General features: G+C 52.1%; 39 protein-coding genes (2 of these 39 running past the window's edge). 20 read left to right on the top strand and 19 right to left on the bottom strand.

Annotation, left to right across the window (positions count from 1 at the left end; translation table 11 throughout):
- From SH287x_RS07545 to zwf, 7 genes are all read right to left on the bottom strand, one after another.
- Positions 1-502: the 5' portion of an AAA family ATPase gene (locus tag SH287x_RS07545; protein WP_479518012.1), read on the bottom strand. It extends 458 nt beyond the left edge of the window; only the first 502 of its 960 coding nucleotides appear in the window; its start codon is at positions 500-502; its stop codon lies beyond the left edge, outside the window.
- Between the two features lie 211 nt (positions 503-713).
- Complete coding sequence (gene lhgO, locus SH287x_RS07540; RefSeq protein WP_479518010.1) at positions 714-1916, bottom strand: L-2-hydroxyglutarate oxidase; 1203 nt, start codon at positions 1914-1916, stop codon at positions 714-716.
- 331 nt (positions 1917-2247) lie between these two features.
- Positions 2248-2664, bottom strand: coding sequence for a CAP domain-containing protein (locus SH287x_RS07535; protein ID WP_479518008.1), 417 nt, complete (start codon positions 2662-2664; stop codon positions 2248-2250).
- A 264-nt stretch (positions 2665-2928) separates the two neighbouring features.
- Positions 2929-3258, bottom strand: a complete 330-nt coding sequence (locus SH287x_RS07530; RefSeq protein WP_479518007.1) for a hypothetical protein — start codon at positions 3256-3258, stop codon at positions 2929-2931.
- A 23-nt stretch (positions 3259-3281) separates the two neighbouring features.
- Positions 3282-3833 carry an FHA domain-containing protein gene (locus SH287x_RS07525; RefSeq protein ID WP_479518006.1) on the bottom strand — a complete coding sequence of 184 codons (552 nt, stop codon included), beginning with the start codon at positions 3831-3833 and terminating at the stop codon, positions 3282-3284.
- A 262-nt stretch (positions 3834-4095) separates the two neighbouring features.
- Positions 4096-4419, bottom strand: a complete 324-nt coding sequence (locus SH287x_RS07520; RefSeq protein ID WP_479518005.1) for a hypothetical protein — start codon at positions 4417-4419, stop codon at positions 4096-4098.
- Positions 4420-4585: 166 nt separating this feature from the next.
- Positions 4586-6154 carry a glucose-6-phosphate dehydrogenase gene (zwf, locus tag SH287x_RS07515; RefSeq protein ID WP_479518004.1) on the bottom strand — a complete coding sequence of 523 codons (1569 nt, stop codon included), beginning with the start codon at positions 6152-6154 and terminating at the stop codon, positions 4586-4588.
- Positions 6155-6702: 548 nt separating this feature from the next.
- Between zwf and SH287x_RS07510 the strand changes: the two genes are divergently transcribed.
- The 10 genes from SH287x_RS07510 (at position 6703) to SH287x_RS07465 (ending at position 17044) form a co-directional block, all read left to right on the top strand.
- Complete coding sequence (locus SH287x_RS07510) at positions 6703-7164, top strand: MarR family winged helix-turn-helix transcriptional regulator (protein WP_479518003.1); 462 nt, start codon at positions 6703-6705, stop codon at positions 7162-7164.
- 96 nt (positions 7165-7260) lie between these two features.
- Positions 7261-7461, top strand: a complete 201-nt coding sequence (locus tag SH287x_RS07505; protein ID WP_479518001.1) for a hypothetical protein — start codon at positions 7261-7263, stop codon at positions 7459-7461.
- A gap of 142 nt (positions 7462-7603) precedes the next feature.
- On the top strand, positions 7604-8065 hold the full coding sequence (locus SH287x_RS07500) for a NanQ anomerase/TabA/YiaL family protein (protein WP_479517999.1): 462 nt from the start codon (positions 7604-7606) through the stop codon (positions 8063-8065).
- A gap of 370 nt (positions 8066-8435) precedes the next feature.
- Positions 8436-9305, top strand: a complete 870-nt coding sequence (locus SH287x_RS07495; RefSeq protein ID WP_479517998.1) for a S1 family peptidase — start codon at positions 8436-8438, stop codon at positions 9303-9305.
- Between the two features lie 85 nt (positions 9306-9390).
- Positions 9391-10881: a UDP-N-acetylglucosamine 1-carboxyvinyltransferase gene (gene murA, locus SH287x_RS07490; protein WP_479517996.1), complete on the top strand. Its 1491-nt coding sequence runs from the start codon at positions 9391-9393 to the stop codon at positions 10879-10881.
- A gap of 51 nt (positions 10882-10932) precedes the next feature.
- Complete coding sequence (locus SH287x_RS07485; protein WP_479517995.1) at positions 10933-11424, top strand: hypothetical protein; 492 nt, start codon at positions 10933-10935, stop codon at positions 11422-11424.
- Positions 11425-11454: 30 nt separating this feature from the next.
- Entirely contained in the window at positions 11455-13791 is a 2337-nt protein-coding gene (priA, locus tag SH287x_RS07480; RefSeq protein WP_479517994.1) for a replication restart helicase PriA, read from the top strand.
- A gap of 92 nt (positions 13792-13883) precedes the next feature.
- Positions 13884-15065: a nucleotide sugar dehydrogenase gene (locus SH287x_RS07475; RefSeq protein WP_479517992.1), complete on the top strand. Its 1182-nt coding sequence runs from the start codon at positions 13884-13886 to the stop codon at positions 15063-15065.
- Entirely contained in the window at positions 15062-16084 is a 1023-nt protein-coding gene (locus SH287x_RS07470; protein ID WP_479517990.1) for an NAD-dependent epimerase/dehydratase family protein, read from the top strand. Before SH287x_RS07475 ends, SH287x_RS07470 begins: the two co-directional genes overlap by 4 nt.
- A gap of 147 nt (positions 16085-16231) precedes the next feature.
- Positions 16232-17044 carry a glycosyltransferase family 2 protein gene (locus tag SH287x_RS07465; RefSeq protein WP_479517988.1) on the top strand — a complete coding sequence of 271 codons (813 nt, stop codon included), beginning with the start codon at positions 16232-16234 and terminating at the stop codon, positions 17042-17044.
- A 154-nt stretch (positions 17045-17198) separates the two neighbouring features.
- Here the strand turns inward: SH287x_RS07465 and SH287x_RS07460 are convergent, their stop codons facing one another.
- Complete coding sequence (locus SH287x_RS07460; protein WP_479517987.1) at positions 17199-17672, bottom strand: hypothetical protein; 474 nt, start codon at positions 17670-17672, stop codon at positions 17199-17201.
- A 391-nt stretch (positions 17673-18063) separates the two neighbouring features.
- Between SH287x_RS07460 and SH287x_RS07455 the strand changes: the two genes are divergently transcribed.
- Positions 18064-19128 (top strand): M42 family metallopeptidase, encoded by a 1065-nt coding sequence (locus SH287x_RS07455; protein WP_479517985.1) that lies wholly within the window; start codon positions 18064-18066, stop codon positions 19126-19128.
- Between the two features lie 73 nt (positions 19129-19201).
- Positions 19202-22867, top strand: coding sequence for a UvrD-helicase domain-containing protein (locus SH287x_RS07450; RefSeq protein WP_479517984.1), 3666 nt, complete (start codon positions 19202-19204; stop codon positions 22865-22867).
- A gap of 46 nt (positions 22868-22913) precedes the next feature.
- Here SH287x_RS07450 and SH287x_RS07445 read toward each other — a convergent pair whose 3' ends face one another.
- The 6 genes from SH287x_RS07445 to sppA form a co-directional block, all read right to left on the bottom strand.
- Complete coding sequence (locus tag SH287x_RS07445) at positions 22914-26318, bottom strand: DUF7133 domain-containing protein (RefSeq protein ID WP_479517983.1); 3405 nt, start codon at positions 26316-26318, stop codon at positions 22914-22916.
- A 149-nt stretch (positions 26319-26467) separates the two neighbouring features.
- Entirely contained in the window at positions 26468-28249 is a 1782-nt protein-coding gene (gene ilvB, locus SH287x_RS07440) for a biosynthetic-type acetolactate synthase large subunit (protein WP_479517982.1), read from the bottom strand.
- Between the two features lie 389 nt (positions 28250-28638).
- Positions 28639-30372 (bottom strand): ABC transporter permease, encoded by a 1734-nt coding sequence (locus SH287x_RS07435; protein WP_479517981.1) that lies wholly within the window; start codon positions 30370-30372, stop codon positions 28639-28641.
- Positions 30372-31376, bottom strand: coding sequence for an ABC transporter permease (locus SH287x_RS07430; protein ID WP_479517980.1), 1005 nt, complete (start codon positions 31374-31376; stop codon positions 30372-30374). The genes SH287x_RS07435 and SH287x_RS07430 overlap by 1 nt, the downstream gene beginning before the upstream one ends.
- Positions 31377-31468: 92 nt before the next feature.
- On the bottom strand, positions 31469-34129 hold the full coding sequence (locus tag SH287x_RS07425) for an ABC transporter substrate-binding protein (protein ID WP_479517979.1): 2661 nt from the start codon (positions 34127-34129) through the stop codon (positions 31469-31471).
- Between the two features lie 101 nt (positions 34130-34230).
- Entirely contained in the window at positions 34231-36195 is a 1965-nt protein-coding gene (gene sppA, locus SH287x_RS07420; protein WP_479517977.1) for a signal peptide peptidase SppA, read from the bottom strand.
- A gap of 916 nt (positions 36196-37111) precedes the next feature.
- On the opposite strand from sppA, the gene SH287x_RS07415 reads away from it, so the two are divergent.
- The 7 genes from SH287x_RS07415 to SH287x_RS07385 all read left to right on the top strand — a co-directional run bounded on the left by SH287x_RS07415 (position 37112) and on the right by SH287x_RS07385 (position 47257).
- Entirely contained in the window at positions 37112-37942 is an 831-nt protein-coding gene (locus SH287x_RS07415; RefSeq protein ID WP_479517976.1) for a hypothetical protein, read from the top strand.
- A gap of 154 nt (positions 37943-38096) precedes the next feature.
- Positions 38097-39281, top strand: coding sequence for an FIST signal transduction protein (locus tag SH287x_RS07410; protein WP_479517975.1), 1185 nt, complete (start codon positions 38097-38099; stop codon positions 39279-39281).
- 232 nt (positions 39282-39513) lie between these two features.
- A complete protein-coding gene (locus tag SH287x_RS07405) occupies positions 39514-41301 on the top strand; it encodes an ABC-F family ATP-binding cassette domain-containing protein (RefSeq protein WP_479517974.1) in 1788 nt (595 codons plus the stop codon).
- 495 nt (positions 41302-41796) lie between these two features.
- The gene (locus tag SH287x_RS07400) at positions 41797-43593 is read left to right on the top strand and encodes a 30S ribosomal protein S1 (protein WP_479517972.1); all 1797 of its coding nucleotides are present in this window, start codon (positions 41797-41799) and stop codon (positions 43591-43593) included.
- Positions 43594-44031: 438 nt separating this feature from the next.
- Complete coding sequence (locus SH287x_RS07395) at positions 44032-45099, top strand: DUF1559 domain-containing protein (RefSeq protein ID WP_479517971.1); 1068 nt, start codon at positions 44032-44034, stop codon at positions 45097-45099.
- A 91-nt stretch (positions 45100-45190) separates the two neighbouring features.
- Positions 45191-45613 carry a hypothetical protein gene (locus SH287x_RS07390; RefSeq protein ID WP_479517969.1) on the top strand — a complete coding sequence of 141 codons (423 nt, stop codon included), beginning with the start codon at positions 45191-45193 and terminating at the stop codon, positions 45611-45613.
- A gap of 786 nt (positions 45614-46399) precedes the next feature.
- Positions 46400-47257 (top strand): sigma-70 family RNA polymerase sigma factor, encoded by an 858-nt coding sequence (locus SH287x_RS07385; RefSeq protein ID WP_479517968.1) that lies wholly within the window; start codon positions 46400-46402, stop codon positions 47255-47257.
- Between the two features lie 224 nt (positions 47258-47481).
- Here the strand turns inward: SH287x_RS07385 and SH287x_RS07380 are convergent, their stop codons facing one another.
- Positions 47482-48750, bottom strand: coding sequence for a 3-keto-disaccharide hydrolase (locus SH287x_RS07380; protein WP_479517967.1), 1269 nt, complete (start codon positions 48748-48750; stop codon positions 47482-47484).
- Positions 48751-48839: 89 nt separating this feature from the next.
- A complete protein-coding gene (locus SH287x_RS07375) occupies positions 48840-50024 on the bottom strand; it encodes an acyltransferase family protein (RefSeq protein ID WP_479517966.1) in 1185 nt (394 codons plus the stop codon).
- A gap of 418 nt (positions 50025-50442) precedes the next feature.
- On the opposite strand from SH287x_RS07375, the gene SH287x_RS07370 reads away from it, so the two are divergent.
- Positions 50443-52344 (top strand): cytochrome c peroxidase, encoded by a 1902-nt coding sequence (locus SH287x_RS07370; protein WP_479517965.1) that lies wholly within the window; start codon positions 50443-50445, stop codon positions 52342-52344.
- A 58-nt stretch (positions 52345-52402) separates the two neighbouring features.
- On the opposite strand, the gene SH287x_RS07365 is transcribed toward SH287x_RS07370, so the two are convergent.
- The 3 genes from SH287x_RS07365 to SH287x_RS07355 all read right to left on the bottom strand — a co-directional run.
- Entirely contained in the window at positions 52403-54103 is a 1701-nt protein-coding gene (locus SH287x_RS07365; protein WP_479517963.1) for a sulfite reductase subunit alpha, read from the bottom strand.
- Positions 54104-54149: 46 nt separating this feature from the next.
- Positions 54150-55985 (bottom strand): NirA family protein, encoded by a 1836-nt coding sequence (locus SH287x_RS07360; RefSeq protein ID WP_479518679.1) that lies wholly within the window; start codon positions 55983-55985, stop codon positions 54150-54152.
- 63 nt (positions 55986-56048) lie between these two features.
- Positions 56049-57671: the 3' portion of a molybdopterin oxidoreductase family protein gene (locus tag SH287x_RS07355; RefSeq protein ID WP_479517962.1), read on the bottom strand. 603 nt of this gene lie beyond the right edge of the window; the window shows 1623 of its 2226 coding nt (coding positions 604-2226); its start codon lies beyond the right edge, outside the window — the gene reads right to left on this strand; it ends in the stop codon at positions 56049-56051.

Below are 57671 nucleotides of genomic sequence, written 5' to 3'. Positions count from 1 at the left end.
ATCGATCTAACTGAGCCTCGGGAAGTGGATAAGTCCCTTCCTGTTCAATGGGATTCTGTGTGGCAATAGTAATAAATGGTTGAGGCAGGCGAATGGTTTTTCCATCAACTGTAACCTGAGATTCCTGCATCGCCTCTAGTAATGCCGCCTGTGTCTTGGCAGGTGCCCGATTGATTTCATCGGCAAGCAGCAGATTGGCAAAGACCGGCCCCTCACTGAAGTGAAACTGGCGCTCCTGCAGATTGTAGACCGAGTGTCCGGTAATATCAGAAGGCATCAGATCAGGGGTGAACTGAATCCGCGAATATCGGCAATGCAGGACACGGCTTAAAGTGGTGGCCAACAAAGTTTTTCCAAGCCCCGGTGGCCCTTCGATCAGCACATGTCCTTCAGAGAGCAAGGCGACAAACACCGCTTCAATTAATTCCTGCTGCCCGAAGACAACCTTTCCAACCTCTTGACGAACGGCTGCATAAGCTGCGGCAACATCAGCGACCGACATGAAACCCGACTCCGTCAAAGAGTTATGAAACGCTAAGGACATACGTCCCAAGGAACTGTGACATCATTCCGTATGTGGGTTCCTGATGCCATGAATTCATCAGGGAATTCATGAACTTGAGCGACTTTACGTAGGTGACGGCCAACAGATTGGCTGGGTAAAAATTGGCTCACTTGACCACGAAGCCGCAAGTTCCCAATGACTCAAAGCCTTACGCTGTCAGTCGTGGGGCAATTTGATCAATGATGAAATCGCCAATCTTCAGCGAAGCCGTGGCTGCCGGGGAAGGGGCGTTACAGACATTGACAACCAGGTCACGCTCCTGAATCAGGAAATCGTCAGCCAGATCACCGTTAGGAAGCAATGCCTGGGCACGAACACCCGCCGGCGCCGGTACCAGATCTTCTGCCTGGATATCAGGGACGAGCCTGCGCAGTGCCTGGACGAAAGCTCCTTTGCTGAGAGAACGCCACATCTCTCGCAGGCCTTCATCCCAGTTGCGCATCATCATGAGCAGGAAACCGCGATAAGTCAGCGTTTCAAACAAATCGTAGGGATTCAGACTGGTTTTATGGTATCCCTCGCGAGCGAACGCCAGTACGGCGTTCGGCCCACATTCGACTCCACCATGAATCATGCGCGTCAAATGGACGCCCAGAAAGGGAAAATTCGGGTCAGGCACGGGATAGATCAGCCCCCGGCATAATTTGTGAGCCGAAGGCTTCAATTCAAAGTATTCACCTCGAAAGGGAACAATCTGAGCCGGTGGTACTTGTCCCGAAAGCCACGTCAAACGATCACTGTGCAGACCGCCGCAATTGATCACGATCTTCCCTTCGATGGGGCCTCGTGTCGATTCGACGACCATGTGGTTTCCATGCCGATACATGCCGTAAACGCGCGCAGAGGTCAGGATTGTGCTGCCCTGGTTGCGGATTTTTTCAGCCATCCGGTCACAGATTTGCCGGAAGTCCACGATGCCGGCGTCAGGGACATGAACCGCTGCCAGACCCGAGACATAGGGTTCAATTTCCCGCAGACGCTCACTGGAAATTTTTTCTGCTCGCACACCATTCGCTATGGCACGTTCATGCAGTTTGTCGAGTTGAGGAAGCTCAGATGGCTGCGTGGCAACAATCACTTTGCCGCAAAGTTCAAAAGGAATGTCTTCCTGTTCACAGAATTGCTGGAGCATCAACTTGCCATCACGGGCATTACTGGCTCTCAATGTTCCTGGCTTGTAGTAGATGCCTGTGTGCAGAACCCCGGAATTGTGTCCCGTCTGGTGTTGGGCAATTTCACGTTCTTTATCCAGCACTGTGACATGTGCGTGGGGAAATCGCTCGATCAGTCGATACGCCGTCGCCAGGCCAACAATGCCGGCACCAATAATGACGACCTCCGATCGCTGCATACCTGTTCCTCTCCATTATGATCTGAACCAGCTTCAGGCTGACATCCTTCACGCCTCGCCGGCAAAGCTTCGCAAATATCCCCAGTGCGAACAACCAGTCAGCTTGCAAAAGTCTTGTGAAGAGAAATCAAGGCCTCATTGTCATCTCAAGAAACGCCACAACCCGGCAAGCCAGAGCCAACCGGGTTGATAGCGAATATCAGGAGATATCAGGCAGTAAAGGGAGAAACGCTGGCAGGCATTTCCTGTGGATCATCATACGGAACTCGAAAGTGCCCGTTTGAATCCCGATCTTTACTTCCCAGGTCTATGTCGAAGGTGTGAGGGTCACTTAGCGAACCACGCCCACCCAGCAGTAGCGACCACCGGAAACCATGTAACCAAAGCCGCATTCTGACCCGCTCAGAAGGATTGAATGATGTGGTGGCGAATAGATCCACCCTTGAACAGCCGCATCGGCTGAAGTCACTCCCTGAAAAATCACCTCCATGTAAGGGAGTCCACTGTGGGCAAACACTCCGGTGGTGGCCATGTAGTTGGCGTGCTGCTGAGCATGAGCACACATGACCGGATTAATTGCGAGCGGCGCCTTGCCCATCCGGGCACGGTGTGCATTGGTGAGTTGCACCAGCCGCTGAATCGTTGGGTGCTGTGTCAGGTAGCTATAGTCATTGGCAATCCCTTCAGGGGTATGTCCAACCAGAGAGGCCACTGCCACCAGCGCCGCGCAAACGATTCCATACTTCATTAGATATCCCTCCATGTGGAAGAAGACATCCGGCCCAGTCACAAGGCTCATCCAAGAGAAAGGTGCTCAGGCCCGAGTGTCCAATGTGCGACAGACGCCCTGTCGCAACTGGAAAACACGGTAAACCAGAAAAACTTTGCCGATCAAGTGTACGGAACCTGAATTTCAGTTCAGTGTTCATCAGTCACTTGAAAAATGATCTTGTTGCACATGACTGACGGCTGATGGTTTCTGGACAATTTGGCTTCAGTCAGGCGGGCTTATTCAAGCTTGGCCATAACAGACTTTGCGGCTTTTCCCGCATTTTATCGTCAAGATCACACATTGATTCTCTTTGAAAATCACCCGCGATGTGACGTCGATAAGCGACAAGCCCGACTGCTCACGGCGCCTAAGCGATTCATCAGAGACGTAATCTGGAGAATAATCTGCAAGATTTTTTTTCAGCTTTTTTTGCCACAAACGCTGCTTGTACACTGCATTGAACGTCGAAATCAGCAAGTGGCCGCCAGTTTTGTAGGGTGAAATCACTGAATCGAGTGGTTCTTGGAGCGGCATATTGATGGGTAAACCACCGCTAAAATGGGCTTTCAACGGTGGTCAATAGGGGCGACTCATTACTCGTCGGTGAGCCAGCGAAGGACATCGTCGTCGCCGTCCTCCGCGTTGGGACTCGGTGCCGGGCGTCCTGGCCCCAACGGCGGGAGCGCTGACGAAGAGTGAGAAGAGGGGGGATTTGTAGAGGATCCACTGCTCGAGGATGACGGCCGCGACGAAGAGGATCGTGGCCATGGTCGCCTTTCTGGTTCTGTCAGCCCGGCTTTTTCCAGAAGGCTTCGCGAGAAGGCGTTTTCTTCTTCGTTAAGTGGCGCCGGTTCTGAACTTCCTGGCACATAATCAATATTGAAGCGGTGCTTTGCAAAAGTGACTTCATCTCCAGGGTTCAGCCACCGGGTCTCGTGGCGAACCCCGTTAACCTTAGTGCCATTGCTCGATCCCAGATCGTGCATTTTCCAATATCCTTGCTCATACAGCAGTTCGCAGTGCTGAGAGGATACGTTTGAGAATTCGAGGACAACGTCACAGGAAGGGCGACGTCCAACGACAATTCTTGCCTGCAACAATGGGATCGGATCACCGCCACCGATCGGAATGAGCTGACCTAGCATATGCCATCCCATAGTCTGGGTTTGCGTATCGCACCAAGAAGTCATTTCAGTCAAAACGGATGAGGCATTTCAGTCGACATCCCGAATCCATCTATCAACTTTGATCAATTATGACCGATGGATCGCGGAAGACGACCCATATCGCGTGATGATTGGCATTTTCCCTGTTTTATAAGCGGGAAATGCAGTTTCTCAGGATTAAAGATTCGATAGATTTTCCTGAGAAAAGGGGACAAACCCTCATATCAATGTCTTACCATGTCTATCGGTGTCGTGGCCGTGGTTTCACGAACCAGATCAGGACAAGAAAGACGGTCAACGCCATCACCAGATACAAAACGGGCACACGAATACGTGCCAGCAGTACCAGGAGCACGAGCATGACTCCCACGCCCCACAAGGGAAGGACAGCCACTCTTCGATTGGTCAATCGTTGGGGAATAAATAACCACAACGCCCCCAGAAGAATCCCAATCCGCAGCAGTGCGCCGCCCATCCCATCAGCCTGATGACGATCCCAGAGAGTCAGCAGGAGCGCAACGCCCCCGCATGCCAGCGACATCAGTCCCAGCAGGGATCGGTTCACAGTGACCTGCTGGCGGATCAAAAGTCATGGCCTCGTTAGTGCTGCAAAATCAGCCTGACTCAAGATTCACGGTGAATCCATGAGCACATTTGGAGAAAACCCTCCCGCAGATAGCACCGGTGCCGATGATTCTGGTACCGGGAGGGTTAACGCAACACTCCTCTGACTAATGAGCGGGTTTCAGTTCACCAGATGGCCCTGATTCACCCGGAGTGCGCCAACGATGGCCCGATTCCCAAAGCAATTCATCAGCCTCTCGCGGCCCCCATGCTCCTGAACGATACGGCTCGGGGACAACCTGCTTGTCTTCCCAGAACTTGAGCACAGGGTCAACGAACTGCCAAGCCGCTTCTAGTTCGTCGCTTCTCATAAACAGAGTCGAGTCACCACGCAGAACTTCCAGAAGCAACCGCTCGTAGGCCTCTGGCAACGCTTCGGCAAAAGCCTCTTCGTACTTGAAATCCATCTTCACCGGGTGAATCTGATACTGCATCCCAGGACGTTTAGTCGAGAATCGGAGCGAAATTGATTCGCTGGGCTGAATTCGGAAAATCAGCGTATTGGGCCGTGCGCCGACCAGGTCGCAAATGTCTCCTTCGCACTCCACGGTACTGAACAGATTCAGCGGTGGCAGCTTGAACTGGATTGCAATTTCCGAAACGCGTTTGGGAAGCCGCTTGCCTGTCCGCAGGTAAAAGGGGACTCCGGCCCAGCGCCAGTTGTCAATTTCGACTTTCATCGCCACATACGTTTCTGTACGTGAATCCGGTGCAATCCGTTCTTCCGAGAGATAACTGGCAGCCGCTTGCCCATCGACCATTCCCGCGGAATACTGTCCGGGAACGACCCAGGAGCTGATGTCACCTTTATTACCCGGCCTCAGGCACTTAAGCACTTTCAATTTTTCGTCATGCAGGTCAGACGCAAGGAACCGGGCAGGGGGTTCCATGCCAATCAGGCATAACAGTTGAAGAACATGGTTCTGAAGAACATCACGAAGTGCTCCTGACTTATCGTAATATCCGCCCCGACCTCGCTCCATGCCCTGCGATTCGGCGACGGTAATCTGAATGTGCTCCACATGACTGCGATTCAGGAGAGGCTCGAAAATGGAGTTCCCAAATCGAAAGAGCAGGATGTTCTGAACAGTCTCTTTCCCGAGATAATGATCGATACGATAAATCTGATCTTCTCGCAGTAACCGCTTCAGATTGGCACTGAGTTGCTGAGCCGAAGCCAGATCGTGTCCGAACGGTTTTTCAAAAACCACACGCAACCAGTGCTCGTCGTCACGGTCAGGGATCATATTTGCCAGCGACAAATGCTCGACGGCTGGCAAAAAAAGATCGGGAGAGGTGGCCATGTAAATCACACGGTTTGGTGGCAAGCCAGCTGCCTCTTCGAGCTTTTTCAGATCGGTGCAAAGTCCTTCATACTCATTGGCATCCGAGATATCTGTCTGACGATAAAACAGTCGCGACGAAAACTTCACCCACTTTTCAGGGGAAACTTCGCCGTCACGTACCGAGGTGCGGATGGCGTCATAAATTTCGCTGCGGAACTCCTCGTGAGATTTTTCCCGACGAGCTACCCCCACAATAGGTGAGTTATCGCTCAGATACCCATCATTCCAGAGGTCATACAGAGCCGGAAGCAATTTACGCGCTGTCAGATCGCCGGAAGCACCGAAAATGACGACTGTGGCTTGTGGCGTCGTCACGGACTGACCGATCATGGTTCACATTCCCTTATTCAAACGACTGGTCGGCAGGCAGGGTGAAGTCGCGAGGTTGGGCTTCACCCTGTAATACCCAGACTGTATCGAAGACGATGGAATCTGCACTCCAACGGCCATCGACCAGAATTGCAAGGGTGCAGCATGAACACTGAGCCGAGATGAATGTAAATTTTCCCGTACTTATGAATGAGGTGATACTGTAAGGGAAGAGGATTGCCGCAAGCGGCAGATAGTCGGCAAAAGTGATCCCGGCTGCGAGGCACGGGAAAAACCTCATGATTTTCGCAGCAGCAATTGTTTATTATGAAATATTAAGGCGCCATTGGATTGTCAGCGGCTTGCCAGTTAGTGTGGCGCAAAGTCCAATCAAGGCTTGGTGATCTGACGACAATTGTCAATTGCGATGGCGAAAGTGTCTTCACTCATTTCTCACAGAAATATTACGGCAGATCCAGGCGTGTCTTCTGAAAAACACGCAAAACTTTTTTACAGACAAAGCTCAGCCGCTCTTTTGATCCCTTCTTCATTTTTCATGTGAGGCCATCGTGAAACAGTATGATTTTGAAAGCAGTGTCGGATATTGGTTAGGGACAGCAACACAAAGCTACCAGAGGGCACTTAACGCAGAACTTGAGAAGTATGGCATTACTTACCGCCAATCACATGTCATCGGCTGGCTCGCCAAGGACAAGGAACTCTGCCAGACAGAACTGGCTGAACGAATGATGATCGAACCTCCCACTTTGGTTCGTATTCTGGATCGTATGGAACAAGCCAGGCTGATTGAACGCACTGAAGCCTATGGGGATCGTCGAAAAAAGATTATCCGCTTGCTGCCTGCTGCCGAGCCAATCTGGGAAAAAATTGTTGATTGCGTGATGGAAGTCCGAGCGATTGCTGTCGAAAACTTCTCGTCTCAGGAAATTCAGACTCTGATCGCCAGCCTGCGAAAAGTCCATGAAAATGTTATTGCAGAGACCCCGGAAGTCGTTCAACCTGTGTCATAAGACTTAAACTCCAGCGTCAACATTTGCTGAAAATAAGAAGGCGAAGCGAGGTTGGTCTGGCATGACAAGCACCGAGAGCTGGCGGGAACTCCATCGATGTTGCACACGGCCCTTCGAGCCATGATCACGGCCTGCCTGTTAATGGGAGCCATTCTCATTAGCGAGGTCGTGGTTGACGTGGCTCGAAGTCGCGGAGATTTTGCTGACCATCAAATTGGCAGACGAGTTGACGTTTTCATTACTCGAATTCGCTCTGTGGTGATGTACTGGGCGAATCTGTTTCCTGAAGAAGCTTGATAGCATCTCAACCGTGTTTGCATCCTGATGTGTTGCGAATTCCTGGTGGTCGCACAAAAACTCTCTTTTTCCTGTGGGAGATGAAAACGCGGCTGATCATGACGCGGGCCTCCCGGCTGTTTAATGAGATAAAGAGACACTCGTGATTGTTGATCAACTCTCCCATGCCGCCTGTTATTACTCATTATCGCCACAAATTCAGCGAGCGTTGGAGTTTCTTGCTTCTGAAGAATGTGCTGGTCTAAAACCAGGTCGCTATGAAATTGATGGCCAGAATCTGATCGCGATTGTCGAAGAATACCAGACAAAGAGAGAGGATCAGGCCGTTTGGGAATCTCATCGGCGCTATGTCGACGTGCAATATGTTGTCCACGGCGAAGAGTCATTTGGCCTGGCAACGTCTCATGATCATCTCCCTGTCAAAATGCCCTATTCAACGGAGCGTGATGTCACATTCTACGAGTCAGGCAGTCGTCGATTGGTTGTCTCAGCCGGGATGTTTCTGATTTTTTTTCCGCAGGATATTCACGCACCAGGATTGGCCGTTAATGCTCCATCGCCAGTGCGAAAAGTGGTGATGAAAGTGAAAGGTGATTGGACATAAGGACGATTTGGCACTCTGGCCAAAATTTGACTTTGACACCTGAGTCCTGTGAGAACATCGCCAGGGAACCTCAAATCTGCTTCTTTCGGATGCGAAGTCTCACTTTTCGTGTCAAGATACCCTTACCAAAAAATCGCCAGTCCTCCCGGCAGTCTCAAAAACACCCAACAGAAACGCATCTGAGCAAAGACTTCTCAGGCAATGATTCCCGGTGAACGGATAAAAAAGAGGAGTTCGATTGCTGAAAACTGCTGACAGGCAAACTGTGGATCATGGGTTGTCGTTTTAAGTCAATTAATTCGGGGTGTCGAAAAGCGAAGAGGCCGTGGTTTCTGGTCGGGTAGCCGAGGGGACTGAAGAAGGGCAATGAATGTTGATTCCGGAACTTTTTATTCGTGTGGCCAAGGTCGAAACTTACCTGCGGGGAGAGTTGCTGACCAATGCCAGCGGGTTTTTCTTCCTGTGGAAAGGCATCGTTTATCTCATTACCAATCGGCATGTCTGTCGCGACGATGCCGCTGGTCATCAGCCTGATTTTCTGAAGCTTCAACTGCACACTCGCCGGGATGACCCGAAACAAAATGGGCCACTGGCCATCCCACTTTACGAGAACAACCTATCCCGTTGGAAAGTTCACCCCAGTAATCGTCCCGAGATTGATGTGGTCGCGGTTCCTCTGGCTGAAGAGGGATTAACAAGTCGATTCCTGTTTTCCAGTTTTAGTGCCCACGACGTCCTGGGTTCTGATGAAACGCTGCCTCCTGGTCAGCAAGTTCTCATCATCGGATTTCCTCTGGGATTCCATGATACGCTGCATAACCTCCCGCTGGTTCGCCAGGCTGTCGTGGCCAGTGATTTCGCCCATCCTTTCAAGGGCCACCCCTACTTTGTGACAGATGCCCGCACCCATCGCGGCACCAGCGGTTCCCCTGTCGTTGCCAAATTGCGGCGACCAACGGCGGTGGCTGGGCAATTTGAGGATCGATGGTGCCTGTTGGGTATTCATGCCGCCACACTTGATGTTTCCAACCGCGATCCCATTTATGATGACCGATTGGGGCTTAACGTGACATGGTATGCCAGCCTGATCCCGGAGATCATCGAAGGCGTGCTTCCAACAGCTCCAAAAAACAATTCATCCCAAGGGGCAGCTAATCCACAGCTTCCTGTGACCAGTGCGACAGTGGCAAATCCTTCCTCCAATCCCCAAACTGGGATTGTCTCAAGGCCTTTGTCATGATGAAGTAACTGCAAGCGGCAACGGTGTTCGTCACCTCAACGGGTGATCCCGGCAGACCTTGCCTCTGCTGTGAAGGAGTCCATGGATGGACATGTTGATTATCAATGGTGGTGTGCCGCTTGCTGGCGGAGTCGAGATTGCTGGCGCGAAAAATGCCGCCCTTCCCATTATGGCTGCCTCATTGGCGGTCAGTGGGCAGACAGTCCTGCGGCGAGTGCCTCAACTCGCCGACGTCACGACCTTGCAGCAGGTGCTGGCTTCTTTAGGGGCGACGATTCAATCGGAAGGGATCGCAGGTCAATCAGAGCGGACGGCAGGGCACTTGTCGATCACGCCCCCTTCAATGACAACAGGAATTGCGGATTACGAACTTGTTCGCAAAATGCGAGCCAGTGTTTGTGTCTTGGGGCCATTGCTGGCACGGTGGGGGAAGGCCACAGTCTCGTTGCCGGGCGGCTGCAATATCGGTCACCGTCCGATTGACCTGCATTTGAAAGGCCTCTCAGCTCTGGGAGCCGACATTCGTATTGAACGAGGATACATCTTTGCTGAAGCCGGAAGGCTGCGCGGAGCAGAAATCTATCTGGGCGGATCTTTTGGCAGTACCGTCACCGGCACAGCAAATATCATGACCGCCGCTTGTCTGGCAAAAGGAAAGACCCGTATTTCAGCAGCGGCTTGTGAACCTGAAATTATCGATCTGGGAAATTACCTCAATGCAGCTGGTGCGCGAGTGACGGGACATGGCACACCCGTCATAGAGATCGAAGGTGTCGAAGAACTGCATGCGGTTGAACATGAAGTGATTCCTGATCGAATTGAAGCTGGCACACTAATGATTGCCGCTGCTGCCACTTGCGGTGATGTATTGATCCGAGGATGTGAGGCTCGACATCTTTCAGCCCTCATCGATATGTTAAGGCAAATTGGGGTTGTTATTGAACCAGCAACAACTCATCGCGGCATCCAGGGCATCCATGTTTCAGGAATGGCGTCTCTCATTCCGACCGATTGCACAGCTCTCCCATACCCTGGCATTCCGACCGATCTCCAGGCCCAGATGACCGCCCTTTTGTGCCTGGTTCCGGGCATTAGCGTCGTGACTGACAAAGTCTTTCCGGATCGATTCATGCACGTTCCGGAACTGATGAGGATGGGAGCGAGAATCCGGCGGGAAGGCGCTAGCGCTATCATCAGTGGCCCTGCTCATTTGAGCGGCACTAACGTGATGGCCTCGGATCTTCGTGCCAGTGCGGCACTCATCATCGCGGCTTTAGCGGCTGAAGGAGACTCCGTCATTCGCCGTGTTTACCATCTGGATCGCGGCTATGAACGACTCGATCTGAAGTTGGCCTCGCTGGGAGCGAACATCACTCGTGCGGTTGATCAGCCCCATTCCTGGCCAATCAGTCTACGACCTGATGAACTTTTAGGAATCGGTGAATCGGCGGTACGGTTGGATGAAAGCAATCCCGCGCCGACTGCGGAATTTCCCATACCCCATTTTGTCGCATACTCCCGAAACACATCGCCTGGAAATGTACCGTTCATCGCAAATATCGAGAGAGACGAGTGACTTGTCGCAAGTCTGTTCACAAGTTTGAACTCACCACAAAACTCAACGCTCATGACTGACCCTGACGCCATAACTCCAGCACAGAAAGCGACGGCTTATCACGAAGCTGGCCATGCCGTCATCGCAATTTATCTGGGCCGGCCTGTTCACAAAGTGACGATAGAACCCAATACCGAGCGATTGGGGCAGTGCAAAATCAACAAAGGGACTTTCAAACCCAGTCACGATGTGCTGGAAGGTGAGATCTTGATCCTGTTGGCAGGATTGGCAGCGGAAGCCCGATTCACAGGGGCCTATCATGTTGCCGGGGCTACGAGTGATCTCCGGCAGGTACGAGCTTATGCCATGCTGCGGGCCAATGGCCCCAAGCAGGTCGAGAGGCTTGAACGACGAATGCTCGATAAGACCGAACATCTCCTGTCGCAGGAAAATATTTGGCTTGCCGTTGAAACCATCGCAGCTGAACTACTCAAGTCATCCACGATCAGTGGGCGATCTGCCAGGCATCACTACGATCAATGTCAGAGAAAAGCTTCGAGATAACGTTGATCATCAGTCGGACAGATAGTCTCTGTGATCAGCCCACGATATGATTTTGGCATCATGGGAACACCGGATCAACAACGGGCATTATTCGCGAGCGAAGACCTTCCAGAGAAGCAAACTCCCTGGGAGATCGTTGACCAGGCCGACCAGCTTTATGCGGAAATCGTCTTCAATCTCCCGCTGATGAAATCATACCACTACCTTGTCCCCAATGGCTTACGCGGCCAGATTCAACCCGGTTCACGAGTGCGTGTTCCTTTCGGTGCCGGGAGCAAATTAACCCAGGGGTATTGTGTTTCCCTCAGCAATCAGAGACCGGCCAATAAGAATTTCAAGAGCATAGAATCACTGCTCGATACGGCCCCGTTAGCCAATGCCGGTATGTTGCGTCTCACAAAGTGGATTAGCGAAGAATATCTCTGCAGTTGGGGACAAGTTCTGGACAGTGTCATCCCCGCCGGAGTTAAGTCCAAAGCGGGAACACGCGAATTACTGCACTTCTCGATTGCAACCGATTTTACGGAACGGCTTGGTCGCTCAAAACTTCCTCCTGCTCAGCAGAGAATCATCGAGATCTTACGTTCTGCGACAGAACCGATGGCCGCCGATGAACTCACATCACTGGCTGATTGTGGCTTGGCTCCCGTTCAAAGCCTTCGTACAAAAAAACTGGTGACCGTCAGTAAAATTCGTACTTGGTCAACCTCCGCTTCCAGTCATGGGGTCGCCGACAGGTCGGAAATTGTCCTCAATACGGATCAACGTCAAGCCGTTGAACAGACCATCCTTGCCATGTCGAACGGCAAGCACGATACGTTTCTGCTCTATGGGGTCACCGGGAGCGGAAAGACCGAAGTTTATATTCGTGTGATCGAAGAAGTCGTCAAATACGGGCGACAGGCCATTGTCCTTGTTCCCGAAATCAGTCTGACACCACAGACAATTCGCCGTTTCCGAGCACGTTTTTCGTCAGTCGCGGTGTTGCACTCTCACTTAACCGATGTGGAGCGTCATAGCTACTGGCAGCAAATTGCCAGAGGCGAAGTGCAAGTGGTTGTCGGTGCCCGCAGTGCGGTCTTTGCTCCCACGCCGAATCTGGGACTGATCGTGATCGACGAAGAGCACGAGACCAGCTTTAAGCAGGATTCCATTCCCCGTTATCACGCACGGGAAGTCGCCCGCAGACGGACACAAGATGCCCAGATTCCATTGATTCTGGGTTCCGCGACTCCCACGCTGGAAACCTGGTTGCGAGGAATCCGCAAACAGGACAAGGTGCTTTCGCTGCCAAAACGTGTTGCCAGCAGGCCGCTTCCGCCTGTTGTGACTGTCGACGTACGAAATGACATCAGTATTCAAAAAGGAGCCTCGTTGGGACGTGCCATGTTGGTGGCCATGCGGGAAGCTCTGGCGAAAAACGGGCAAATCATCCTGTTTCTTAATGTGCGTGGCTTTTCGCCGGCACTTTTCTGCAGGGCTTGTGGCCAGAGTGTGCGCTGCCCTGACTGCGATGTCACGTTGACTTACCATAAGCAACGCCAGATAGCATTGTGCCACAGTTGTGATTTCTCAATTCCCCCACCATCACATTGCCCGAGTTGCCATAAACCGGGTCTTCTTTTTTTAGGGCAAGGAACCGAGCGATTAGAACATGAAGTGAAGGCCCGTTTCCCTGGTGTCAGTGTTCTGCGAATGGACAGCGATACCATGCAGAAGCGTGGCAGCCACGACGAAGCTCTGGAAGCCTTTCGTCATGGCGAAGTTCGTATTCTTCTGGGAACACAGATGATCGCCAAAGGGCTGGATTTTCCGAACGTGACTTTGGTGGGCGTGATTGATGCCGACACGTCACTTCATCAACCTGATTTCCGCGCTTCTGAACGGACTTTTCAGTTGATTGCCCAGGTCGCCGGTCGTACAGGACGCGGCGAATTGGGTGGAAAAGTGCTTGTCCAGACCGCATGTCCTGATCAACCCGCGATTCAATGCGCGGCTCGTCACGACTTTACTTCGTTTGCAAAACAAGAACTGGAACATCGCCACTCCTTTGGTTTTCCTCCGTTTGTACGGCTGATGCGTATCATTTTTCGAGGTGAAATCGAAGCCGACGTAGAGAAAGCCGCGGAGAGAGTTCGAGCTTCCATTGAAGCGGAATCGCTGGAATTTGAAGGAATCGCGGTCAAACTTCTTGGCCCATCTCCCTGCGCGGTTGCCAAATTGAAAAAGCACTTTCGCTTTCAATTGCAGTTATCCCACGGATCTGGTCAGGCATTGGCAGAACTCTGGAAACGAGTCGAACCAATTATTCCTGACTTGTCGCCTGTTGAACTCACCGTCGATATTGACCCCATGAATTTCCGTTGAAGATTTTTGTACACAGATGCTTTGTGAAGACAGTTAGGGTACAAGATTGCCAGATTCTGTCGGTGAGGGCACTGCATAAAGAGAGGCATAACATGGATCGCCAGGTCGCAATTATCGGGGGCGCCGGCCATGTTGGACTTCCTTTTGGGCTGGTGCTCTGTAAGGCGGGATTCCACGTCACACTGGTCGATAAGAACAGCGATGCCCTGGCACTAATTGAAAAGGGAACCTTGCCTTTTCAGGAAGAAGGAGCAGAACCACTTCTGAAAGAAGCTCTGGAGCGAGAATTGCTTTCTTGCACCAACGACATCGCCGCCATCGCCCGCTCTCAGGTCGTGATCGTCACCATCGGAACCCCAGTTGACGAATACCTTGACCCTGATATCCGGTCTTTCGATCGAATCATGGAGTCCGTGATCCGTGCCATGGTGGATGGTCAGTTGTTGATGATCAGGAGCACCGTTTTTCCGGGCGTAACAGATCGTCTGGTGCGGCGTATTCAAGAAGCTGGCCGCAATCTGGAAGTGGCTTACTGTCCTGAACGCATTGCTCAAGGCTATGCCATTCGTGAACTGGTGGAATTGCCACAGATTGTTTCAGCGTCCACAGAACAGGCGCAACACCGAGCAACCCAGTTCTTTCAAACGATGGGTGCCCATGTGCTCCCTCTCACTACAGTGGAAGCCGAGCTATCCAAGCTGTTTGCGAATTCGTTTCGCTATATTACGTTCGCGATTTCTAACCAGTTCTACATGCTGGCAGAGCAGTATGGTGCCAACTTCGAGGCGATCCATAAGGCCACCACGACAAATTATCCTCGCATGAAAGGGTTTGCTCGCGCTGGTTTTGCAGCTGGCCCGTGCCTGCTGAAAGACACCATGCAGTTGGCCTCATTCAATCATAATTTGTTGACACTCGGTCAGCATGCCATGATGGTCAATGAAGGCTTGCCTCATTTTCTTGTGCAGCAGCTTAAACAAAAATACGATTTATCGAAGATGACCGTCGGGGTCATCGGAATGGCCTTTAAGCCTGATTGTGATGACTCGCGAAGTTCGCTCTCTTATAAGCTGCGCAAGGTGCTGGAGTTTGAGTGCCGAACGGTGCTCTGCACGGATCCTTACGTGGCTGACCCGGATCTGGTCTCTTTGGAAGAAGTGCTGGATCGGGCAGAACTCATTGTTGTTGGTGCCCCTCACCAGGTTTACCGTCAAGTCACATTTCGCCAGCCTGTTATTGATGTTGCTGGTGTCCTTACGAAAAGTTTTCCATGAAAATTCTGATCACAGGTGCTGCGGGATTCATCGGAGGCTATGTCGTCCAGGAGTTCTTGCAGAATGGTTGGGATGTTGTTGGACTCGACAATTTTTCCAAGTACGGCCCAACGCATCTCTCCTTTGCCAATCATGAACGATTTCAACTGATTTCAGGAGACGCTAAGGATGTGGGCCTGTTGAAGCAGGTTCTGGCTGACTGCGATCATTTTGTCGCAGGAGCCGCCATGATCGGCGGGATTGCCTATTTCCACACGCTGGCCTTCGACCTGCTGGCAGAAAATGAACGGATCACCGCTTCGGCTTTTGAAGCAGCCATTGATGCTTTCCAATCCAGGAAGCTTCAGAAGATCACCGTTTTGTCTTCGTCGATGGTCTTTGAAAATGTGACCACCTTCCCGACAGCCGAGGGTGCTCAGCGAACATGCCCCCCTCCCTCTTCGACCTATGGTTTTCAGAAACTGGCCACTGAGTATTTTGCTCAGGGAGCTTACGAACAATACAAACTTCCCTACACGATTGTCCGTCCCTTTAACTGTGCCGGGATTGGTGAGCGACGAGCGCTGGGTGACCAGGAAATTTATTCTGGCAATATTCAACTGGCGATGAGCCATGTCATCCCGGATCTGGTTCAAAAGATCCTCAAAGGACAAAATCCTTTACACCTTCTGGGAAGTGGACAACAGGTTCGCCACTACACCTATGGCGGCGATCTGGCCAAAGGGATCCGGACATGTGTTGAACACCCCAGGGCTTTGAACGAGGACTTCAATATCTCGACGGCTACAGCCACCACCGTTCTGGAACTTGCGAAGGTTATTTGGGACAAGGTTCATCTCGGGGAAAAACCATTCGCCTATCTTTGCGATGATCCCTTTGCCTATGATGTTCAGGTTCGTTCGCCAGACGTCAGCAAAGCTGAAAAGATGTTGGATTTTTCGGCAACGACTTCACTCTCTGATATTCTCGACGAGGTCATCCCGTGGATTCGTGAGCAAATCCAGCTGGGTACCATTTGAATCCGGTTCCGTTCGATGAATTGTCCAGGCGTCGTGTTTGAAACCCGGTCATGCGGAATTGCCGTTGGAACTCATCATGGCTTCTCTGACTGACCTTCACTGAACCGCGAAGCTGTATCGCTGAATATGCTGGTGAATGGAGCCGTCGTGAACTCCGAGATTTGTGATGTTCCTCGCTTCTCTATTATTGTGCCGGTCTATAATGAAGCTGCCAGCTTTCCCAAATTGATCGCTGAGATTGAAGGCGCGGGCCTGCCGCCATTCCAGATGTTTGTCGTCTACGACATGGCCGAAGACACCACGCGGCCGGTTGCCGAGCAATTCGCGCAGTCACGTCCCTGGCTCCATCTGGTGCATAATCAGCTGGGCCGCGGGCCAGCCAATGCCATTCGTGCCGGTTTTCAAGCCGTCAAGAGAGGGCCGGCACTGGTACTCATGGCTGACCTTTCCGACGATCTGCGAATCATCCCGGAAATGCTGGATCTGTATGCCAGAGGCTACCATGTTGTTTGCCCCTCGCGTTTTATGCGAGGAGGGAAGATGCTCGTGAAACCAGGGATCAAACCCCTGCTGGCAAGAATCGCAGGAGTCACACTTTTTTGGTTTACACGATTTCCCGTCCATGACGCGACAAACAACTTCAGGCTATACGATGCCGAACTCATCAACGGCATTGGTATTCAAAGTCACAAAGGATTTGAAATTGCTTTGGAATTGACAGCCAGAGCCTACGCGAACGGAGCACAGATCGCTGAGGTTCCCAGTTGCTGGCGGGATCGAACGGAAGGAACCAGTCACTTCAAACTCTGGAGTTGGTTACCTCACTATTTGAAGTGGTATCGCTATACTATTTTTCAGCAATTCAAACGCCTGTTGAAAAAACCCGTTCCACTTGCCGCTCCGTCGAGCATTGGTCGTGATCCCATAAATTGCGATACGGCGGAATCTACAACGAAATGATCTCTTAAATGGGATCTGTTTCAAATGCATTTCAACCAAGTGAATGACTCGTGGAGCTTCAATTCTGATTTGACAGGTTAAGCAAAGAGTGGTGGGCAGGCCAACGAGCCTACGGACGAGTTCAACAACCTGTCAGGATCGAGTGGTCGTACCACTAGCGTTCAACGCAAATCTCATTGCAGATTCGCTTGTTGGCCATAAGTTCCCGGGCGGCCGCAGAGACTAACTGCTTTGCGTGATAGGACGGGCACTGGCCGGTCAGAATCACTCGTTCACCATTCCAGCAGAGTTCCAGGTCATAAACCAGACCTTTAAGTCGACCGCGGAGGGTCGCTACGGTCTGATCAGCTTCAGAAATCTCTGCTGGGGTAAACGGCCACTCAGTACCTTTTCCCTGATTAGCCCCTCCCTGAGTCGTGCTTCCCTGAGTCGTGCTTCCCTGAGTCGTGCTTCCCTGAGTCGTGCTTCCCTGAGCCGTGCCTCCATGGATCTTGTGATCCTGAGCGATCGCCTCAAGGGACAGAGCATGAGTTGGTGAGCCAGGGATAGGAACACCAGCGATAGGGATGGCAACGGGGGGCATCCCTGCGATGTTTGATGTGATTGTCAATTCGCGTCGCGAAATCATGGTGCCATCCGTGATAAATTTGTGCGTTCAATGATGCCGTCGCAATCGGTGACCCGTAAATCTCGATTACCTTCGCTGACTCTGCCAGCATCCATTGAGGCTACCGGTTCAATTTCAAATCGTCAAAGAAATTCATGTGAACTGATGTAAATACTTCATTGGTTTGCAAAGGTAATGACCACCCCTCACACCGCTCGTCTTCCTGCATTCGCCATTCTACCAAAGTGAAAACAATTGCAGACAAAAACAGATATCTTGAGGAGCAGCGACAAGTGGGAATTCATCGCTTAATCTATCGATTCACTCGCTTCTCTCACGTCCCCGCACAATTCCACTTTCCCCTGAGCGCTCCCTGTGTTGTCATGCAGGAAGCCCGAGAAGGCACACTTGAATGGCGATGCTTGAAATTGATCGGCAATTTTTGAACGCACTGTTGGCAGCCCCCAGTCCCTCGGGTTATGAGCAACCCATTCAGGAGGTTGTTCGCAAGTATGCCTCTGAGTTCGCTGACTCGGTAACGACTGACCGTCATGGCAACGTGATTGCTGCAGTGAACCCTGGCGGATCGCTACGCATTATGCTGGCTGGTCACTGTGACCAGATTGGTCTGATTGTCAAAAATATCGATGATCGCGGTTTTCTATGGGTTCAGACGATCGGTGGTTGGGATCCGATGGTTTTGCTGGGGCAACGCGTCCAGGTCTGGGCCAAAACCGGCCCAATTCCTGGCATCATTGCCCGTAAACCCATCCATCTGCAAACCCCGGAAGATCGCAAAGTCATCCCCGAAATCCGCAATCTCTGGGTCGACATCGGGGCGCTGAACGGCGACGAAGCGAAAGCCGCTGTTCGTGTCGGAGATGTGATTACCTGTGAGTTACATCAGCAGGAAATGAGAAATGACTATCTCAGCGGCGTCGCCATGGATGACAAGGTTGGTGTCTGGACGGTGTTCACCGCCGCACGCCGGGCAGCAGCACAGTCTCCCAAAGCCGCAATTTTTGCAGTATCAACGGTTCAGGAAGAAATCGGTCTCAGAGGTGTTCAAACCAGTGCCGCTTCGATTCAGCCGCACGTTGGCCTGGTGACCGACGTCACACATGCCACAGATTGTCCGACAATCGACGAAAACCAGCATGGACGAGTCAAACTGGGGCAGGGGCCGGTCATCTATCGCGGCCCGAACACCAGCCCCCGAGTTTTTGATGTCATTGAACAACAAGCCACGTTGTTAGGCATCCCCTATCAATTGGCATCATTGGGTTCGCCTGCCAGCAACGACGCCGCTCAACTTCAACTGGCTGGTGAAGGTGTGGCCATGGGCTTGATTTGCATTCCCAACCGCTATATGCACAGCCCTGTTGAGATGGTGTCACTCAACGATCTGGAACATTCTGCCAACTTGATGGCTGCGTTTTGTGCCCATGTGAGTGAAGAGACAAACTTCATTCCATAAACGAGTCATGCCATGGCCCACCTTTACAAGTTGTTTTGCAAAGGTGGGCTCTCTTGCAGGGAAAATTCAGTTCATGAGCAATCCACGGTTGACTCCGCAGCAGGATCGAGCGCTGACGGAAAAGTCCGTTTCAATTGCTCTCTCTGCGGGTGCGGGATGCGGCAAAACGTTTGTCCTCACGCGGCGATTTTTGGGCTATTTGCAACCACACCAGGATCGTTTGCCGCTTTCATCGCTGGTCGCCATTACTTTTACTGATAAAGCGGCCCGTGAAATGCGGGATCGTGTGCGGTCAGCCTGTCTTCAGGAAGTCAAACAAGCTCCCACTGAAGACGTCGCCCACTGGCTGGGACTTCTCCGGGAACTGGATAGCGCCCGCATCAGCACCATTCATTCGTTCTGTGGAACAATGTTAAGGTCACACGCAATTGAAGCAGGACTCGACCCGGAATTTACGACTCTCGAAGCCAGTGTGGCGAATGCACTCTGCCGAAAGTCGATTGATAACTCTGCATCACAACTGCTGCTCGATGACAATCCGGACTTTTTGTCAATCGCTGTTGGTCATGGCCTGGAAGGGGTTCTCGGCATTTTGCCCCAATTGATCAATCAGCGTCAGTTAATCAATGCTGATGACTTCTCCCGACTGACCACGAACGAACTTGTCGAGCGATGGAGAAGTTGGCTGCACAATGTGGGTTTACCAGAGTTGATCTCGTTGCTCCCGACATTCCCGCAGTTTGAACGCGTTCATCGATTTGTGAGAAGCGCCAGCAGTGCGATAGGAGAAAAACTTTCTCCCAAACTGACTGAGCGGCTTTGCATCCTGCAAGGACTGTTGGATCAATTACGTCATCCGGGGGATGGACTCAACTCGTTTGCACAGATTGCAACCCTGCTGGAATCTCTCACGGCTCATGCCAAAGTCGTAGGGATCAAACCCGGCGATTGGGCTGATGCGACCCACCATGAACAAGCCAAAAACCTTTTTGAGCACCTGCGAAAAAAGGCCAAATCGCTCATGGAAACACTGGATCTCGCCAGTAGCGATCTTCAGCAGATTGCCGAGAAAAGCCTTTCATGGCTACGTGTTTCATCTCGGGTCATTCGCGATTACGAATCGTCCAAGCAGCAGCAAGCCAGTGTCGACTTTGATGATCTGCTGGTTCTGAGTCGGAATCTCCTGCGAAAAAATCTGACCGTGCGACAGGCACTGTCTCGTTCCATTCGTGTCCTCATGGTGGATGAATTCCAGGACACCGATCCTGTCCAGGCAGAACTGGTCGAGATGCTTTGCGGCAACGAACTGAGCACTGGCAAACTCTTTCTTGTGGGAGATCAGAAACAGTCGATCTACCGTTTTCGTGGGGCAGACCCACAGGTGTTTCGTTCATTAAAAGCGAAAATTCCGGCACGCGGCCAATTGCCACTGACGGTCAATTTCCGCAGCCAGCCACCGATTCTCGATTTCGTGAACATCATTTTCCGGCAGGTGATGGGTGATGAATATGAAGCTCTCCAGCCTTCATTTTCAGATGAACGTCCCTCGTTAGAACGGATCGAATTCCTCTGGGCGACATCCGATGCTCCCGCGCCGGCCTCGTCTCCCGATGATGGTCTGGAACTCGATGCGATTTCCGATATCGAAGAGGCAACCGACGAAGCAACGGGTGATTTCTCCCAAGACACATCAGGTGATAGCCAGGGAAAACAAACGTCTCTTCCTTTGCGTAAGCGGGAAGCAGACTGGATCGCGCGGAGAATTGCCTCATTGCTCGAAGATCCTGTTGAAAGGATCCGTGAAAAGAACGGTCACTGGCGACGTATCACTCCCGGTGACATCACCATTCTGTTCCGTGCCCTGACGAATCTGGAGCTTTATGAACATGCTCTCCAGACACATGGAATTGAGTACTACGTTGCGGGAGGGCGAGCTTTCTTTGCTCAGCAGGAAGTCTTTGATATCGCGCATCTTTGCCAGTTTCTTGATGACCCGGAAGATGGCTTGAGCCTGGTGGGATTGCTTCGCTCTCCTTTTTTCTGCTTGCGGGATCCCTTGATTCAGCAGTTGGCGATGGCTCCTGGTGGTCTCATTCGTGCTGTATTGCACCCGCCTTCGCTTTCTACGGAGGATGCCGCACAGATGGAGTTTGTGAGCCATGTGCTGCACTTCCTCCTTCAACAACGTGACCATTGGCCGTTAGCCCGGATCATCCGTCATGCGATGGAATTAACCGGCTACGAGGCCATTGTCTCTCAAGAGTTTCTGGGGCCTCGCAAGCTGGCCAACGTCCAGAAGGCGATTGAACTGGCAAGACAATTTGACTTGGCGGGCGGGAGTCGGTCGGCATTTGTTGCTCAATTGCGGGAGTCGATTGACGAAGAGACCCGGGAGGAATTAGCCGCCACACACCCTGAATCCAGTAGCGTAGTGCGGTTGATGTCGATTCATCAGTCAAAAGGTCTTGAGTTTCCAGTGGTCATTGTCGCCGACATGAATCGTCCCCGGCGTCCGGAAGGCCTGCGTCCCACACTACACTCTCATCTTGGAGCATTGATTACCCCCAGTACGCCCACTGGAGAATCACAACCCCATCCCATTGGTGCGTTTCTCAAGCTGTCGGTCGATGCGGCTGACCTCCAAGAATATCAGCGACTATTTTATGTTGCCGCAACGCGTGCCCGCGACCTCCTGATTCTATCTGCGGGACTCAACAGTCTGGACGAGGGGAAGCTTTCCCCTTGGATGGATGCTGTTCGTCAGTCATTCCATCTGGACACGGGGTTGCTCAAATATGACCCATTTCTGGGAACAGGTCATTCCGATTTAACGTCTCCTGATCAGATTCCTCATGTCCACGTGCATCATGCTCCTCCTGCGTATCAGCAGCGGAGCCACGATCATGTTGCTGTAACACGCCTCTCCTTTTCAGCGATCTGGAACGAGTTGGAACAGGCGCAGCCTTTGGCATGGCCTGAGCTTGTTGACGATCTTCCGCGAGAACGTTTTCGCCATCGGCGTTTAAGTGTCTCGCGTCTGGAAGAGCAGGGGAGCCATTGGATTTCGACAATGCCTTCAATGGGACAAACCTCGGGGCAAGATGCCGCCGTCGTTAGTCTCAACCGCGCGGATGCCGAACTACTGGGAGAAGTGGTGCATGGTGTGCTGGAAACCTTTGATTCCCGTCAGGGATCGGCCACTGAAGAGGATTTACAGTCACGTCTGACAGCATGGTGTCGCCGGCTTCCCACGGTTCCAAACGCAAAAGTGTTAGAGCATGCTGCTGAATGGCTGCGAATGTTTGCTGCTTCTGAACTGATGGCTGAACTGGCCTCTGCCCGGCAACTCCATCGCGAAATGGAATTCAGCATCAAATGGCAATCTGCTCTTTCAGGCACAAATGCAGAAACCGAGATCTATGGATTGATCGACGTCCTCATGCAGCGTGCGGATGATCGCTGGATGATTTTAGATTACAAGACCAGTCGAGTTCCTTCTCGCGCGACTGACGAGTCACTTCTCAATCCTTACCGCCTTCAGTTAGGGACATATGCTCTGGCTGTCCATCGTTTGTTTGGCAAGTTGCCGGCAAAGGCGGAGCTTATCTTCATGCGCCCAAAACTCAGGCGAGTCAGCTGGAACTTTGAAAACGTCTTGGTTGCTGATCTGGAAGCGATGGTGGGGCAGTCGATTCAAGAGTGGGAGGCACAAACCAACTCATCCACAATCAGTTCATAGATCTCGAAGCGGAATGAGACATCAAAATTCCGGAGCAGTTCAGGCCTCAATTGACGCTCTGCAGATAGGCCTCCAGATCCGCCAGTTCCTGAGCCGTAACACCCGAGAGCAATCCCGCCGGCATCAAGGACGTCGATAGCAAGCGCCGTTCTTCGATGTCGTCGGTTTCGACACGGACAACCTGCCCTGTCGCATTTCTCAACAGTAAGCCATCGACCGACTCGTAAATAATCATCCCCGATAACGAACGACCATCTTTGTGTTCAATTAATGTGGCTTGGTAACGTGCCGAGACATCACGGCTGGGATCGATGATCGCCGTCAAGAGGTCTTCACGCGAGAAGCGTTTTCCAACCCCTGTCAATTCTGGCCCCAGCGCACTGGAGGTTGATTGGCCAGCCGCACTATGACATTGATGGCATGTCCGTTTCTGAAAAATCACCGTACCACGTTCGGCCTGGCCTTGGAGTGACTTGGCTTCGCCCCATGCCTTCTGAACGGCTTGCTGATCATTTTCGAGTTCTAACGAGAGGGCTGCCGACTCCTTGGGGAATCTGGACGTGAGATAGCGGTTCCAGGCGGACATGGCTTCCGACTGAGGCGTGTATCCCTCTGGCCCTCTGACAAAAGAAGGCTCCTGATGTGACAGGTTTCGCTCTAATAGCCCGATGACTTCTTCTCGAAGTCTGTATTCACTTTGGTCACCTTGTAACTTGCGGGCAGCCGCCAGAATGAGGAACTGAGACGCTCCCTCTTGAGTTGCCGGAAGAACGGCCAGTGCATTGGCAGCGGCGCTAATGACCTCTTTCTGTGGAGCAGTAAGCCCTTCCAGAAAGAGAGGGCGGTCAATCACGTCGGGTTTGTCCGCCAGCGCCACAATGGCAGCACTTTTCAGTCGAAACTCTTTGGATTGCTGCCGAACCATTTGCCGATGCGCAGGATCGGGAGACGCCGCCAGGAGAAAGAGCACATCGGTCGACCAATAGTAGTTCGGGTCAGCTTCGATCTGTTTCAGAAAGCCTGCTAGCGCAACGGCAAACAGCTCGCCGGGGAATTTCGATAAAAAAACCACATGCTGTGATCGTCCCAGTTGCGGATGCTGTGCCATCACAATGGGCAGCAATTCATCGGCAGCACATTGAGCGTGATAGATGTCGCGAACCCGGTCATTCCAATACGTATCCCTGGGAAGCTTTCGCTGCGTCATCTTCTGATCGAGTTGCAGGAATGCAGTTGTGATGGCATCACGAAGCCCCCCTGTGCGTGCGACACGCATACAGGAAGAGGTAGCCAGCACATGAATGTCATCAACAGGATCAGAAGTCTCTGTCAGTTGACTCACTAATTTAGCAAGTACAGGTTCATGAGCGATTTCGATCATGGCCATCAATCGTTCCAGTTCCACACGATTGACAATCATTCGCTCCAGATAAATCTGGGCTAAATCGATCCGCAATTGATCGATTTGACGTTCAACAGATTGCAGGTTCGCACCGGCGACATAACCCAGAAATGCTGGAGGCACGTCTGACTGTCCGCCCACTCCACCCAGAATCTGTTGCAGCAAGCGGATCGCTTCACTTTGTAATTCAGGATCGTTGGAGCGTTGCAGGACTCGGACAGCCACTTGAGCCGCTGAACTGTTCATTCGCTGTTCGAGTGATGGCGTCCGCGCGACCCAGCCATGAGCATAAGCGAGAGCTGCTTTCGGGCCTTTTTTGCTGGCTTCGCCCGCCACGAGAACCAGACTTTCCTCAGGAAGTCGAGCCACAATTTGTGATGCCAGCAGTCTACAGATTCGTTGAGGATGAGCCAGACCAACGGTGATGACCGGTGTGACCCCATTCCACCACTCAAGTGATGCTTTGGCAGGGTCGCTCGTCAGTAACCCTTCGAGCATGGCTTGAACCAAAAACGATTGAACAGTGGGGTTGGCGGGGGGATCACTCGCCTTAACAGGCACATTTTCTTTCGGTAGCGTGTTGATCAAGGCGACCAATTCTTTGGCGTCAGGAAGCGAAGAGCTTCGGAACAATGCCCAGACAGCCCGTGCTTGAACCGCAGTTGGGCTGGTCTTGACCACCGATTTCCATTCCGTAGAGTCCAATCCCCCGTAGAGTTCCGTGATAGCTTCAATAGCCCGAATGCGCTGTGCTTCAGAGTAATGAGGATCTGCCGCCGCAGCCACCAGAGCCTCCCGGCCAGCACGCCTTGCCAGAGGAATCCACTTTGCACGTGACCAACTGGAGAGTGGCTGTGGTGCATCAAGAACAGAGAGCATGGCCTGATCCGCCAGAGTGGCGGCGGCATCTGGTTTTGGTGCGGAATGTGGCACTTTGGGCCTCAGGCGATAGACTCCTCCCTGAGTGCCGCGACCGCCAACACAAAGATAAATGGATCCATCCGGGGCAACCTCCAGGTCAGTGGGAGCAAATCCTTGTCCGGGGGCCGCAGTCAGGATCAATTCCGGAGTCACCGGTTTTTCAGATTCCATGGAGTTGGTGCGAATGGCCATGACGCGGCCGTAAGTCCAGTCGAGAATAAACAAGGCATTCCGCCACGAATCGCCAAGAGCATCATGCTGATAGCTAAGCACACCAGTCGGAGACCCACGCCCGGCCTGAGCCACCACGCGTGGGGAATCAAACCAATCATCAGGTCGTTTCCAACTGTTGCTTTCCCATCCCAGATGGACGCCCGGAGTCAGTTCCATAACACGAGTCGGTCGGTACCAGGGCAATGAGATATCCCGTTCATCATCACTGTCGAACGTAAAGGCCTTTCCATTCGCATCAAACGCAAAGTCATAGGCGTTTCGCAGCCCATGAGAAAGAATTTCTGCTGCTTTCAAGTCAGGCCTGAGTCGCATCCAGACGCCGTGCTCAGGTTTTTTGACCGGAGATGATGGCAGCGTCGCGTAGCGATAATCGACCTGGGCCATGTTCCCTGCCAGCAGGTACCACCAGCCATCCGGCCCTTTTTGCAGTGAGTGGGTGTCGTGCTCTCCACCTGTTTTCATCTGGAGATAGACTTTCCCCGGCCCGTCGACGCGATCATCACCGTCTTGATCTTCTAGCAAAAGAATCCCACGATCACCGACCGCCAGAAGATCACGCCCGTGATAGACCAGGCTTTGTGCCCCGTTCGCGGGTTCCTTGGCAAATTCAATGGCTCGATCGGCTTTTCCATCCTGATTATCGTCAACCAGGATCCGTACATACCCCGGCCCGGCAACGACCACTCGCCCTTGAGGATCAATCGTCATCGAGAAAATGTCATGAGCCAACCGGTCATCGGCAAATGGCTCGACAACAAAGTCTTTGGCAACGCGAAAGCCATTCATCTCTTCCATGGCAGGTGGCTCGCTGGCCCCAGCATTCGCAACAGGCCAGTTCCCCGGCACCATCCAGAAAGAAACGACAGCAATTGAAAGGACAATCGGAAACCGCATTGGTGGTCATCCCTGCCACGCCAAAAGAAAAAGCCCACAACGACCTGCTGAGATTATCAGCGTTACGGATCGTAGTGGGCACAAGTTTGTGGAGCTAGATGAACGCGTTATCAATTGCTCCAGATTCTGAGACTTGAGTCGTCGAAAGATTACTCAAGAATGATTTCTTTCACAGTGCGGCCACTGGGGATCATGGGCAGCACATGCTCTTGATAAGGTGTCACCACATCGAGAAGGTAAGGGCCAGGGTAAGCCAGCATTTCGGCCAGCGCCGCTGGAAATTCCTTCTTGCTGCGAACCTGCTTGGCTTCAACGCCAAACCCTTTCGCTACCTGCACAAAGTTGGGGTAAGTCTCTTCATAATGCGAACCATCCCCGGCGCCGACAGCTTCAGGATGATCGATTGGCCCAAGATAGGTATGTGCACGGTTTCCTTCATGGAAACGATCTTCCCACTGAACAACCATTCCCAGGTGCTGGTTATTCAGAAGCAGAATCTTGACCGGCAACTTCTCGCAAGAGAGCGTCGCCAGTTCCTGCACGTTCATCAGCATGCAGCCATCACCATCGATATCGATACACAACGAGTCCGGGAAGGCCGCCTGAACACCCATGGCGGCGGGCAAACCAAACCCCATCGTTCCCAACCCTGAGCTGGAGAGCCAGCGGCGCGGCTTGGCAAACTTATAGAACTGGGCCGCAAACATCTGATGCTGACCAACGCCCACACTCACATAAGTGTCACGATCCTTTGTCTGACGCCAGAGTTCATCGATGGCATATTGTGGGACGATAAAATCGCCAGCGTCACGGTACTTGAGTGGATATTTGTCGCGCCATTCGTTGACTTGTTTCCACCAGGCATCGATTTCGGGAATGTCGTCATCGCTCACCAGGGCATTGAGTCCCTGAAGCACTTCTTTGACGTTTCCGATGATCGGAATATGAGCCTTCTTGTTCTTGTGAACCTCCGAAGGATCAATATCAACATGGATAATTTTACCATGTTTGGCAAACTCGTCGAGTTTGCCAGTCACACGGTCATCAAACCGAACGCCCAACGCGATCAAAAGATCGGCCTCGGCAATCGCCATGTTCGAATAGGCCGTCCCGTGCATGCCGAGCATGTGGAGAGACTGCGGATGGTCACCAGGAAAGGCCCCGATCCCCATGACGGTGGTCGAAACAGGAATTCCCGTCTTCAGTGCAAACTTCGTAAATTCCTCGGAAGCATCTGACTGCACGACTCCTCCGCCGATGTAGAAAATCGGCTTCTTCGACTCACGGATTGCGGCCAGAATATCGCGGATCTGAGCAGAGGTTGGTTTACGAACTTCCGGGTGATAACCAGGCAGGTTCATCGGTGGATCAAGATCTGGTTCATCTTCCACTGTCGCCAGCTGGACGTTCTTTGGAAAATCGATCAGCACCGGGCCGGGACGACCTGTCCGGGCGATATGAAAGGCTTCTTTCACAATGCGAGCCGTGTCGCGGACATCAGTAATGAGATAGTGAGCTTTGGTAATCGCACGACAGATCTCTACGATCGGCGTTTCCTGGAACGCATCGGTTCCAATCACCGTGGTGGGCACCTGGCCGGTAATGGCGACCAGAGGGATACTGTCCATCTTGGCGTCGGCAATGGCTGTCACCAGGTTTGTGGCACCAGGGCCACTCGTGGCCATGCAGACACCCACTTCACCGGTCGTACGCGCCACGCCTTGAGCAGCAAATCCACCACCCTGTTCATGACGGGGGAGAATAGTGCGAATTTCATCGCGGTGAAATGTCAGCGCCTGATGGAGCGGCATGCTGCATCCACCGGGATATGCGAAAATGACGTCTACGCCCTGACGAATCAGCCCCCGCACCAGAATTTCCGCGCCATTGATGGTTTGCGTTTTGGTCTGCGGTCGCTCGACGATCGCCACGATAGCTATCCTTTGCAAAAGTACAAAAAAACGAAGCAGCCTGAATCTGAGATCCTATCCTGTGGGATAGAGAAAAGGATTCGCGCCAATCATTATTGCAGGTGGGTAAAGTCCTGCGTCATCTCCAAGCCGGCAACATGCCAGATTGATCCTGCCAGCGATTATCACCAGTTGATATCGTCACTGATGAGGGGCGCCACACAGAAGTACCGCCGATCATCAAGAAACTCACGCTGTCAGCAGTTTACGCACTTAACTGCGCGAAAGCGAGGGTTTTGTTGCCTCGGCCCTGTGCCGATGACAGATGCTGCCATGGACACCAATTGTTCGGATTGGGTTCGCCGGATTTGACATCTAAAAAAAGACGTAAGTCACTTTCCAATATAGAATTAACTGCGAGTCCCCCGCAATCGGGGATCTGCGGCATCCCGCAAGGCTTCACCAATCAGGTTGTAACAGGTGACTGTCAGAAAAATTGCAAAACCGGGATAGGCCATCTGCCAGGGAGCCTGCAACATGATCTTGCGGCCCTCGTTGAGAATGGTGCCCCAAGACGGTGTGGGGACGCGGACGCCGAGTCCCAGGAACGACAGAGAGCTTTCCAGCAGGATGGCACCGGCAATCCCAAATGTGCCTGCCACCACAACCGGAGCCAGGGCGTTGGGAAGGATCTGGCCGAAGATCAGCTGTGTGGAGGAATATCCCAGAGAGCGGCCTGCCAGAACAAATTCCTGATTCACCAGACGAAGGAACTCACTCCGCACCAGACGGGCAACGCCAGTCCAGCTGGTGAGACCAATGACAATCATGATATTGATCAAACCAGGGCCAATCAGGGCCACAATGGTTAACACGAGAAAGAGCGTGGGGAAGCAGATGACGACTTCAATCAATCGAGAAATCAGGATATCAGTCCAACCGCGGAAGAACCCAGCCAGTGATCCCAGAACAATCCCAATCGCCATATAAATCAGCACTGCGACCAGTCCGACTGACAAGCTGATCCGGGCACCCCAGATGAGAAGCGTGAGGAGGTCGGCACCTAAATTGTTGGTTCCCAGCCAATGAGGCTGATCCCACTGGGAGTTAGGCTTCCAGGCATCTTTAAGGTAGATCGCTGGTGGTTGGGTGATGTTCTTTGTGTCGTATTCGTCGATTCCAAAAGGAACCAGCGGCCAGGCGACAACTTCAAAGACTACGGGAGCCACCTTTCGGGAATCATAGGCGGCTAAGACTCCTTCTTTATAGTTGGTACGATCCAGACGAGCAGGCACCATTATCCACCACATTGTGGCGAAGATCAGCGGCACGCTGCCCAGCACAAGCCAGTGGCACCAACTGGGAAGGTTGTGAATGGTTCGAGATTTCCAGGCGAATATTCCCCAGACAGGCCAGAAGAAAACCCCCACCATAAACCACAGGTCAATCTCGGTCAGTTGCGAAATCACGGGAAAAAACCAGCGGGTGATTAATGGAGGAGTGGCGGTAAGTCGCAGTTCTTTCAGCTCTTTCTGGAGTGTTGTCAGTAATAAGACTTTTGTGGTGGATGTCGCTGTTGAATGGTTCGTAGAGGATGTTGTTTGAGAACTGGCAGGATTAACAGCCGCTTGTGCCAGATCTGCTTTGGCAACACCGATCTGCTCCAGAGTTTGATCGAGCCGTGCTGCAAATTTTTTGCCTGACTCCTGGGTCTGGTCAATTTCCTGTTTGGCAGTTTTCAGGTTGAGAACTGCATTTTCCAGTAACTGCTGAAGTTGCTGAATGGGTTTCTGCTGAGACTGATAAGATTTTGTCAGAGTGACTAGCGATTCAGAGGAACGAATCAGTTCCTGAAATTCAAAGCGGTTGAATCCCAGAAAGGCCAAGGGGCGATCGTTGGCAATCATGGGGGCAAAGATCGCAATAACAACTTCGACGAGCATGAGAACCGTCGCAAAGACGGCGAGGCGTCTCTTGCTGAACTCTCTCCAGATCTGGGCTGACTGTGACTGCGCGACGGGCGCCTTCGCATTCAAAGGGGGAACCACGGGCGTGCGAAGAGACACGAGAGGTTGCCCCAATGTTGGCGGTAAAGTCGAAGCCAAGGGAACCGGTTTCGATGAAGGGAGATCCGCCGCAACCATCAATTCTTGCTTTCGAACGAAACACGCGGATCGACCAGAACGTACATGATGTCGGAAATCAGGATACCGATGAGAGTCAAAATCGCCGACAGCATCATAGTGACGATGATCATGTCGTACTCACGAGCATAGACACTATCGATCGTCAATTTCCCCATGCCCGGGATTTCAAAAATATATTCAATAATAACGCTGCCGCCAATCAGTGCCGGAAGTAGAGAGGCGAATAAGGTAATAATCGGAAAGAGGCTGTTGCGGAGGGCATGAACCCAAACCACCCGAAACGGACTGCACCCTTTGGCGTAAGCTGTGCGGATATAGTCCTGGCGAATGACTTCCAGCATCCCCGCTCGCATTTGGCGACTGATGTAGGCCAGTGAAGCGTAAGTCATGCAGAGGATAGGCAGGACGAGGTGAGTGGCGTAGTCCCACAGCAGCGGCCAGAAAGACATCTGGTCAGCATTAGAACTGGAGAGGCCCAAGACCGGGAGCCCGAGTTTTGTTTCAAATACTCCCAGTCTGAGCATCTCAGCCACCCAGAAGGAAGGGAGACTATACAGCACAAACAGCCCAAGAGTCAGCGCACGGTCACTCCAGCTTTGTGGGGCGACGGCGCTGAAAATCCCCAGAGGGATGGCTAATACATAGACCAGCACAAACACGACGGAATTGATCAGCAAGGTCACTTTCATCGCCGGAATTAAATCCGTCCAGATAGAGCCTTGTTTGGTGTAATAGATCATTTCCCCACGAAAGACACGCCCCAGGAACCAGAGGAACTGGGCGTGAAGCGGTTCATCGAGTTTGAAGTTTTTACGGAAGGCCTTTTCGGCATTTTCCGTCCCTCGTTCGGAATTCATCCCTCCCTGCGCAGATGCGGCTCCGCCAAAGCGACCTGACGCAGGATCACCCGGTGTCGATTTAATGACTACAAACGAGATGATCAGAATGCCGAACAAGGTCGGAATCATCATCAACAGGCGTCGCAAGAGATAAGTCGCCATGCACTCCACTTCAACAGAAAAACAGGATCTGAGAGCCGGCCGTCAAAAACAATCCGAGAAAAATATCGGCGAGCTTATTCAGGAGATCAGGGTTAGTGTGCCTGTTCGTCTTTAGGAACATACCATTCGGTGAGGTCAAATCCGGGTCGTAGTCGATACCACTTCACGCCGCGGAAACGCTGGTGATAAGCTCCCAGATCCTTTTGGCAATACAAGAACATGTAAGGTTGCTGATCGTCCAGTACCCGATGGAGTGAATAGTTCAGCAGGGCGCGTTTTTCCGGATCGAGCGTCACGCGGATGCTTTCGATCAGTTCGTCAGCTAAGGCACTGGCAAACGAGCCAGCGTTACTTCCCCGGGATTCCGGTGTGGCTCCGGAACTATGCCAGAGCTGAAATGGATCGCTTTCGATCGGCATGGCCCAGGAGAGTGTGACCAGGTCAAATTCTTTGGCTTTGAGTTTGTCGACGAAAGCGGCCCACTCTAACGGTCGGATTTGCATATCAATGCCGACTTGCTTCAGAGACTTCTGAAGAAGAGCCACGCGATCGTTGGCGATGGGATTTCCTGGAGGTATGAGAAGTTCAAAACGGAATTTAACTCCTTCCTTATCGAGAACCCCATCACGATCCGTATCGATCCAGCCAGCAGCTGCCAGCAATTCCCTCGCTCGTTCAGGATCATAGCCAATCGGATTGACCAGATGATCGTAACCAGGGCCAAAGTAGTATTGGCTGCCACTAACAGTGGTGCCCAGGTTGTACATTTTGTCTTTGAGGTAGCCTTCTTTATCGAAGAGCATTGCCAGAGCGACACGAACCCGCTGATCGTTAAAATAAGGTTTGGTCAGATTCCAACAGAAATAGCTGTAATTTGGTGTGTACCAGTCGGCTTTGACATATTTTCCCTTGAACCATGAGGGAGGGCCTTCGAGATCTTTGGTGTACTGCTCAGGATCCATACGGTAGTTAAAGTCAATTTCTCCAGCCCGCAGTGCCTGAAGGGCTGTGGTGTTGTCAGCGATGAACCGGAAAATCAGCTTATCGAGATAGCCGCCACGTTCTTGAAGCCAGTAGCCATCGTTTCGCTTCAGAATGACACGGTCGGTCTTCTTCCAGTCTTCCACGGTATAGGGGCCGGTTCCCAGAGGAGACTGGTTGTAGGCCGTGTCAGTATTGAAGAATTTACCGAAGCGTTTGCCATGAGCACTCAAGGTCTTTTTTGCGTCTTCTTCAGCTTCGGTCAAGTTCTCAAGAGTCAGATCAAAACCCTTGAAATCTTCATTGGAATTCAGGTTTTTCAACCGGTTGCGGAAGAATTCAAAGGATGGGGTGTAAAGACCAAGACCAGCCCCGAATTCAAACGCTTTGAAATACTGCTGGCGGTAGCGGAGACGCACGACGGTTGGTGAGAGGGCATCGCAATCCGTGAGGTCAGCGTAGTAAGTTCGGACTGCATCGCAATCCACAGTGTTGTTGTTGAGGACCGCGTAGGCGAACTCCAGATCCTTGCTGGTGAAGGGGGTTCCATCTGACCACTTGGCACGGGGATCAAGGTAGAACGTCATCCAGGTTTCCCGCTGGATGTCTTCAAACTCACCGGGCTTGAGATCAATGAACGTCTGCCCCTGAGGGAGTTCTTTTTTCAGGGGATTTTCGGGAGAGAGAGGAGTCACACGAATGCCGCCACCATCGGGCAGATCTTCGACTTTACCGTAGATTTCGTTGCCGGTCTTGATGGTGTACTTGCCGGGGATAATCCCGCTGACAATCAACTCGCCGTCTTTATTTGACCAATTGTGATAGCCAGTGGTCGGGGCACCCAGCACTTTTCCAATCGGGAAGAGACCGACCCAACCTTTGGCGACCGGCTTGCCATCGGCATCAAGCGTCTTGACAACGATTTTGTGTTCATCTTCCGGTTTCTTGCCAGTGGCGGCCTTGTATTCGACCTCGGACTTAGCCACCGGGGAGCCACCATCGATGGTCATTTGTATGACCTTTCCAGTGGTGCCAGCGGCCAGTTTGACCGAGTCTTCGATAATCCACTTTTCTGCCAGATGCGGCAGGAATTCAAAGGTTTCCTGATCCTGGCGCGCCAAGGATTCCTGAACGTACTGGCCAATGTAAGTCTGCACGGCCGACTGCTCGATCACCGGATTCAAAGATTTCGGTTCTGAGTTAAATCGGACAATGACCCAGTCTCCTTTTTCAGGCGACTTGGGATTGTTCTGGGCATGGGTATTCCCCAGATCGACAGGAATTTTCGCATTCAGATCCAGTTTGCCGCCAAACGATTCGGCCACGCGGGGAATTTCAATGCCATCGAGTTCACTGAGAATGGGGACTTCGGGAACGTCGGGATATTTTTTGAAAAGAGCGTCTTCTTTCTGCTTCAAGTTGGTAGAGGCTTGACCTGCTGAAGCATTTGGTAATCCCGCCGCAAATTTTTCCGGCGTCATCCCTTTGTCAGATGGAGTTGGGGCGGTATCAGGCGAGCCAGCAACAACTTGCCCAGCGATAACCTGCATTGTTGCCAACCGCTCAGCGGCAGCGGCCAATCGGGCAGCCGCCTGATCCATTTTTTCAGCCGCCGCTACCAGCTTTTCCGCAGCTGCGACAGTCTCAGCACTGGATCCTCCCTGAGCTGAAACGGGAGGAGACGAGGTGACGAAACACCCGCTCCCGCCAACAACAAGTAGCGTCCCAAAACAGACCAACCAGACTCTGGAAGAAAGGCCCGACAACCGCATAACGTTGATCTTTCTCACGAGTTCCATTGTATTATTTGACAACTTGGTGCAATCAAAGTCGAAGCGAGCATTTCAAACAAAGACTTGCTTGAGTGGTCGCTCTATTTCAGATCCAGTCGGTATGGCATCACAGTGAGAACCGGCTGATCCCCCAGCCGATTGAGGAGTTGCTGATCCTGAATTGCAGGCAACGTGCCTGCGGGGAGCAGTTCCAGCAACCGGGCCTCAAGACGAGACTCAGCCCCCACTGGCCCAAACAGTGCTTCGAGAGGGCTTCCCGGTTTAGGAAGCTCCAGGCGTTCAATCTTGGCGGGATTCTCAATCTTGGCTAATTCAATAGCTCCCTTGATCGCATCTTCCAATGTACCGATTTCATCGATCAAACCGATTTCCAATGCCCGGTTTCCGGAATAAATTCGTCCGCGTGCCAACTGCTCCAGTTTGACGACGTCCATCTTGCGGCCAGCAGCAGCTTTCGACGTAAATTGCTGATAAATCTCATTCATCAGTGTTCTGGTCGCTTCGCGCTGAGTCTCAGTAAAACCTGTCGTTGTCGACAAGACTCCGCTGTTCTTGCCACGCTCAAGCACAACCACATTCACGCCTAATTTGTTATACAGCTTCTCAAGTGCCACTTTGCCACCGACGACTCCAATCGATCCCGTGACCGTTCCGGGAGCGGCATAGATCTTCTGTGCTCCCATGGCAATGTAATAACCACCGCTCCCTGCCACATCACTCATGCTGGCGACCAAGGGCTTTTTGGCTTTTAACAGTTCCAATTCATGCCACATGAGGTCACTGGCCAAGGCACTCCCACCGGGGCTGTCAATTCGCAGAACAACCGCCTTGACGGTGTCATCATCCCTCAACTGACGAATGGCCTTGATGAGGGTTGATGAGCCTAAGACCTCGCCAGAAATCGGACTCGACTGACTGCTTCCCGTAGAAATCATGCCGCTGGCGTACAGCACACCCACCTTGGGAGCTGATGACTTTCGCGTTCCTGGCGCCTGGCCGGAAAGAGCATTCATCAACGTGATGATGCCATTCAGTCCCGACAAGTCGGCATCAGCCTTCTTCTTGCCATAGTTTTTCGACAGCTTGGCGGCTTCTACTCCATGAGCTGATTTAATGGCCTGATGAAGTTCTGATTCGTAGGCCACGAGATCAATCAGACCGGCTGCCTTTGCTTTTTCAGCAGTGAAAACAGCGGTATCAATCAGCTCTTTAACACGTTCTGCAGGAATCTGGCGACTCTCTGAAATCGTAGAAACAATCTGCCCATAGACATCATCAAGGAGTTCATCCATTTCCTTTTTGAACTCAGGACTCATGTCGCGGCGAGTGTAAGGTTCACCCGCCGATTTGAACTCGCCAATCCGTACAACTTCTGGCTCGATGTCCAGTTTTTGCAACATGTCTTTATAGAACCAGACTTCGGCCCGTACGCCAGGAATCATCAGCAGGCCGGGTTGGGCGAGAGCGATTTTATTGCAGGAAGTCGCGAGCAGGTAAGTAGAAGTATCGGCAGAATCGAGAAACGCCCAGACCTCTTTTCCCGCGGCTTTCAGTCGACCAATGGCACTACGGAGTTCATAAAGCTTGCCACGCCCGATCGATAAATCGCCAATCTGCAGAACAACAACCTGAACTTCTTTATCAGTAGCGGCTTTGTCGAGACGCGCGATCAGGGTGAAGAGCGTTTCGCTACTCTCCCCAAACAAGCCTTCCATGGGGGCTCCTTCGGTCAAACTGCCTGAAATTTTGATTTCAGCAATCTTCAGTGACTTAGCGACTGCGACCTTGGGCTTTTCTTTGCTTTCGACTTTTTCTGAATCGCTGGTTTGCGACTTACCCTCTTTCAATTTTGCGTCTTGGGTGGTTGGCGTGACTGCAGCCCCCGTTGAACTCAGGTCTGAGGCCTGATTCACCACAGCCACCTGCAAGGAATCATCAGCTCTGAGTTCTCCCGTTCCGGCAGATGACGCTCCCAGCAAGCCAGCAAGTGAGAGACGAATAGCAAACGAAAGTTGGCAAGCGAATTTGCCGGGCACAGAAATCATGCCAAAACTCCATTGGAGATGATTGATCAATCCATAAGACCAACAGACACATCAAGTGAATCTGCTCTAAGCTATCACAACCTTATCACTCGTGCCCTTTTCCACGGCATACTTTAAGCGATCCAGACGGCGACAATTTTCCAGGGAACCCACTTCGCCCTTGAACAGATTAAACAGAATACGATTTGAAATCGCCCCACCTTCTGTGGGCTGACCCGGATCATTGACAGGTCAGTACGATAACACACCGGCAAGAGGAAATTCATTTGAAATCAATCAACATCTTCCGAGAAACAAACGACTGCAGGACAATGGCGCGCATGCGTAAGGCGGTCAAGTGCCTGGATGATTTTCGACAAGGCCTTTGCGAAATGGCACACGATTTCTCTTGACCGGCTAAGCAGTGTTGAATTGAGACTGAATTTCTTTTGTTTGGTTATCGATGGCCACGTGAAAATAAAGGCTAAAAAATAAGGGCTAAACGGCCCAATGACGTGAATTATTTTTTCATGACATCTTCCCCAATCCCACCTGATGAGTTGTCAAAGCTTAAAATCGGGGTTAAACCGGCTGTAAAGCAATACAGCGTAGGATGTTACATTGCATCGACCTTCAAAGCAAAGACGTAACACGCCCCATATAATTGCCAACAGGTTATGAGGGGCAGCCAAATTGCATGAAATCAGCTTGTCACTCCCCATTCAACAGGTGAAACTGACAAGAAATTTCTCAACCGTTGATTGCAATCCCCAAGGCAATCTACGATGGCGGTTAAGTTTTCTGCTGGCAATTTTCGCTCGATAAATCATTTGCTCACAGTTTTGCCGATCTGGCACTGTAAGTTTCAATGAGAAACCTTTTCCGCATTCTGACGCAATTTCGACGCTTTGAAACGACCGTTTCCGAAAGAACAGCAATGACACTTTGGCAGCCGCGACTGCTCGCAATGAGTCTTCTCAGCCTGGCGCTCGCTTTGAGCATGGCCACAGGACTACAGGCCCAGACGATTGTCTGGAATTTGCCTCCAGAGGGGACTTGGGTACGTTTCCAGGGAACTTTTGAACAAACGGAAGCCCGTCCGGGGGCAGCTGCGGGAGACCTGGAACTGCCACCGTGGTCAGAACAGGTCACGATCCGTGCTTTAGGAAGCGAAGAGGGAGAAGTCGCTGGTGAGCAGGTTCCCTGTCGCTGGTTGGAAATACGCATCGAACGGGGCAAAGAAATTGACGGCAAGCTGGACACGGGGCTGGCTGGTCTTGAAATTTACAAAGTGCTCGTTCCTGAAAAGGCAGTACCCACCAAAGCGGTTGATGCAAATGGGATTCCTGTTTCCTTTCTGCCTGTCATCAAAGGCTATCGTAAGGTGGGCAGCGGAGAAACCCTGCCGCTGGTGACACCTGCGCTCCAGCTTTACCCCCTTGGTGTGCTTGCGGGCTACTATCGAAATGTGACATCCAGCAATACCCCTGAAGATTTTGCGACACCAGCGGGAGCTCAATCAGCGACGCTTTACGAAGGCAAGCTGGAAGCCGAACGGGCAGGAAGCCGCACTCAAGAAGAATCGAGCATCTGGCGTTCGGCAGAAATCCCGTTTGGTGTTGCGGGTTGGACAGCGACCGTGGTTCGTCAAGTGAAAGATGAGCGAGCACCAAGGGATGACTTCAAAACGGTCAGCACTGTGAAGTCGTCTGTCAAGCTGGCAGCGACTGGCACCGATGCCACCAGCGATCTGCCCGATTCCAACTAATTCCCGCCCCCTGGTGCTCTTGGTTGGAAGAATCGCAGGATCAACAACCTGGCGACCATTCCTTTCATGTAACAGCAGGCTTGCCGGAATCTTAATTTCTTTTCATCCTTACGTGGATCAGATCACGATGATTCCACCGCCAAGGATGCAACCTTTGATACGCCGTTATTCTGCTGTTTGCTCGACTGAGATTGCTCTGGCTCAAGCGATCGAAGAGGTCTCGAGCAAGCTGCATGAACAATTGGAGGGAGTCGCACCCGACCTTCTCGTTGTTTTTTCCTCGCATCATCATGCCAATGAATGGAAGTCATTGGCCTCAAAACTGGTTGAGTCAACAGGCGCCAAAACTCTCGTGGGTTGCTGTGGTGAGTCGATTGTGACCACAACTCGCGAGATTGAAGGGGGGCCAGCTCTCTCGTTATGGGCCGCAGTTTGGCCGGAAGTGAGCATTCACCCCTTCCATGCCTCATTTGAACGGACTCCAGATGGTGTCGTGACCAGCGGTCTTCCCAGGGATCTCGATTCGCTCAGATCCTCAGCGCGGTGCGCCCTGGTTCTGGCTGACCCTTACTCATCGCTCCCTGATCAATTGATCGACTACTTTGCAGAGGAGCTTCCCGGCTTACCGGTCATTGGCGGCATGGCAAGCGGGGGAGGCCCTGGAGAAAACGCCCTCTTTTTTGCCCACCCCACCAAAGAACCACAGTTGATCGAAGAAGGGGCCATTGGAGTGATTCTCTCCGGTGAGTTACCCTTCACAACCGTGGTCTCACAGGGGTGTCGCCCGGTTGGTTCAACGTTTATTGTGACTCGTACGGACAGAAATTTTATTCTTGAGATGGGCGGAGAATCGCCACTCACCCGTCTTGAAGAGCTCTATTCCAGTCTCTCTCCCCATGATCAAAAGCTGATCGAACATGGCCTGCATCTCGGACTGGCCATGACTGAATATCGTGATACATTTCGACGGGGCGATTTCCTGATTACGAATGTTATTGGAGCCGACCGTAACACAGGAGCACTGGCGATTGGCGGACGCGCCCGAGTTGGTCAGACGGTTCAATTTCATTTGCGAGACCACATTTCCGCTTCAGAGGATCTGGGCGAGATGCTTAGTGCCGTGCGTGGATCAGCGATAATGCCGCTGGGGGCATTGCTCTTTACCTGCAACGGGCGGGGGACACGGCTATTTTCTGAGCCGCATCATGATGCCAAAAAAGTCACAGAGGCCTATGGGCTGATTCCCACCGCAGGATTCTTTGCTCAGGGGGAGATTGGTCAGGTGGGCACAAAGAATTTCTTGCATGGTTTCACTGCCAGCATTGGACTTTTTGGTTAACTTCATGGCGAAGTTGCCATGAAGTTAACCCTCTCATCAGCCACGATACCTGATGCGAAGATCGCCCCTCCAAGTATTAACAACTGCTGATATGTAGTGTGGGTGGCTTCGTCGCTCCACCTGAATAGAGATCGCTGATATACTCTTGGCTGATGGGGCGTCCCTTGGCACATGATTTGGCAGCGTGTCCTACAGGGTCTTTGATTGGTTTTGTTCACAGGATGATGGGTTTATGGCGGCACTGCTCCAGATTCGGGATGCCTGCAAAAGCTATGGGTCGCAAGTTTTACTCGACCATGCCGAAGCGACAATTTCGGATGATGTCAAAGTCGGGTTCGTGGGTCGCAATGGGGCTGGCAAAAGTACACTACTGCGCATCCTTCTGGGGGAAGAAGAACTTGATAGCGGTTCGATTTCCCGGCATCCCAACCTGCGACTGGGTTATCTCCGGCAGCATGATGATTTCCGTCCCGGTGAGTCGGCCCTCGAATTTCTGATGCGTGACAGCAATCAACCCGACTGGAAATGCGGGGAAGTGGCTGGCCAGTTCGAGCTGAAAGGGAGCTACCTTGACGGCCCGATCGCCAAACTCTCTGGAGGCTGGCAGACTCGTGTGAAGCTGGCCGCATTGCTGCTGCACGAGCCAAATCTGCTGCTGCTCGATGAACCAACAAACTTTCTGGATCTGCGAACCCAGATTCTATTGGAACACTTCCTGCGGGGTTATAACGAAGCCTGTCTGATCGTCTCTCACGACCGTGCGTTTCTGGGGGCGACCTGCTCGCACACGCTCGCTCTTTCGCGGGGAAAGCTGACAACATTCCCTGGAAAAATCGATGCTTATCTCGATTATGAGCGAGAGCAGCGTGAAGTGATCCAGCGGTCTAACGCCACCGTTCTTGCCAAACGCAAAAGCCTGGAAGAGTTCATCGCCAAGAATAAGGCCCGCGCCAGTACAGCGACGCAGGCACGTTCCAAGTCAAAGCAACTAGAGCGGTTGGAAGTCCAGGAGGTGGAAGCTGACGAAGCCACCGCAGTCATTCGCGCGCCGATGATTGAACCACGTCAGGGGCCTGCTGTTCGCTGCAAAGACATGTCGATTGGCTATCCCGAGCGAAAGATTGCCAGTGATATCACGCTCGAAATTGACCATGGCTCACGGGCAGCCATCGTGGGTGATAACGGTCAGGGGAAGACGACGTTCCTGCGCACCATTGTTGATTCACTCAAACCCATAGACGGTGAACTTCGCTGGGGGCACGGTTGCAGCGTGGGGGTTTATGCCCAGCATGTTTACACAACGCTTCCTCCGGAAAAGTCGGTCTTGCAATACCTGGAAGAGACCGCCGCACCGATGACGCGCACGCAAACCGTGCTGGATATCGCGGGAGCATTTCTGTTCCGTGGCGCGCATGTGGATAAAAAAGTGAGTGTCCTTTCCGGGGGTGAGCGGGCGCGCCTGTGTCTCGCGGGGATGCTGCTCAGCCAATACAACATTCTCGTCCTTGACGAACCCGGCAACCACCTGGATGTTGATACAGTCGAGGCCCTCGCCGACGCCTTGGTGAGCTACAAGGGAACGGTGATCTTCACGACTCACGATCGTCACTTTATGAAGCGTGTCGCCACTTGCGTGATTGAAGTGAAAGATGGCCGGGTGACGAATTACAACGGCGATTACGACGCTTACGTCTATGCAGTGAATAAAGAGATCGACGACGGAGAACGTGAGGCGAATGCCAGCAAAATGGCTAAGGCTCCGGCGGCAGTCATCGCAGCAAAAGCTCCTAAGCCGAAAGGAAAGGACGATCGCGCACTTCGCAAAGAATTACAGACTGTCGAACGGAATATCGCCAAACTCGATGAACAAAAGAAGTCGCTCACGGCTTCGCTTTCTCTGGAAGCTGACGCCAGGAAGGCCCTTGATCTTCATAATCAGGTTGAAGAGATCGGCCAACAGTTGACCACCGCTGAAGAGCGCTGGGTCGAGATTCAGGAAGAATTGGGAGAAGGCTGGTAAAGCGAATTGACGCTGGTCAAACCCGCTGACTTCAACTCTTAACTCTTTGCCCGTCAGTTTCGTCTTACAATGCCCACACCCAAAGCGGAACCAACTGGTGATCCTCTGTCACTGGTCGGCTCGGTAATTTGACTGTGATTTGGGCGAGTAGATAGAGTTTTTCACCTGAAGTGGGGGCGGATTGACGCACAGTTTCTCCAATTTCTTCCGTTTTTTTGAGGCATAATTTCCAGAACTCTCACAATTGAAGGGAATTGCGCCGTCTCCAGCCTTTTCAAAAAAGTGAGGTTGTGACTAAAATCCGGTTTGCACTCCCCGTGTCTGGATGGAAGGCGATGTGCCTTCGTCGACATACCCAACCCACTTTTTTGAGATAAGGCTAGTTTCGTCTGGAGTGAACGAATACGGCCGCCGCTGGTTCCTTGTGGTGAAATGATTTCAGGCAAAAGCTTTGCCGGGATTCATAAGGAACCGTGCAGTCAGGATTGAAAACGCATGGTTGATCGTCATTTGCTTCGCGAATACTCCATCAGCGACGACGAGCTGGATCAGGCTTTTGCAGCCTCGCTCGGACTGGAAGACGCTGGCCTCGATCAGGAAGAGATCGACGCCCTCTACACGCCACACGGCGAAACCTACGATGTGAACTCCATCATCGAGGGAACGGTCATTCGCATCGAAGGCGAAGAAGTTCTCATCGATATCGGCTACAAGAGTGAAGGCATCGTTCCCATCGAAGAATGGGGCGATGAAGATGAACAGCCTGTTCCTGGCATGCGGATCGCCGTTCTCCTCGAAGAAATCGAAGACGAATTCGGCTTGATCATGCTGTCGAAGAAGAAGGCTGATCGGATCCGCGAATGGGAAAAAGTCATTCGCGAACACAAGGAAGGCGATGTCGTCAAGGGCGAAGTCGTCCGCAAGATCAAGGGTGGACTGCTGGTCAATATTGGTGTCAACGTCTTCCTGCCAGCCTCGCAGGTTGATATCCGCCGCCCACACGATCTCGATTCGTACAAGGGTCGGATCATTGAGTGCCTCATCCTCAAGATCGATGAGCAACGCCGCAACATTGTTGTTTCCCGCCGCCGCTTGATTGAAGAGCAGCGCGAGAAGATGAAGAAGACTCTGCTCGCCGACCTCAAAGAACGCGAAATCCGCAAGGGGACAGTCAAGAACATCGCCGACTTCGGTGCGTTCGTTGACCTGGGCGGCATTGATGGCTTGCTGCACATCACCGACATGAGCTGGGGCCGCATTGGTCACCCGAGCGAAATGGTGAAGATCGACGACGAAATCGAAGTGATGATTCTGCACATCGACCGGGATCGCGAGAAGATCGCTCTGGGCCTGAAGCAGAAAGACAAGAGTCCCTGGGACGATGTGGAAACCAAGTACCCTGTGGGGACGAAGATCAAGGGCGATGTCGTCAACGTGATGAGCTACGGCGCGTTCGTCAAGCTCGAAGACGGCATCGAAGGCCTTGTCCATATCAGCGAAATGTCCTGGACAAAGCGCGTCAACCATCCTTCTGAGTTGGTTAACCCCGGCGACGAAGTCGAAGTCGTTGTCCTCAATATCAACAAAGACAAGCAGGAAATTTCTCTGGGGATGAAGCAGGCTCTGCCGAATCCATGGGATCAGGTCTCGGCGAAGTACCCACCCGGCACGATTGTCGAAGGAACTGTTCGCAATCTCACCAACTACGGGGCTTTCATCGAGCTTGAAGAAGGTGTGGATGGGTTGTTGCACGTCAGCGATATGTCGTGGACTCGCAAGATCTCCCACGCCAACGAAATGCTGAAGAAGGGTGACCTGCTCAAGTGTCAGGTCATCTCCGTCGACGAAGAACGCAAGCGAATCGCTCTCGGCCTGAAGCAGCTTGATGAAGATCCATGGGAAAACCGCATCCCAACACGGTACCAGCCAGGTGAAGTGGTCACTGGCAAGGTCACAAAGATCACCAATTTTGGCGTCTTTGTGGAACTGGAGTCGGAACTGGAAGGTCTCCTCCATGTTTCTGAGCTTGCCGATCAGAAGATCGAAAACCCAGAAACCTTCGTGAAGGTTGGCGAAGAACTCGAAGTCCGTATTCTGCGAATCGACCCTGTCGACCGCAAAATTGGTCTGAGCCGTAAGACCAGTGGCGATCTGCCGACGGAAGAGAACAAGCCGTCTTCCGATGGCCAGTCCTCCGCTCCTAAGCCCCGCGCTGAACTTAAGGGTGGTACAGAAGGTTCGGCTGGCCCGCTGTTCAGCATGAGCGGCGACGCCACACCAACTGAAGGTTAATTCATCGATTTGAGGGGTTGTCCCCTCATAATGACTTCTCTCAGAAGCCAGCCAGCGACCCGGCATCATGTTTTGATGCCGGGTCGCTTCGTTTTTAGGCTTCCCGCCGGTTCTCGTTTTGAAATGGGAGCCGCATTGGCAAGCGCAGCTCCCTGCCTTGTTTATATGCAGAGCATTAAACCATTGGGCGAAGCATCCTGAATCACGGGCAACCAGTCAGTGCAAATCGTCTGATTTTCGAGCGAGATAGAAATAAAAAAACATCGAAAACACGAAATCGTAGCTGGTAAAACTACTAATCTCTAATTTTGTAGTTTATGGTCTACCGAGTAGACCATAAGAACATACCTCTGGCATGAGATTCGCTTTATGCACAGCATCACATCGCTTCCGACGTTTATGTTCGGAACATTTTTCTAATTTTTGCGAGGGAATGAAATGCTGCGTCGACGCGGGTTTACACTGATTGAGTTATTAGTGGTGATCGCCATTATTGCAATCCTGATCGCCTTGCTGCTGCCCGCTGTTCAACAGGCTCGGGAAGCGGCTCGTCGAACACAATGTCGCAACAATCTCAAGCAGTTGGGGTTGGCCACTCACAATTATCATGACATCCATCTGCAGTTCCCACCGGCAAGTTTCACAGCAGAAGGATCGGGTGCCAACCTCAACCGGTCAGCCTCAGTATTTGTCCGTCTGCTTCCGATGATGGATCAAGGGGCCGCCTTCAATCAGATGGTGTTCAGTGGCACTGACTTCAACGGAACTTCCGGGACGGATCGAAATTGGGCCGTAAAGAACTCATTACGCGTCCCCGGTTTGCTCTGTCCTTCCAGCGCCATGTCGACGACACGTTCGGATACCACCAGTGCAGGCACCACAGCTTTGGGAACGACAGTTCCCACATCGATTACAGTGCAATTAGCCAATTATGTTGGCATCTGCGGATCGTATAACACTCCCACGGGAACGACACGCACCGAAACAGCCTGGACTGGCTCTGGCATGCTGGCGGCCAATGGCATCATTGTTCCAGCCCTCGCAGGAACTCTCTGGGATCCCATGTCACCAAAATATGGTTCCCGCCCACAACCAGCCACAATTGCCAACGTGATCGATGGAACGTCGAGTACGGCAATGTTCGGAGAGCAGGGGATTATGACCATGTCGAATGCGTCGACAACGGCGCTGAACGATATGCGTGCTTCAAATGTTCCTGGCGGTGCCTGGTCTGGCGGAGAAAATCAGACGTCACGTATCGGAAATTACACGTCACCTCGCTCGCCCTACCTGATTAATTATCGAGCATCAACTCCTGCAGATGCTGGAGTCAACACCTCAAACGTTGGCGGGCAGATGCACAGTGTTTTCAGTTCCGCTCATACAGGCGGAGCCCACTTTGTTTTTGCCGATGGTTCAGTCCGATTTCTGTCTGAAAACACCAGTGCCAGCATTATTAACGGCATCTGTCAGCGGAACGATGGTCAGGTTCTTGGCGAGTTCTAAATGACGGGATGTTTCATCCCGATTGTTGGAGGCTCGTAACAGGCAGCGAGCCTCTTTTCATTGAATCTAGTTTTTTCGTTGTGAGGATCTTGTGAATATCAGTTCGTCCATCTGCAAGCGATTAGTGGCTGTGATATTTCTCGGAATGAGTGTGCCCGGCTGCGGAACTGCGGAAACAGGCCCAGAGTTAGCTCAAGTTCAAGGAACAGTTGTTCAGAAAGGAAAGCCAGTTGCTGGTGTGACCGTGATTTACACCCCAGAGTCCCGAGATGCGGTTCCTGCGATGGGTGTGACCAGTACTGAAGGACGGTATGAACTCCGCTATCGTGGCGGCCCATTGGGGGCACCTGTGGGAGTCTGTCAGGTTCAGCTACAGGTCAATGGAACTTCGGAAAACCCCAATAAACCCGCTCCCCCTCCGCAAACATATACAGTCCCTCAGAAAGTTGATGTCGCCCCAGGCAAAAACACGTTTGACTTCGATCTCTCGACGTTAGGGAAGCCCAGCGTCTAACACAGGTCTTCCTTGCAAACTGCTCCTCGAGAGCGATGTCACAAAAAAACACCGGGCTGCTTTTTGAATTTATTCAAGAAGCAGCCCTTTTTCATTTCATTTACAGAACCGAAACGGATCAGCAATTCTCAATGTGATCTGGCGAAAATTCGATGAGAACCATTGCGATAGGAAAAACGGATCGTACCGATTATTCCATTGCACTGGATATATTCTGGCGAGAGGAGAGCATGACGCCATTAAAAATGTGCCATTGGCACGGGGGATGCTTTCTTGTGCCTCTGACAAATCAATTAGCTGTTCGCTGTTGTCTCGGATAACGCGATTGCAAAGCTGTTGTAACCTTTTGACAACCGCGCAGACCCTGCTTAAACGTACCAGGGCCATGATTGACACTTTGTCAATCATTTTGTTTACGAAATGTGCGAAGAATATGACGGCGCGCCCGCATGTTCCGCACGCCCCGCACGACAGGCTGTCTTGCCAGGTTTCACTATTCGGAACAGCCATTTTTCGCCGGAAGACCGCGAATTCTCTCCCCAAACAGTCGATATACATATTCAGACAACGCGTCAAACAGTGTTGGAAACGGACAGGAAACTTCGCTGGCTGTGTCGAGGGTGGATCTACCGACACATAAGCCGCAAGCCACCGGATGATTCGGGGCTGTGCCTGTTCGCCTGAAGTGGGACTCGATTCCAGCGCTCTGCGACACCGCGTGGCAGGCTTAGATGAGCTTGCCGACAACGTGCCATCCCCTGACACCCTCAGCGGCAGAGCCCACAAATGCCTAAAACGATTAATGTTTCATTTTTAGATGACCGCAGCGGCAGCACTTCGGTGCAGTCTCCTCTGGAGACCTACCTGCGGGAAATCAACGAGACCGCTTTGCTCACGGCTCGTGACGAACGAGAGCTTGCCAACCGGATCGCCAATGGCGAAAAGGAAGCTCGTGACCGCATGGTGCGTGCTAACCTGCGTCTGGTGGTCAATATTGCGAGAGCTTATGTTGGAAAGGGGCTTCCGCTTCAAGATCTCATTGAAGAAGGGAACCTCGGCCTGTTGCGAGCCGTTGAGGGATTTGATCCCAATATGAACACTCGCTTCAGTACCTATGCGAGCTACTGGATCAAGCAGTCGATCAAGCGTTCACTGATTAACTGTGGCAAAACGATTCGCATCCCTGCATACATGGTCGAACTGCTTTCCAAATGGCGTAAAGCCACTGCCAAGCTGGAAGATGAATACAAACGTCCTCCGACCCAGGAAGAGGTTGCCAAAGAACTGGGGCTTCCTAAAAAGAAGCTCTCAATTGTCAAAAAGGCCATTCATCTTTATAGCTCAACGCCGCAGACAGATGACGAAGAATCCGGCTGGATGATGTCCGATATGGTGGCCGATGAGCGGGTCAAAGGCCCCGATGATGAATTGCTCGATACCGATAATCTCAAGCATGTCTATAAAATGCTTGAAACGATGGACGAACGTGAAGCAAAAATTCTTCGCATGCGATTCGGACTGGATGATTCTGAGCCTAAAACACTCAAAGAAATTGGCGAAGAAATGGGTCTGACCCGTGAGCGTGTGCGTCAGATTGAGTCAGAAGCCCTCAAACGGATTGCCAAGCGGATTCTGGGAGAATAATCGCTCGTGACGAAGATCTTCACGTGAATCGAACATTGACGTGATCCATAGAATCGATTGAAACCATGATCGACTAAGCCCCAGGAGAGCCAGTTCATCAGAGCTGGCCCCCTGGGGTTGTTTCTCAAGTCACGAGTTCAAAAGCCTCCACGGTTCTGGATGACAGCAGATCCGACTGGTGAACCATTCATCAACGACAGATGCCGGGTAATCGTCAAAGACTTTTACTCGAGGCAACAGTCGATGTCATCCAGACGCAGGATTTGAAGCTTCTGGAAACGTATTTCAGTCTCTTCACCGCTAGGGAGCAGCCATGCCAGCTTCCCGGCTGGGGGGATGCCGGGCTTCACGAGATCGACGGTTTTCACTCCATTGAGATGAATGACCATACGGTCTCCCAGGGCGACGACGGTTAGCTCGTTCCAATCAGCAGGTTTAAAGGCTTTTTTGATGGTCTCTGCCGATGTCTTGGCAACCGGGATCTGGCCGGGTATTTCAAAAAGACCACCCATTTTTTCGGAGAAATCCAGCACGGTTTGATAACCAGTCATTTCGTGAGCAGAATTTTCCGTCCCGCGGAATATCAAACTGCTGCTCCCTTTCACCACCCTGAAAGACATCTTCAAGGCAAAGTCGCGATAGGCATCGGTCGAGATGAGGACGCTGGGCTGCGCCTCACCGGCTGGAGAGATTCCCTGAAGTTCACCATCGACAAACTTCCATACAGCAGCACCTGTCATCTGAAAGCCAGCTAATCCACCTTTGCTCGAAGGAACATCACTGATGAGCGTCTTCCAGGTGGGTTCACCCAAAGGAGTGAGCTGAATGTTCCTCCAATGGATTTTGCCGGCTTTACCCGAGTGAACCTGCAGGGCAATAAAACCTTCGAGATCAGCGGTGTCGATCAGATCGGCGCAGAGCACACCATTAACACGCGTTTGAATATGCGGGCCTTTGGCGGTAATCACAAACGTATTCCAACCGCTAAGCTTAAACGCTTGGCGAGCGGCTTCGTTATTTTCAAGGGAATAGATCCAACCGCGACGGCCTTCGTCGTAAATTCCGCCTGTCCAGGAGCGGGGTGAAGGGTCAATTTCGCATTGATAGCCGAATGTCCGGCCGTTTCCATCCTTCTGATGACTGCGAAATTGCACACCACTATTTCCAGCAATATCCAGCTTCACATCATAGCGCAGTTCAAAATCGCCATAGGTGGCCTGGGTTCTTAAGAAAGTGTTGGCTCCTGGCCCGACACGCCCGACAATCTCGCCGTTTTCGACTTCATATGTCGCGCCACCTCCGACTTTTTCCCAGCCGTTCAGTGTCTGACCGTCGAAGAGGTCAATTGGTAGAGGCTTCTTTGAAAGTTCTTGAGCAACAGCATTTGCCCCGCAGACAAATGACAGAGCCATCAGCGAGGCTGCGAGGCCGAACTTAATCCTTAACAGATGAGCAGAAATCTGGTTGCAAGATGTGGGTTCGAGCTTTTTCATAAAAAGCGTCCTTGTTGGTCGTGAGACATTGCCCATAACGCGGATTTTTTTGTGTGAATCATGAATTCAAGATGGCAACGTGTTGAAGATTACAGCCTGATAAAAACCTTTTGCCGAGCCAGCCACCAGACAAAGAGCCAGAAGGAAAGCCCTACGGCACATGCCTGCAAGATGGGCGAAAAGGACTCTCCAAAAATCTGAAAGACCCCCGCCCCCAGGTGCCGCTGCCACGTGATCGCCATCCAGGGACGAAGCAGCATGTAGAACACATACAGAACAATAGAGTTCATGCCTGCAATCACGAGTGGCCAAACACCCCAGCGCCATTGAGCGGCTTCCGTGACGAAATGAAAGAGGCCCAGTGTCGTCAGGCACAAACCACCACTCCAGAGTGTCCAGGAAGGAGTCCAGATTCGTTTCACCATCGGACAAACGCCGGTGGCATCCAGTAACCATCCCAGTAAAGCAATAACCACGCCCCCCAGAATCATCCGGATGGCGGCGGGAAAAGCTCCCTTTGATTGCTGGATAGATTGACCAGCAGCCAATCCCAGCAGCATGGTGGCAATCGAGGGGATAAAGTTCAGTGTCTGGTAGCCTCCCTTATTAAAAACAAAGGGAATCTCTTGAGGGAAAAAGTTCAGAAACCAGCGGTCAAACTGCCCTGCAGGATTCAAATGCTTGTTCCAGTGAGCAGAGAATCCCGTCAACTGTGACCAATCCGGGGGGAGTCCTAATCGTGCCGCATCGGCAGGTGTTCCTACTGGCCAGAAAGCAAACAAGCCCCAATAGGCCAGAAGAATTCCTCCAGCAATGAAGGGAGCCAGCGGCCGCGATGATTGTGCAACGGCATAGACCACCAGATAGCCCAGCCCAATCTGAGTCAGGACGTTCATCAACGAAAAGTCAGTGGCAGGCTTGGAATCAGAAATCAAAAAAATCCCCAGCATTATCAGCACCAACGATCGAATCGCGGCACGAATCCAACCGTGGGCAGGCGTGACTCCCTGAGATTTTTGTGATGCCATCGACCAGGGGATCGAGACTCCGACAAGAAACATGAACGACGGCTGAATCATGTCCCATAACGAACAGCCGCGCCAGGCAACATGGTCAAACATCCATCCGGCAGTCTGCCAACCATCAGATTGCGGGAAGTTTCGACTCGCTTCAAGAATCCCAAATCCATTGAAAGCCAGCAGCACCATCACCAGACCGCGATAGGCATCGATCGAGGCCAGACGATGACTCGCGGTTGGTTTAGTGGTGACCATCTATCAATCCTCGGGCTGATCGATTTCAGCCAGGTAGAAAGCGGATCCGCCCGCAAAAGGTGTTTGTTTCACACCAACGCACGATAACAGCCCTCGCCAGGATTCGCGACAACATCACGGGGGGATCGGTAAACCGAAAAATGATGAAAGGATCATCACGCCAAGCCTGTACAATTGAGCCTGCTCGTACAACAGGAGCCAATGCGTTGTCAAAGTATATAATTTCGGGTCTCGTCTGCTGTTAAGTCCGACAACAAATGACGTTGCAGCGACATCAACACGAAGATAAAGCCGTAACGCGGCACTAACTCTTCTTGCAGCCATCCCGGTTGACAGGCTAGCTTGGAGATGAAGTTGCGAAGTGCCTGCCGGGTTTATTATTTCAATTGCTGTCTTCTTTTAAGGAGAATCCCCCTCCATGCGCTGGCTGATCACAAGCATGTTGAGTCTGGGACTGTTCGCCGCACTGTTGGGCACGATCCTTCAAAGCGTCACTTGGCATGATGTCACGGCAGCTGAAGTGGATCAGACTGCTGGAACAGTTTCTGCTTCTAACTCCACTCAGTCAGACACTGCCGTATCACTGGGTGACTCCGTCTATCGAAACCCGCGCAGTGTGGCCGTCTCTTCCGATCAGACGTTGATCCTCGTGGCGAATACTGGCGGTTCCGTCGCCTTGATAGACCTGAAGACTTCAATGAAGCGGGATGAACTTCCCCTGGCGGGATCCCCCTGGGATGTCCAATGGATTGATGCCCAGCGGGCTGTCGTCACGGCACGGGGTGCCGGTGAACTGGTCGAACTTCTGGTAAAAGATGGCCATTTGAGCTTTGGTCGCCGGTTACCGGTCGGATTGGAGCCGTGTGGCATTGCCATCGAGAAATCTGATCGAGGACAGCGGGCATTTGTGGCAGTTTCCGGGGCAGATCAAGTCATGGTCGTCGACCTCGAAACCTTTGAAATTCGCAATAAAGTGCCGGTTTCTGGTCTGCCCCAGCAAGTGTTAATCTCTCCTGATTCACGCTGGTTGGCTGTGGCGAGCCAGGTTCCCGGCAAAGTGACAGTTCTCTCCGCGGAAACATTGGAAGTTGCTGGTGAGCATAAGATCTATACCGACGGGTTTAATCTCGGGCCGATGACCTTCGAGCCGGAAACAGGTTCGCTGCTTGTCAGTTGCGCCATCAATCGAGGGTTCCCTGTTTCTTTCAGCAATATTGAGCGAGGGTGGGTGATTGACAATCGCTTGATCCGCATGCCAATTCCTAAAGGCGAATTAGGTGAGCAAGAGCAGTTGGGATTAGATGAGTTTCAAAAAGGAGTGGGGGATGCTTACGCCACACGCATCTCTCCTGATGGTCACTGGATTGTCATCACCGCCAGTGGTTCGCACGAATTGCTTCTGATCAAGCGAGAGGATTTGCCCTGGATGCCTGGCGATCCGGGGGACTTTGTGAGGCCAGAACTTATCGGCGATCGAGATCGGTACCGCCGTATTCCTCTGGCTGGCCGACCTCTGGATTTTGAATTCATCGGCGACCGCCAGATTGTGGTTGCCAATGGTTTAACAGAACACGTCGAGATTGTTGATCTGGATCGTGGAAAAGTCACTTCAACCATTCTTGTGGGACGTAATACCACGGAAAAATCACTGGTTCGTGAGGGAGAAGAGATTTTTTACGATGCGAAATTCAGCTTGCATCAATGGTTCAGTTGTCATTCCTGCCATCCTGATGGACATACGGCTGGTCAATTGTTTGATACGCAGAACGATCGTGGCTACGGGGCAGCCAAGCTGATTCCGTCTTTGTTCCATGTGGCTGATACAGGGCCATGGACATGGCACGGGTGGCAGCAGGATCTGAGTAACGCGATGAAGCGTTCCATTGAAGACACCATGCAGAGCGAGCAACCGTCTTCGCCTCAGCAACAAGCCGCGCTCGTCGCTTATCTGAAAACGCTGAAGCCTTACTCATGGAGCGAGTCAGTTTCCCACCGTCCCATACCAACGGATGATCCCGCATGGCATGCTGGACGTGCGATTTTTCTGGGAAAAGGAGCCTGCGAGAACTGCCATCAGGGCAATTGGTTTGTTCATGAAGACTCGTTTGAGATTGGTTTGAAAAGCCGCAATGACAGCGATTACCGCTTTAACCCTCCCACGCTATTAGGGCTGGGAATACGCCGTCGCTTTTTGCACGATGGCCGATCCCGCAGCTTGCGTGATGCCCTGGAAAAATACCACGCTCCCGAAAAGGTCGCCGGGGAAAAGCTGACTTCAGAAGAGCTGAATCAATTGCTGCACTACCTCAATTCACTTTAATAGCAGGGCAGGTCGTGGGGGATCTTTGAGATTCCTCTTTTTGGGGCCGTTCATGAGTTTAATAGACATCCCGGCAATATCGCTTACTGCGGATCATGGTTGTGACATACTCGTCTACGTCTTTTGATTCCAGTCCGCCATGCCGTCCGATGATCTGGCGAAGTGTTTGATCGACATCGACAGCCATCCGCTTGGCGTCACCGCAAACGTAAACGTGTGCGCCACGTTCCAGCCATGCCCAGAATTCAGCACCCTGCTCAAGCATGCGATGTTGAACGTAGATCTTGCTCTCCTGATCACGGCTGAACGCGCAATCCATTCGCGTTAATTTGCCACACTTCTGATATTCCGCCAGTTCTTCTTCGTATAGATAGTCCGTGGACGATTTCTGATCTCCGAAGAATAACCAGTTGTCACCGGCGGCTTCTGTCGCGTGGCGTTCCTGTAAGAATGCGCGAAAGGGGGCAATCCCTGTTCCCGGCCCAACCATGATCATGGGAACGGTGGGGTTCACGGGGACAGTGAACCCATGCGACTTCTGAACAAAAATGCGAACGGGATCATTAACTTTCAACCGATCAGCAAACATTGTGGAAGTGACGCCTTTGCGTCGTCGATTCTGGAACGTCCAGTCAACTCGTCCTACTGTTAAGTGGACTTTCTCGGGACATGCCTTGAGTGAACTGCTAATCGAATAGAGTCGCGGTTTCAACGGGGATAGCACACTCACAAGTTGTTGTGGCGTGATCTTGTTCGGACTCAGAAATGCCAACAGATCCAGCACGTCCCAACCATCAATCAAATCGGGATTTTCTTCGACATGCTGCAACCATGCCTGCGTTTTGACGTTTTCTGTGGTCTCCCGCAGCATAGCCAGTAATTCGTCAGTGACTTCGGTCAAGCAGAGTTTTTCGGACAAGGCTTTGGCAAACGGCAGTGTGGCTCCTTCGACAGTCACCGATTCCCTGTCAGTGACGGAAAAGACTTGCATCAGCTCATCGACAAGTTCATTGCAATTGGTGGGATAGACTCCCAGTGAGTCACCCACTTGATAGTGAATGCCGCTACCTGTCAGATCGATCTCGACGTGAGTCGTTCTTTTGGAAGACTCTGCACCATTCAGCTCGGCAATTCGATGAATTTTAGCCACATAAGGATTCTGGCGCGTCCATGGCGACTTCTCTTCATGCGCATGGCCATTGGTTTTCTGCTGGCTCACTCCGTTAACGGCATGATGCTCACCATTTGTGCCAGACAAAGAAACAGATGGCAGTGTTTCTGATATGGTGATGATTGAAGAATTGGTGGACGACTGAGACGCAGTGCTCGGCTGGGCAATCAGTTCTTTGAGACGCTTGGCCGTCTCTTTTCCGCCTGGCGTGCAGAGTTTCAGACTTTTTTCGTCACCATTAGCAATGGCCTCAGCATATCGCTGACAATTGTAGCCACATGACCCACAGTCAAGCTGCGCCATGGCCGCCATGAGGCGATTAGGCAAGCTTTTTCCGCTGGCCATCTGCAATCGCTCATCGATCGGTAGAGCAGGGTCATGCCATGGCAAATCCTCTTCAAATGCCGCATCGGGAATACGGGAAGTTCCGGTATTCCCCTGAACCAGATTCGTGACATCAATCGATGGTAAAACATGACTTGGCTGATCGATCAGGCCAATCCAGCCCGCCAGAAAGCCATTCAACCAGGCACGTTGCTCTTCATTGAACGGGGCACTTTCCGGAACCAATGAAAGTGTTTGCGACATCGTGATATGTCCAGAAAATAGGGAGAAATGAAAGTCTAAAAAAGCCTCAGCAATCGGCGGTTAATGGAGAGAATTCCGTAACTGCCCGGAGCTTCTCAATAGGTTGACGCTGGGCAAATCGGGAGAAGGGTTCCTGGGCCTCGCGAGCCTCGAGATAGAAAGACAGCAACCGCTCTACCAGAGAAGAAATTTCAGTGGCAGGGACTTGTGGGAATAGCTGCCGGGCAATTCCCTGCTGATCAGCAAAGCCGCCGCCTACCACGACTTCGTAGCCATCCTCCATGTCGTCGCCGACTTCCACTTTTGTGCCGCGAAAGCCAATGTCACCGATGAAATGCTGGGCGCAGCTGTGATGGCAGCCCGTGAAATGGAGATTTACAGGGACATCCAGTTCGATCCAGTTGTCCAGATGATTGGCGACTTGCAAAGCGTGCATTTTCGTGTCAGCGGCGGCGTACTTGCAGCCAGCACTGCCCGTGCAGGCAACCAGTCCGCTACGAATAGCGCTGGCCCGCCAACCCAGATTCAGCCGTTCAATTTCCGCCTGGACGGCAGGGATATCGCAAGTGGCAATATCCGGAATGATGAGATTCTGCCACACGGTCAGTCGGAGTCGACCAGAGCCAAACCGTTCAGAAATTGCTGCCAGTCCGCGAGCCTGAGCACACGTCATTCGCCCGACGGGAAGGACAACTCCGCAATAGTGTAGATCCGATTGCTTCTGAGAATGAAAGCCCACATGGGCCCAACGATCAACAGGACATGGCGTTTCATAACATTCTTTGGGGAAGCGAAGAAGCGGATGTCCTATTTCCTTCTCGACGGCTTCAATAAACTTCTCAAACCCCCAGGCATCCAGCAGATACTTTAATCGTGCCCGTTTGCGATCTGTCCGGTCACCATGATCGATAAAGACACGCACAATCGCAGAAGCCAAAGCCACACTTTCCTCGGGCTTCACGATAACACCCGTGTCCCGTGCAAAATCGAGATGGCCTGTAATTCCTCCCAGATTCAACCGGAAGTAGATCCCCGCAGGGCAAAAGGCGGTTGCATGTTCAGTGGAGATTTTGACCGCCTGGAATCCAATGTCATTGGTTTCTTCCAGAGTTCCAATACAGCCGCCCCCATCGAAACTGATATTGAACTTTCGCGGCAAGCCATACATCTCTCGATCATTCAGAATATGGTGGTGCATCTCCTTGGCATAGGGCAGCGTGTCAATCAGTTCCTGAGGATCAAATCCCGCAGTGGCAGAGGATGTCACATTGCGAATGTTATCTGCCCCGGATCCTTTGTTGACCAAGCCGAGTTCCACCAATCCCTGATGAACATCACAGCCCCGATCAGCAGGGATTTCCCGCAGTTGCAGATTAGCCCGTGTGGTCACATCCACATATTTCCCGGCATGCAACTCAGCCAGATCTGCAATTCCATTCAACTGCCAGCTTCGCAATTCACCGCCCGCGATCCTCAATCGGCACATGAAAGAGTCTTGTGCCGGAGCAACATGGAACAGCCCATGAAACTTCCAGAGAAACACGTCTGTTCCTTTAGGGAAAGTGCCTTGGCGAGCAGCCGCTTTCATCTGTGGCCAGATTGAAAAAGGATCTTTGTCACGCTTCGCCTTTTCTTCTGCACAGAGAGATTTCCCTTGAGCTAATACGCGATTCTGAGCGACGCCTTGCCGCGTCAATTCGTGATGAGAATTCTCAACAGTTGCCCCCTGCGGGCCTAGTTGCACTACGGTTCCTCCCCCACCAGGGACACCGCTTCCAGACAGGATGGGAAGCCCCTGAACTTTACGGGCCACATCGGCCCCCAAAGCGAATCCCTGGAGATAGCTTTTTTGACTTTCAGTAAAGCCGTGGGAATTAATCATGGCAGATGCCCCATCCAGAAAAATAGCACTCAAGAAAAATGACTCATCGAAAGCAGGCACGATTCAGTCGCGCCCCGGTTTCAAAGTCACCGCACAGGCCTTGTAGGAAGGCTGCTTTGAATAGGGATCAAAGACTGCATCCGTCAGCTGATTCGTTTGTTCGTAGTGCATGGGGATAAAGACCTGTCCTTGCTGCACATTGGGAGTCACGAACGCCATCGCCCTCATGCGACCACGACGGGACTCCACTGTGATCCAGGCATTGCTGGCAATTTTTAGCTCACGAGCATCAGCCGGATTAATTTCTACATAAGGGTGCTCGGGATAGAGTTTTCGTAATACCGGCGATTTTGAAGTACGGCTTTGCGTATGCCATTGAGACGCGCTTCCCCTTCCTGTCAGAAGAATGAAGGGATAAGCTGGCGTCGGCGGTTCTGTCATGGGACGGGAGGCTTCAAAAATAAACCTGGCCCGTCCATCCGTGTGATAAAAACGTCCATCCGCGAACAGTCGTCGTTCTTGTGTGGGAGTCACTCCCAACTCAGGGCAAGGCCACTGCACTCCGCCTTGTTCATCAATCCAGCGATAATCGGGAATTCCGGAGAAATCACAGGGCATTCCCCGTGAACACTCTTTCAAAATCTCAAACACCTGAGCGGGTGATGACCAGCGGGCAAACTGATCGCGACAGCCCCAATACTCTGCAACCAGTTGAAAAATATGGAAATCTGAGAGAGCTTGTCCCGGTGCACGACGGACTTTCTTGATTCGTCCGATCCGCCGTTCGGAATTGATAAACGTCCCTTCTTTTTCTCCCCAGCCAGCTGCCGGAAGTACCAGATCCGCACGTGTCGCGGTTTCTGTGGAGTGATACATTTCCTGGACAACCAGAAAATCGAGTCGTGAGAGAATATCGCGTGCCTGATTCTGATTGATCCACGAATGGGCGGTGTTGGTACAAATCACCCAGAGACCTTTGATTTTTCCACGAAGAATCCCTTCCATGATCTCGTGATAGCTCCAGCTATTTTCTTTGGGAATACGCTCCACATCCATCTGGAGAATGTCCGCGATTTTCTGGCGATGTTCGGCATTTCGAAAATCGTGCCCGCCAAGCAGGTTGGTCGTATTGCTGAATAATCTCGACCCCATCGCGTTGCACTGGCCCGTGATGGAATTCGCCCCTGTTCCGGGCTTGCCAATGTTTCCTGTCATTAAGGCCAGATTGATGAGCGCCTGTGCCGTTCGCACCCCCTGATGGCTCTGGTTGACGCCCATTGTCCACCAGAAAGAGACTCTCTCACGTTCATGAATCGTCTGAGAAAACCGCTCGATCTGTGCTGTAGAAAGCCCCGTTTCCAACGCTGTTCGTTGAAGATCGTACTCTTCAACAAATTTGGCGAACTGGGCGAATCCTTCGGTTGACCGGGCAATGAACGCCTCATCAATCCAGCCGCGTTCGATGAGAAGACGGGCCACGCCATAAAACAACGTCTGATCTGATTTTGGCTTGATCGCGAGATGTTGCGAGGCAGACATCGACGTTTCAGTACCGCGAGGATCAACCACAATGATCTCGGGCGAGCGGCGGTTCCGCATGACTCGTTCCCACATGATGGGATGAGCGATGCAAGGGTTCGCCCCTACAAAAACGAGAGCATCTGATTCTTCAAAATCCGCATAAGT

It is taken from the genome of Planctopirus sp. SH287, assembly GCF_056500625.1.
This window is presented reverse-complemented; position numbering and strand designations above follow the sequence as displayed.

Excerpts from the sequence above, each read along its gene's own strand:
- lhgO (WP_479518010.1), bottom strand. The coding sequence starts at position 1,916 with ATGCAGCGATCGGAGGTCGTCATTATTGGTGCCGGCATTGTTGGCCTG.
- SH287x_RS07535 (WP_479518008.1), bottom strand. The coding sequence starts at position 2,664 with ATGAAGTATGGAATCGTTTGCGCGGCGCTGGTGGCAGTGGCCTCTCTG.
- SH287x_RS07525 (WP_479518006.1), bottom strand. The coding sequence starts at position 3,833 with ATGCTAGGTCAGCTCATTCCGATCGGTGGCGGTGATCCGATCCCATTG.
- zwf (WP_479518004.1), bottom strand. The coding sequence starts at position 6,154 with ATGATCGGTCAGTCCGTGACGACGCCACAAGCCACAGTCGTCATTTTC.
- SH287x_RS07505 (WP_479518001.1), top strand. The coding sequence starts at position 7,261 with ATGTTGCACACGGCCCTTCGAGCCATGATCACGGCCTGCCTGTTAATG.
- SH287x_RS07495 (WP_479517998.1), top strand. The coding sequence starts at position 8,436 with ATGTTGATTCCGGAACTTTTTATTCGTGTGGCCAAGGTCGAAACTTAC.
- murA (WP_479517996.1), top strand. The coding sequence starts at position 9,391 with ATGGACATGTTGATTATCAATGGTGGTGTGCCGCTTGCTGGCGGAGTC.
- SH287x_RS07485 (WP_479517995.1), top strand. The coding sequence starts at position 10,933 with ATGACTGACCCTGACGCCATAACTCCAGCACAGAAAGCGACGGCTTAT.
- SH287x_RS07475 (WP_479517992.1), top strand. The coding sequence starts at position 13,884 with ATGGATCGCCAGGTCGCAATTATCGGGGGCGCCGGCCATGTTGGACTT.
- SH287x_RS07470 (WP_479517990.1), top strand. The coding sequence starts at position 15,062 with ATGAAAATTCTGATCACAGGTGCTGCGGGATTCATCGGAGGCTATGTC.
- SH287x_RS07460 (WP_479517987.1), bottom strand. The coding sequence starts at position 17,672 with ATGATTTCGCGACGCGAATTGACAATCACATCAAACATCGCAGGGATG.
- SH287x_RS07455 (WP_479517985.1), top strand. The coding sequence starts at position 18,064 with ATGGCGATGCTTGAAATTGATCGGCAATTTTTGAACGCACTGTTGGCA.
- SH287x_RS07450 (WP_479517984.1), top strand. The coding sequence starts at position 19,202 with ATGAGCAATCCACGGTTGACTCCGCAGCAGGATCGAGCGCTGACGGAA.
- SH287x_RS07445 (WP_479517983.1), bottom strand. The coding sequence starts at position 26,318 with ATGCGGTTTCCGATTGTCCTTTCAATTGCTGTCGTTTCTTTCTGGATG.
- SH287x_RS07435 (WP_479517981.1), bottom strand. The coding sequence starts at position 30,372 with ATGGTTGCGGCGGATCTCCCTTCATCGAAACCGGTTCCCTTGGCTTCG.
- SH287x_RS07430 (WP_479517980.1), bottom strand. The coding sequence starts at position 31,376 with ATGGCGACTTATCTCTTGCGACGCCTGTTGATGATGATTCCGACCTTG.
- SH287x_RS07425 (WP_479517979.1), bottom strand. The coding sequence starts at position 34,129 with ATGCGGTTGTCGGGCCTTTCTTCCAGAGTCTGGTTGGTCTGTTTTGGG.
- sppA (WP_479517977.1), bottom strand. The coding sequence starts at position 36,195 with ATGATTTCTGTGCCCGGCAAATTCGCTTGCCAACTTTCGTTTGCTATT.
- SH287x_RS07415 (WP_479517976.1), top strand. The coding sequence starts at position 37,112 with ATGACACTTTGGCAGCCGCGACTGCTCGCAATGAGTCTTCTCAGCCTG.
- SH287x_RS07405 (WP_479517974.1), top strand. The coding sequence starts at position 39,514 with ATGGCGGCACTGCTCCAGATTCGGGATGCCTGCAAAAGCTATGGGTCG.
- SH287x_RS07400 (WP_479517972.1), top strand. The coding sequence starts at position 41,797 with ATGGTTGATCGTCATTTGCTTCGCGAATACTCCATCAGCGACGACGAG.
- SH287x_RS07395 (WP_479517971.1), top strand. The coding sequence starts at position 44,032 with ATGCTGCGTCGACGCGGGTTTACACTGATTGAGTTATTAGTGGTGATC.
- SH287x_RS07385 (WP_479517968.1), top strand. The coding sequence starts at position 46,400 with ATGCCTAAAACGATTAATGTTTCATTTTTAGATGACCGCAGCGGCAGC.
- SH287x_RS07380 (WP_479517967.1), bottom strand. The coding sequence starts at position 48,750 with ATGAAAAAGCTCGAACCCACATCTTGCAACCAGATTTCTGCTCATCTG.
- SH287x_RS07375 (WP_479517966.1), bottom strand. The coding sequence starts at position 50,024 with ATGGTCACCACTAAACCAACCGCGAGTCATCGTCTGGCCTCGATCGAT.
- SH287x_RS07370 (WP_479517965.1), top strand. The coding sequence starts at position 50,443 with ATGCGCTGGCTGATCACAAGCATGTTGAGTCTGGGACTGTTCGCCGCA.
- SH287x_RS07365 (WP_479517963.1), bottom strand. The coding sequence starts at position 54,103 with ATGTCGCAAACACTTTCATTGGTTCCGGAAAGTGCCCCGTTCAATGAA.
- SH287x_RS07360 (WP_479518679.1), bottom strand. The coding sequence starts at position 55,985 with ATGATTAATTCCCACGGCTTTACTGAAAGTCAAAAAAGCTATCTCCAG.